The following is a 57,671-nucleotide window of genomic DNA, read 5'->3' on the forward strand; positions in this document are numbered from 1 at the left end:
GCGGGTGGGTCGCCGCCGTCCCGACCGAGCAGCGGATCCCCGAGCTGCGCTACGCCTGGGGCCGCTTCCTGTTCCTCTCGAAGGAGTACGCCGAGGCCCTGACCGAGCTCGACGGCATGGTCCCGGCGGACCTGCCTCTCGGGACATCCGCGCCCGCCTGGCGCAGCCTGCTGCGCGCCGTGTACGTCGCCGGCGCCGCCGCGGCCGCGCTCGGCCGCCTCGACGACGCGATCGTGCGCTTCGACCGGATCGTCGCCACGCGCACCCTGCCCGGCCCGGCGGAGCAGGAGATCCGCGAGCTGGCGTGGATGGCCCGCGCGCGCGTCTTCCACGACCGCGGCGACTACGACGGCGCCCTGCTGTCGTACCGCTCGATCGGCCGCGCCTCGCCGCTGTACGCCTCGGCGCTCTACGAGATCGCGTGGACCCTGCTCCGCGCCGACCGCCACGAGGCCGCCCTCGCCGCGCTCGATCAGCTGCTGCGCGAGACCCCGCACAGCCCGGCCGCCGCCGAGGCCAAGTCGCTGCGCGGCAAGCTGCAGATCCGCCGCCGCAACTGGAAGGCCGCCGAGGACGAGTTCGCGGCCCTGCGCCGCCACTTCGACGACCAGTACAAGGCCGTCGCCCCGGCCCTCGCGGTCGGCAGCGACGCGCTCGACTACGTCGCCGCCGTCATCCGCTCCGACCCGCGCCACTTCGCCCTCGACACCCTCGTCCCGCGCGCCGCCATCCCGCTGGCGCGCAACCTGCCGCGCGCGGTGCAGGCCGAGCGCCTGGCCCGAGAGACAGGTGAGACCGAGCACCTGCTGCGCGAGACCCTGGCCCTGCTCGAGCGCATGGAGATCGCCGCGGCCTCGCCCGAGCGCGCGCTGCTGTTTACCGACCTCGGCGCCCACTGGCAGGCCCTCGACCGCGCCGGCCGCGACCTCGGCGAGGCCGGCGAGGCGCTGCTGCTCGCCGTCGGCCGCAGCCCGACCCGCGCCCTCACCGACATGCGCAGCGCCGTCGACGCTCTGTTCGAGCGGCCGTCCAAGCAGCTGCGCCGCGTCAGCGAAATGGGCGAACCGCTGGCCGACGCCCGCGCCGAGACCACCGCCGTGCGCGCGCGCCTCCACGGCCTCGAGTACATGCACCGCGAGTCGTCGCGCCGCGGCTCGCCCGACCCGTTCTTCCAGGAGGCCGCGGCCCTGCGCAGCGAGCTCGGCGCGCTCGAGGACAGCCTCGCCGACGCTCACCGCGGCCTGCAGACCGCCCGCGCCACCCTGCGCTTCACCGACCCGCTGCCCGGCACCCGCCGCGACGCCATCGCCGCCCACAACCTCGTCGTCGGCAACCTGTGGCCCGCCGGCGGCGGCGACGGCGTGCGCGAGCCGTGGCAACGTCGCCAGCGCCTCCTCATCCGCCTCGACGCCGCCCGCAAGCGCCTCGCCGCCGCCGCCCAGGCCCGCCTCGCCCGCGCCGTCGTCGTCCTGAAGGAAGAGCGCGACAACCTCGCCCGCTACCGCGACGAGCTCGAGGCCCTGCGCCCGCGCGCCGAGGTCACCGCCGCCGAGGCCGTGCACGCCGGCGTCCGCGACGTCGCCGCCGACCTCCGCTACTGGACGATCCGCGCCGACGTCGGCCTGCTCGACGTCGCCTGGGCCACCAAGGAAGCCGAGCTCGAGCAGGCCCGCGACCTCGAGCGCACCCGCGACCGCAGCCTCAAGAACATCGACCGCGCCGTCAACGAGGCGCTGGAGGACAGCGAGTGAAGCGCCTGTCCTTTCGGCCATGGCTGTTCGGACCTGCTCTTTGGGCCCTGTCCCTTGCGACAGCATCGCCCGCCGCCGCCCTGCCGCGCAGCGAGCTGCCGCCGCCGTCGGGCTGGCAGGGCATCCTCGGCGAGCCGGGCTCGGGCAGCGCGCGTGAGCCGACCGGCGCGGTCGACCGGCGCGCGCTGTCGGTCCCGCCGGCGCGCCTGCCGAAGACCGCCGAGGACGACAAGGCCCTCTCCGACCTCGAGGCGATCTTCGCCCGCTACCGCCGCGCCGCCGCCGTCGCCGCCGACACCCTGGCCGTCGTCACCGTGGTCGAGGCCGAGCGCGGCCGCGGCAAGCTGCAGAAGCAGCTCGACGGCCAGATCGCCGCCCACAAGGCCAAGGCCCTGCAGCTGCGCGAGGCCGCGATCGCCCGCTACGACGGCTTCCTCAAGCAGAACCCGTCCGACCCGAGCTGGACCCCCGAGATCCTGTTCCGCCTGGCCGAGCTCCACTTCGAGTCCGACAACGAGCGATACGCACGCGCCGAGTCCGACTACGAAAAGGCGCTGCTCGCCTTCGAGGACCGCAAAGACAAGAAGCCACCTCCACGGCCCTCCGGGCCTGGTGCCGACGTCCCGCCCGACCCGCCGAAGGTCGACTACGCCAGGAGCGTCGCCCTGCTGCACGACCTCAACGCCCGCTTCCCGTCCTACGTCCACGCCGACGCCGCCCTGTACTTGATGGCCGTCCTGCGCTTCGAAGAGGAGCGGTTCGACGAGAGCCGGCAGACCATGCTCGCGCTGGTGTGCGCCGACCGCTACGCCGTGCCCGGCCCCGACGGCAGCGGCGTCGTCCCGGCCAAGAACTTCCGCGCCGGCGACTACAACGGCTGCAACCCGCGCAAGCCGGGCAGCAAGTACATCGCCGAGACCTGGCTGCGGATCGGCGAGCTCCACTACGACCTCGACGAGATGCGGCCCGCGCTCGAGGCTTACACCGAGGCCGCGCGCGACACCGGCGGCCCTTACTTCGACGAGGCGACCATCCGGATCGCCTGGACCCTCTATCTTCAGCGCGATTTCCCCGGCGCCGCCGCCCGCCTCGACGAGTACGTGCGCCTGGCCGAGAGCATGAAGGCCGCCGGCGACGACTCGGCGATGGCCCTGCGCGACGACGCCATCCGCTACATCGCCAAGTGTTACATCGAGGACGACTGGGACCTCGACGGCAACCCCGACCCCGCGATCGGCTTCGCCCGCCTCGAGCGCGACTACAAGGCCCGCGGCGGCGAGAAGCACGTCGCCGAGATCTACGCCGCGCTCGGCGACCTCTACGCCTTCCAGACCGACTTCAAGCTCGCCATCAAGATCTGGGACGCCGCCCTCGCCCGCTGGCCGACCGCCGCCGCCGCCCCGCTGCTGCAGAAGAAGATCCTCGACGCCCAGGTCGCGCTCGGCGACAAGAACGGGGCTCGCAACGCCCGCGACGCCCTCGCCAACAACTTCTTGCGCGGCACCCCGTGGTTCTACGCCAACGAGGCCGACACCGAGGCGATCGACGCGGCGATGAAGCTCGTCGAGGAGGCGCTGGTCGCCAGCGCCGTCGAGCGCCACGCCTACGCCCAGAGCTTGCGGGCCGCCGGCGACCCGCGGGCCGAGGAGGAGTACAAGAAGGCCGCGGCCGCCTACGCCGCCTACCTCCTGCGCTACCCCGACACCCCGTCCTCGTACCAATACCGCTACGACTACGCCGAGAGCCTCTATTACTCCGGCCAGTTCCTCGAGGCCGCGCGCGAGTACATCATCGTGCGCGACAGCAACACCGCCGCCAGCCGCCAGATCGACGCCGCCGAGGGCGTGGTGTTCTCGCTCGAGGACTTCGTCGACGCCGAGCAGAAGGCCGGCAAGCTGACCCTGCCGGACCTGCCGAAGCAGGACGTCGCCAAGCCGCCCTTCGACCCCAAGCCGATCCCCGAGGCCCTGGTCGCGCTGCAGGCCGCCTACGACAAGCTGGTCGCCATCAAGCCCGACGCCAAGGCCGCCGGCAGCCTGGCCTTCAAGTCAGGCGCGATCAGCCAGCGCTACATGCACTGGGACGAGGCCGAGACCCGCTTCACCCGCGTCATCGACGACTACTGCGGCGAGAACGTCGCCATCAACGCCGGCTTCTCGATCATCGACGGCAAGGTCATCCGCGGCGACCTCAAGGCCGCGCAGGAGTGGACCGAGAAGCTGCTGCAGAAGGGCTGCGGCGACGCCGAGCAGAGCGAGAAGTTCGCCGGCGACCTCAAGACCCTCGGCAACGCGGTCCGCTTCAAGGAGGCCAACCAGCTGTTCGAGGCCGGCGAGTTCGAGGCCGCCGCCGACCGCTACACCGCGCTCGTCGACCAGGCCCCGAAGGACCCCAACGCCGACCGCGCGCTCAACAACGCCGCCGTCGCCTACGAGAAGATCGGCCGCTTCGGCAGCGCCTCCAAGACCTACGAGCGCATCTACAAGCAGTACCCGGACAGCGAGTTCGCCGACGACGCCCTGCTGCGCTCGGGCCTCAACCACGTCCGCTTCTTCGAGTTCGACGACGCCGTCGCCAGCTACCTCGTGCTGGCCCAGGACGAGCGCTACAAGGACTCCGAGCACCGCCTGCTCGCGCTCAAGAACGCCGCCGACCTGCTCGACAACCTCCAGCAGTACAAGAAATCGTCGGACCTGTTCGTCCGCTACGCCGCCAAGACCACCGACCCCAAGGAGGCCGCGGACGCCAGCTTCCGCGCCGCCTCGGTGCTCGGCAAGACCGACGACCACAAGGCCGCCGAGACCGCCTTCGCCGCCTTCCTCGCCAAGTTCGGCGCCGACCCGACGCAGGCCGCCAAGTCGGTCGAGGCCCACCTGCGGATCGGCGAGGCCCGCTCCGCTCGCGGCGACCGCAAGGGCGCCGAGACGGCCTACCGCGAGTGCGTCGCGCTCTACACCGCCCGCGGCCTGCAGGCCGCCAGCGACGCCGCCGACTTCCCGTCCGAGGCCCAGTTCCTGCTCTCCGAGTTCAGCCTGTCCGACCTGCTCGATTTTAAGCTGACCGGCACCGGCAAGAAGTTCGCAGACAGCGCCAAGGTCCTGTTCGACAAGGTCGTCGCGGCCAGCAAGTCCTACGACTCCGTGTTCCCCTACCGCCGGATCGAGTGGGTGCTGGCGGCGATGTTCCGCCGCGGCTACGCCTTCGAGGTGACCGCGATCAAGATCCGCGAGGCCCCGGTCCCGCGCGAGCTCAAGGAGTACAGCGAGCCCTGGTTCGCCTACAAGGACATCGTCGAGACCGAGGCGGGCAAGTTCGAGGCCAAGGCGATCCAGCTGTACGAGGAGACGATCAAGCGCGGCAAGGAGTACGGCGTCGCCAGCGAGTGGACCAAAAAGGCCCTCGAGCGCATGAACATCTACAAGCCCGACCAGTACCCGCTGCTGCACGACGCCGCCGTCGACCTGCAGGTGGAGGACCGGCGCCGATGACTGTGCTTCGGGACATGTCCGTTCGCACCTGTCTCTTGGGACTTTTGCTCGTCCTCGCGTGCGACAAGCCGGCCGGCGAGTCGACCCCGCCGGGCAAGACCGCCGCCGCCGAGCCCGACGCCAATTGGAAGCCCGAGGCCGTCGAAAAGCCCGCCGAGCCCGCCGCGAGCGACAAGCCCGCGGCCAAGAAGAACCGCGACCGCGACCCCGAGGAGGAGCGGCGCAAGCTGGCGGCCTCGCACCAGCAGAGCCAGCAGGCCGGCCAGTCGCTGCGCCAGGGCGACCTCTCCCGCGCGCTCGACCTCTCGCGCGAGGCCCTGCGGATCCACGAGCAGAACGTCGACGCCATGCTCGTCATGGCCGAGGCCTTCCTCAAGCAGGGCAAGCACGAGCTGACCCAGACCGTCACCAGCTCGGCGCTCGCCGTCGACGCCAAGGTCATCACCCCCGAGGAGACCTCGCGCGCCTACAACCTCAAGGGCTTCGCCTACCTCGCCGCCGACAAGCCGACGCTCGCCACCCAGTCGTTCCGCAAGGCCGCCGAGACCGACGCCGGCAACGCCACCGCGTGGAACAACCTCGGCGCGCAGTACCTCCGCACCGGCAACTTCAAGACCGCCAGCGAGTGCTTCATCTACGCGCTGAAGCTCGACCCCAACTTCTTCAAGGCCCACCTCAACCACGGCAGCGCGCTGCGGGCTCTGGGTGACGTCGTCGGCGCCGAGAAGGCCTACCAGGCCGCGCTGCGCCTGCGCGCCGACTACCCTGACGCCCACTTCGACCTCGGCGTGCTCTACCTCGACGCACCCGAGTTCCCCGGCCTCGACATCACGACCCGCCTGCAGCGCGCGCTGATCCACTTCGGCAAGTACCGCGACCTCGCCCTCGCCAGCGGCGGCGGCGCGGCCAAGGGAGATCGCTTCACCGATCTCAAACGCGACACCGGCGCCAACAAACCCCGCACGGCCCCGGGCAAGGAGTCGGTCAGCGTCGCCCAGGCCGACCTCTACATCGACCTTGCCAAGAAAGGCCTCGAGCGCGAAAAGCGGCGCCTGGAGCGCGAGGGCAAGTCGCCACCTGTCTCGAAGGACAGCCCGGCCGCCCCCGGCACCGCGACCTCACCTGGCCCCAAGGACAGCCTGCCGGCCGCGGCCACGCCCGCCGCAGCCTCGACTGCACCTGGCCCCAAGGACAGCTCGCCGACGAAGCCCGGCGAGCCCCCGGCCGCGACCAATCCGACTCCGGGCAGCCCGGCCGGCTCGCCCAAGCCAGGCGCCTCCACCCCCGCCGCCAGCCCGCCGACCGCCGGCTCGCCCACGGCCGCCAAGCCCGGTGCCTCGGCCCCGCCGACGGCCACGACCCCGCCGCCCGCCGGCCCCGGCAGCTCCGGACCCGCCGCCACCCCTCCGGCCGCCAGTTCGCCCGCCACCACCCCGCCGGCCACCGCCAAGCCCGGCGCCCCGCCGCCGGCCACCGCCAAGCCCGGCACGCCGCCGCCGGCCACCGCCAAGCCTGGCACGCCGCCGCCCGGCAATGCGCCCCCGGCCACCCCGCCGGCCGCCAGCGCGCCCTCGGCCACCCCGCCACCGACCGCCAAGCCGGGCGGGACCGCTCCCCCGCCGACCGCGACCGCCAAGCCTGGCGAAGCCCCTCCCACGGCGAAGCCCGGGGCTCCGCCGCCGTCGGCCCAGAAGCCCGGAAGTGCGGCGTCGCCCACCCAGAAGCCGGGCGGCAATGGGGGCGCGAGCGCCCCATGAGAAAATCGGCCGGAGTGATCTCCGCCATCCGGAAAAAATTCGCGAACCGGTGTCGCCGATCGAGACCGCCGCTCCACCCCGCCCGTTTGGCCTCCACCGTGGCGACGGAACTCCGCAGCGAGACGATGGCTGGCGAATCGGGGCGCCCTGCGCGATCGGTCGCCGCTTCGTCGGTCCGCCGCGGCCCCGTCCTTCATCCCCGCAGCGGTCGACCGACCGGGGGCTCGCCACCAACTCGTTGGTGGAATTCTCCGCGGCGTTCACTGTATAACGCGGTCGTGCTCCGCTCACACCGTTCTGTCGCCGTCCGCCCGCTCCCGGGCCTGGGCCGCGCGCGGATGTGGCAGCTGCTCGTGTTCCTGATCGTGCTCGCGCCCGTCACGGCCCCGGCCCTGGCGCTCGCAGCCCCGCCGCCGGCGCCCGCATCAGGGTCGGGCACCAAGGCGGCCAAGACCTCGACCCGGGCTCCCGAGCCCACCCCCGGCGGCAAGAAGGTGATCTCGCTCGACGACGAGTTCCTCGTCGAGGGCCAGTTGGAGAAGCCGAGTGCGTTCTACGTGCTGCGGCGCTCGTCCACGGATTACGACTGGGCGCGTCTCGACGCGACCATGACTCCGCTGGTGCTTGAAAGTGTCTGGGATCCTTTGTTCTAATGGACCCTGAAAAAGCTTCAGGTGCCTGAAGGCCTGAGAAGACAACGCGGGTCGGGCGCTCTCCGCGCGCGAAAGCTCCCGCACCCGAGTCCGAACCCACAACAACCACCACAGCCGGGACGAACCCGGTCCACGAGCGACACATCGGGATCACACCCCGGTCTCTGAGGAGGATAAGCGGCCATGGATTTTGCGCAGTTTTACCAGGAAGGCGGCGTCTGGATGCACCCGATCGCCGTGTGCGCCGTGCTCGGTGCCGGCGTCATGATCGAGCGCTTCATTTTCTTGTTCTTCCGCTTCAACATCAACGGCGCTCAGTTCTTCAACCAGATCCAGAAGCTGGTGATGGCGAACAACATCGACCGCGCCATCAAGCTGTGCAACGCCGCTGACAAGGCTGCGCTCGCCCGCGTGATGAAGGCCGGTCTGACCCGCGCCAACAAGAGCGAGGCGGACATCGCCGCGGCGATCGAGGAGGCGATGCTCGAGGTTTCGCCGGCGATCACCAAGCGCATCTCGATGATCGCGGCCGTCGCGAACATCGCCACGCTGCTCGGTCTGCTCGGGACGATCTTCGGCATGATCGACGCCTTCACTGCGGTGGCCGTGGCGGCCGCCGACCAGCGGTCGCAGGCGCTCGCGAAGGGCATCTCGATCGCCATCAACACCACGGGCTTCGGCCTCATGGTGGCGATCCCGCTGCTCTCGGCGCAGGTCTTCATCCAGGGCCTGGCCAAGAAGATCGCCGACGAGGTCGACCTCTACGCGGTCAAGCTCGAGAACCTCCTCGCCGCGCGGGTGCGTCAGGGGTAAGGCGGTCCGGCTCGAAGCCTGTTCACGAGGACATGTCCTTCAAGACAGACCCAGGGCCGACCGCAGACCAACTCTCCACCCGAGCGAAAGAAAGGAGGTGAACGATGCCCCGTAAGAAGATGGAGGAAGAGGAGATTGAGGCGAACCTCTTGCCGGTCATGAACGTGATGTTCTTGATGATCCCGGCGCTGCTGATGGCGATGGAATTCGCCCAGATGGCCTCGATCAACGTCTCGCCGCCGAAGTTCGCGGCTGCTGCTCAGCAGAAGGACGAGGAGCAGAAGAAGGACGAGAAGCCGCTCAACCTCAAGGTCTTCGTCATGGAGGACGGCTTCCGCGTCAGCGCGGATGGTCAGCAGGAGGGCGCCGAGGCCGGCAAGTCGCAAGACTCCAAGGCCCCGACGATCGGCCTCGCCAAGCAGGGCGCGCCGCTCAACGACTACGAGCGTTACGACTACGCCCAGCTCGAGGCCAAGGCCAAGGGCTACAAGCAGCTGTTCCCGAACGAGGCGGTGGTCACGGTGAGCGCCGAGGCCAACATCCCGATGCAGTCCATCATCATGACGATGGACGCCCTGGCGGGCACCAAGTGCAAGCTCGCCAAGGCCCTCAAGGGCGGCGAGAAGATCCCCGACGATTGCTACTTCTGGCAGCCGATCGTGGAAGGGGGTGCGAGCTGATGACCCCCGAACAAGAGGCGTTCATCGCCAGGAAGAAGGAGAAGGCCGCAGCTCGCCGGGCCAAGCCGGAAGAGAAGGCCAACCTCGGCATCACCTCGCTGATGGACATCGTGTCCATCCTCGTGGTGTACCTGCTGAAGAGCTACGCGTCCGACCCGGTCGTCATCAACCCGACCGCGGGCCAGAAGATCCCGATGTCCTATGCCGACGCGCCGATCCAGGACGGCATCCCGGTCTTCGTCACCACCCGCGGCATCACGTTCGACAGCAAGAAGATCGTGACGATGACGCCCGACGGCGACATCGACCCGTCCCAGGTGCAGAACCACCTGATCGGGCCGCTGTACGACCAGCTCGCCGAAGAGGTCGACAAGGCCAAGCAGCTGGCCGAGCGCCAGGGCAAGCCGTGGAACTCGCGGATCATCCTGGTCGGAGACTCGGATCTCAAGTTCAGCGTCCTCGTCGATGTCATGTACACGACGGGTCGCGCCGAGTTCGCCGAGTACTCGTTCTGCGTGATCAAGAAGAGCGGCTGAGCGCAGGAACACACGACGAGGGTCGGCAGCTCTTCGGAGCCGCCGGCCCTTCGTTTTTTGCTCGCGGAGCGCCCCGCGTAGCCGTTTGGCCGCCGCCCCTGAAATCCGTCAGCGCCGCGCAGCGAACTCCCGGCGACCTCGCTCGCATGGTGTTCCGAGCTGTCTTGTCCCCAGGTCCGATCGCGCAGGGACCCGGGAAAATTGGCGCGTGCACCACAAATCAACTACATCCGCTAAACTTCCTTCGCGTGGTAGCCCGGTCCAAGGTCCTGCGGATCGCCTCGATCATCGACGGCTTGGTCTGCGACGAGCTGCATCAGAGCGCAGCCGAGGCGGTGACCGCCGGCACCGACGTCGACAATCAGCTGCTGTGCTTCGGCCCCGCGGTGCCGAAGAGCCACGTCCTCTTCGTCGTGCAAGAGGGCCGCTACGTGCTCGACCTGCCGCCGCGCGTCGGCGGCCAGCTCGTCACGCGTGGGCGCTCGGTCAACCTGAATCAGCTGTGGCGCAAGCAGCTGCAGTCCGACCCGCAGGCTCGCAGCCTGCGGGTGACGCTCGACCCGAGCACGCGCGGCAAGCTCGACGTCGGCGAGACCACCCTGCTGTTTCAGTTCGCGGCGCCGGTCCCGGTCCCGCCCAAGCCGCCGTTCCCGGCCGAGTTCAAGGCGCGTCCGTCCAACATGTGGACGCGCTCCGACCTGACGACGCTGACGGTCGCGTTCTTGATGTTCGGGCCTTACTTCATCTGGGCCTCGAACAAGCACATCGACTACACCATCGAGCCCGAGATCGACGAGCGCTTCTTGCGGGTGATGCAGCTCGACAAGCCCAAGAAGAAGGAGCCCGAGGAAGAGAAGCTGAACGACGACGAGGAGGTGCTCGCCAAGGAGGACGAGAAGCTGACGCCGAAGCCGGACAAGGTGATCGACAAGCCCGTGCTGACGCAGAAGACCTACTCCAAGGAGTCGATGGACAAGGCGCGCGGCGTCGGCATCGCCCGCGTGCTCGGCACCTACGGCGGCGACGGACCCGGCACCGTGTTCGACGTCATCCAGGGCACCGAGAACAACCTCGGCGAGCTGTTCGCCGCCGGCATGACGGCCACCGTCCTGCCTGACGGCACCGTCGTCAGCCCCTACGTCCCCGGCGGTGAGGGCATCAGCGCGCAGGGGGCGATCGTCGGCACCAAGGGCTTCGAGGCCCAGGGCCCGGAGCTCGCCGAGCTCGAAAAGAAGGAGCGGAAGATCAACTCCTCCGTGAAGAGCTCCGGCGCCGATGTCTACGGCGACGCCGACAAGAAGGCCGTGCAAGCCACGATCCGCCAGCGCACCGGCGCGCTTCAGGCTTGTTATAACAAGGCGTTGCAGACCAACCCTGGCCTGGCTGGCAAGATCTCCTACACGATCACCATCAGCGTCATGGGCACCGTCACCGACGTCCGCATCAATGACGACACCCTCCAGGACGGTGGTGTACAGACGTGCACTGTCGCCAAGCTCAAGGGGTGGCGGTTCCCCACCACGCCAGGGGCCGAGCAGGCTTCGGACGTGACCTTCTCCGTGGTATTTTCTGGAGGGTCATGAGCACGTTTTCCAAGCGCGTCGTCCTTGCCTGGGGGTCCGCCACGCTGCTCGCGGCCAGCCCCGTCGGAGCAGCTCCTTCGACCAGCCCGGCACCTGCGCCCGCGTCGCCCGACGCGGGCGTCGCTGCATCTGGGCCTGCCGCCGACGCCGCCGCTCCCGACGCTGCCGCCGCCGCCCCGGCGCCGCTCGCCGCCGCCGCAGTCGGCAGCTCTCGCGGCAGCATCGAGCGCGGCATGACCGAACTCGGCACGCTCCTCACCCGCGCCCGGCAAAGCGGCGACATGGGTCGGACTGCGTGCGTCCAGGACAAGCACGACCGCGCCGAGATCGTGCTCGAGGTTGCGACCGGCGAGCTCTTGGTCTTGCAAGATTCGTCGGCCGATGGGCAGAGCCGCGCCTTTGCCGGCGAGAAATTGGGCGAGGCCGCCGAGCGAATCTCCGGCCTCGTCGGCCAGGCCAGGGCGTGTCAGGGCGATCAGGAGCAGAAGCGCAGCGACGCCCAGAACACCGCCAATCAGCCGAAGACGGTCATCCCCACCGACCCCACGTCGACCAGCGCCGGTGTCCAGCGATTGCCGCCGCGCATCGACCCGCGCCCGCCCGTCGCCAGCCCCGTGATTTGACCTCGCTGCGTCGGACCTCGCCGTCGGTTTTTGGCCGGGCGGACTGGCCACACGCGCGTCGGTCTGTCTCGTCGGGCGCTCCCCCGCAGCGGACAAGCCACACGGCGCTCGCGGTTCGGACTTGGCGCTCACAATTCTCGCCTCCGGGCTGAGATTCGCTAGGCTGTAGCCTCTCGCCTTCCCTTGCGCCGACTTAACCAGCCAGCCCCCCGGTGGGCTCTCCGCGGCCTCGTCGTCGCGGCGACGATCTGCATGGCCCTCTCGATCCGTCCCGCGCGCGCGGCCGGGGGGAACGCCACTGGCAGCCTGATCGGCAGCGTGCCGCGGACCGAGGACGGCGCGGGCATCAAGCTCGGCCCGCGATCGACGTTCCACCCCGGCTTCGCGCTGATGGTCGGCGGCGACAGCAACGTGTTCTGGAACCGCCGCGGCGACCACGGCGGCATTCGGCCTGCCGCCCTCGTCATGCCGGTCGCATGGCTCGGCATCGGCAACCGCGAGGTCCGCGACGGCGTGCTGCAGAGCGAGGTCGAGGCGCAGCAAGATCGCAAGATCGACTACAACATCCGCGTCACCGCCGGCTACCGCGCCTTCATGGCCCGCGCCGAGGAGATTCGTCGCCTCCCCCGCTTCAGCGTCGATCTCAACGCGCACCTCGTGATCGCCCCCGGGCGGCGCTTCAGCTTCAACATCACCGAGTTCTTCTCGCGCTTCGCCGACCCGCGCAACTACGACGCCGGCGTCGGCTACAACTACAACCGCATCGACCACCGGCTCTCGCTCGGCTTCATCTATCGCCCGGGCGGCGGCCGCTTCAGCATCGGCGCCAACTACCTCAACGAGGTGTTGTTCTTCGAGGCCCCCGACGTCTACAGCGGCGACCGCTACATCCACGGCGCCGCCGCCGAGGTCAAGTGGCGCATCGCCCCGCGCTCGGCGCTGCTCGTCAACTACTCGTTCGCCCACTCGTATTACTTCAGCTGCAACGCCAACACCGATCCCGACTGCAACGAGGACAACAACGCCCACCGCGTCTACCTCGGCTTTCGCGGCCAGATCGCCAGGCGCTGGACCCTCGACGCCATGGCCGGTTACGGCGCCGGCCTCTACTACGACGACGAGAACGGCCCCAACTTCCGCGGCTTCATCGGCGGCCTCCGGGCGGCCTACTACCCGACCCTGCGCACCCAGTTCTTCGCCCAGATCGATCGCCAGTTCAGCGACTCGCTGTTCGGCAACTACTTCCACGACATCGCCGGCCGGATCGGCGGCCAGCACACCTTCCGCTGGAAGATGTACGCCGAGCTGAACTTCTCCGTCGTCGGTCGTCGCTACGCCGGCCTGCCGATCCCCGGGCGAGAGACCCGCATCCAGTCGTACGAGAACGCCCCCGGGTTCGTCCGCTCCGACACCCTCTTCGCCATCGGCGCCAGGGTGGAGCAGCCCTTCGGCCGCCTGTTCGTCGTCGGCGTCCGCTACGACATGATCGTCGACCGCACCGACTTCATCGCCCACTACGCCGGCGGTTTGACCGACTTCGGCGGCTTCTCCAAGCATATTGCCATGGTCCTCGGCGCCGTGAGATTCTAGCGGCTGCGGCGTCTGCTCATGCCCGCACCTCCACGCAGCGGCCTCTCCTGGCTCGGCTCCGGCCTCGTTCTCTTGCTGTCCTTCGGGACAGCTTGTGATCGCCCGGTCCGCACCCATGCCCCGGTGATCGCCCCGAGCGCCGGCCTGCGCCCGGGCGACGAGCTCGACATCCGCGTGTTCGACGAGGACCGCTTCAACGGCACCTACGCGGTCGCCGAGGACGGCACGATCGATTTCCCGATGGTCGGCGGCGTCGCGGTCACCGGCCTCACCAAGGACGAGGTCGCCCGTCACATCGAGACCAAGCTCGCCGATGGTTACCTCAACCATCCGCACGTCGTGGTCCAGATCAAGGAGCGCGGCAACCGGGAGATCAGCATCCTCGGCCAGGTCAACGAGGCCGGCTCGCTCGGCTGGCGCGACGGCCTCACGCTCGTGCAGGCCGTCTCGCTGGCTGGCGGCCTGACCCCCTTCGCCGCCCCTGCGCGCGTCAAGCTGACCCGCCGCACCGGCCGCGGCGAAGAGACCGTGACCTTCGAGATCTCCCTCTCGGCGATCGTCGACGGCCGCGCCGAGGACCTGGTCTTACGGCCAGGTGACATCGTGTTCGTGCCTGAGACCCGGATGTAAGCGAGGCCCCGTGAACCCTGTGCGCACCGCCCGTGTCGAGCGAGCCACCCGCGAGACCCAGATCACCGTCGATCTGACCCTCCCGTGCGACGGGCCCGCGCACCACAACATCGACACCCCGGTGCCGTTCCTCTCGCACATGCTCGAGGCGCTCGCGCGTCACGGCGCGATGCAGCTCGAGGTCCTGGCCCGCGGCGACACCCACATCGACGACCACCACACCGTCGAGGACATCGGCCTCGTGCTCGGCAGCGCGTTCGACCGGGCTCTCGGCCCGCGGCTCGGCATCTTCCGCTACGGCCACTTCTCGCTGTGCATGGACGAGGTCCTGGTCGACGTCGCCCTCGACCTCGGCGGCCGCCCCTACCTCGTCTACGACCTGCCGGGCGTGGCCGGCAAGCGCGTCGGCAGCTTCGACTGCGACCTCGTGCGCGAGTTCTTCCAGGCCTTCGCCGTCCAGGCGCGAATGAACCTGCATGTCCATCAGCGCGAAGGTGGCAACGCCCACCACCTCGTCGAGGCCAGCTTCAAGGGCCTCGCCCGCGCGCTGCGTCAGGCCTGCGCCCCCGATCCATACGTCGGCGTGCCCTCGACCAAGGGCACGCTCGGCTGACGCAGCTGCCACTCGCTCGGCGGGCGCGCGCTCACCCGGTCGCGTCCTCGCAACCATCGCCGCGGCGCGGATGACCCGCGGCCGCAGCACGCCCCGTTAATTCTTGCTCATCTGCGTCTTCTTGCTGCGGGCCTCGCCCTTCTTCTCGAACCCTGCCGCCAGGCAATCGCCGGGTGAGCCCGCCTTGGCGCAGGCGTCGGTCAGCGCCGCCTTGCAGGCCTCTTCGCTGCTGACCGCGGAGGACGCCTCGCCGTCGACCATCGGCGCGATCGCCACCAGCGTCAGCGTCGTCGAGTGGGCCGTCGGACCGCCGCCGCTGGCCGACATCGACGACTTCGTCATCGACCACTTCGACTCGTCGCGGCAGGAAGGGCGCTCGGCCTCCGGCAGCTTGGCGCACACGTCCGTCCACGCCGCCTCGTCGGCCTTGGCCGGGTCCTCGCCGTTGCCCTTGCCCGAGAACTCGCTGGCCTTGTTCGCCACCTGAATGCTGCAGCGGTACTCCGTCTTCGGGCCCTGCGGCTGGCTCGGCGCCGGCTCGCTGCCGCTGCCGCCGCCGCAGGCCGCGAGGCAGGCCGCCAGCCCCAGCACGGGCGCCATCGGGGTGCTCTTGCGCTCTTCTCGCATGCTGCGCCCATAGCACATCTGCGCGCGAGCCCGCCGCGATTCCTGCTATTTTCCGCCCCGTCATGTCCGACGCACCCAAGCGCCCGAGCACTCCCGACCCGCGCGCAGCCCTCGAACAACGCGAGCGGCTCGCCGACAGCTACGCCGGTCCGAACCTCGTGGCCGGCGGCGAAAAGGACCTCGCGGTGGCCGAGAAGGGCGCCGCCACGGCCGTCGAGCGCTTGCACAAGAGCGGCCGTCAGACCGCCCACGAGCGCATCGAGCTGCTCCTCGACCCCGGCAGCTTCGTCGAGCTCGACCGCTTCGTCACCCACCAGTGCCCCGACTTCGACATGCCGGGCAAGAAGGTCTACGGCGACGGCGTCGTCACCGGCCACGGCACCGTCGAGGGCCGCCCGGTGTTCGTGTTCGCCCAGCAGGCACCTGTCTTTGGGGGCAGCCTCGGCTGGGCCCACGCCATGAAGATCTGCAAGGTCATGGACATGGCCACCACCGTCGGCGCGCCGGTCATCGGCCTCAACGACAGCGGCGGCGCGCGGATCCAGGAGGGCGTCGCCTCGCTGGCCGGCTACGCCGAGATCTTCAAGCGCAACGTGCTCGCGTCGGGCGTGGTCCCGCAGCTGTCGCTCATCCTCGGCCCGTGCGCCGGCGGGGCCGTGTACTCGCCCGCGCTCACCGACCTCGTCCTCATGGTCGAGGAGAGCTCGTACATGTTCATCACCGGGCCCGACGTCATCAAGACCGTCACCCACGAAGAGGTCACCAAGGAGGCGCTCGGCGGCGCCGCCACGCACAACGAGAAGAGCGGCGTGGCCCACTTCGCCTGCCCGAGCGAGGCCGCCGCCGCCGCGATGACGCGCGAGCTGCTCGGCTACCTGCCCTCCAACAACATGGAGGACCCGCCGCACCGCCCGACCACCGACGACCCGGCCCGCGCCACCCCCGAGCTGGCCGACTTCGTCCCCGTCGACGCCTCGCGCCCCTACGACATCCGCACCATCATCCGCGCCGTCGCCGACGACGGCGCCTTCCTCGAGGTGCAGGAGCACTTCGCCCGCAACATGGTGATCGGCTTCTGCCGCATCGACGGCCGCAGCGTCGGCGTCGTCGCCAACCAGCCGCTCGTGCTCGCCGGCTGCCTCGACATCAACGCGTCGATCAAGGCGGCCCGGTTCGTCCGCATGTGCGACGCCTTCAACATCCCGCTGTGGACCCTCGTCGACGTCCCAGGCTTCCTGCCCGGCACCGACCAGGAGTTCGGCGGCATCATCCGCCACGGCGCCAAGCTGCTCTACGCGTTCGTCGAGGCGACCGTCCCCAAGGTCACCCTCGTCACCCGCAAGGCCTACGGCGGCGCCTACGACGTCATGGCGAGCAAGCACATCCGCGCCGACGTGAACCTCGCCTACCCGACCGCCGAGATCGCCGTCATGGGCGCCGAGGGGGCCGTCAACATCATCTACCGCCGCGACCTCGTCGAGGCCAAGAACCCCGCGGCCCAGCGCACCGAGCTGCTGAACAACTACCGCGACCTGTTCGCCAACCCGTACAAGGCCGCCGAGCTCGGCTTCATCGACCAGGTGATCCTGCCCGAGGACACCCGCCGCCACGTCTCCCGCGCCTTCGCCCTGCTGAAGAACAAGCGCCAGGAGAACCCGCGCCGCAAGCACGGCAACATCCCGCTGTGAATCGCACCGCCTGTCCCCAGGGACAGGCTCACCGCGAGCACCGTGCCCGCGCAACTCGGGGCGGGCTCGCCCGCGCGAACGACGAGCGCATCGTGCGTCGCGGCCTCCGAGCGAGCCGCCTCGGCCCGCGTGGCCATCGAGCGCATCCTGATCGCCCCGCATCGCGCAAGGCGCTCGCCTCGGCCCACGCAGACGCCGATCGCGTCGCTGCCCGTGACCCGCGAGCGCATCACGCGACCGCGCCACGCGCGTCGGCAGGGGATCGTCCTGCGCGCGCTCGCCCGACCCTCCATAGCGACTCGCCGAGCAGCACCCGCGCCAAGGCTCGCGCCCCCGCGAGCGAGCGAGCGCGCCAATCGTGCCCACGAGGCCGCCCCGGGCCAAGCGCCGCTCGCGTCCACGGCCACCTGCCCGGGCCTGAACCCGCGTCGCCGCAAAATGTGTCAAGCTCTCCGCATGTCCCCGCCCCGCGCCGTCCTCGCCCTCGCGCTCGTCAGCGCGTGCGCACAGGCCGGCCCGAGCTCGCGGACCCTGCACTACATCGACAAGACCCTCGTCACCAGCGCCCCGGTCGACCACCGCGCCTACGGGGCGTACATGCAGGCCCGGATCGCCCTCGCCGCCGAGCCGCCCGACCTGGCCCGCGCGCTGCAGCAGATCGACCTCGCGCTCCGCTACGACCGCGACGACCCGCACCTCTGGACGACGCGCGGGGAGATCGAGCTCCGCCTCGGCGACGTCGAAGCCGCCCGCCGCAGCAGCGCCCGCGCCCTCGCGTACGGCCCCAAGTATCCGCCCGCGCTCCAGCTCGCCGCCGATCTCCAGCTCCCCGGCGGCCGCCAGGTCGCCGAAGCCCGCCGCTAGTCTTCTTCCCCGTTCTTAAAAGGAAGAGACATGTCCTCTGCGACATGCTTCCGAGGACATGCTCATCGGGACATGTCCTCGTGAGCATGTCCTGATCGCGCCCCGACGAAGATCCCCGCCGCCAGCAGATCCTCCACCACCTCGTCCGCGCCCCACGGCTCCGGCGCGCCGGCCAGCGCCGCCTCGATCGCCGCCAGCTCCTCGTCGATCGGCGTCGCCCGGCAGGCGTCGAGCTCGCCGTCTCGCCACACCACCGTCGCCGTCTCGCCGCGCACAGGCTCGGCCGCCCACGCCTCCTCGCCGAGCCAAGCCGCCACGTCCCACGACCCGCGCAGCACCACCACCGACCTCGCCGCTCGCAGCGGCCCCTCCGCGCTGTCGCGCGGGTCATCCGGCCCGCTCTCGGCCCGCCACGTCGCCCACTCGAGCGCCGCCAGCTCCCCGAGCCACGCTGGCGACCCCGCCTGCCGGGCCACGAACTCGCCGAACCCCGCGGCGTTCTCGTTGAGCTCGAAGCTCTGCGCCGGCCGCTCGTGGAAATAAGCCTCGACCCACGCCGCCCACCGCGCCTCGCCCACGCGCACCATCACGGCCTCCCGCGTGCCCGCGTGGATGACGTCGATCGCGTCGCGCCGCAGCTTGCGGCACATCTCCGCGTACACCTGCAGCCCCTCGGCTGCCCCCTCGATCGCCAGCGACTTCGCCACCGTCGCCGCGTCCGCCGTCCCCTCGATCAGCGGCTGCAGCGTCGAGAACAAGCCCGCCAGCCGCATCACAGCCCCTCCAGCGCCAGCGCCGACTCGCGGCGGGCCCGCGCCACCTCGGCCAGCAGCACCTCGACCGGCGGAAGATCGGTCTCCCACTCGACGATCGTCGGGATCGCCCGCCCCGCCTTGCGGATCGTCCAGCGATACAGCGACCACACCGCCTCCGGCACCGGCCCCGTGTGATCGTCGATCAGCAGCGACCCGCGCGGCCGATGCCCCGCCACGTGGATCTCCCGCACCCGCGCCAGCGGCAGCGCGTCCACATAGGCCTCCGGCGCCAGCCCGTGGTTGTGCGCATTGACGAGGACATTGCCGATGTCGAGCAGCAGCCCGCAGTCGGCCTCCTCGATCACCGTTCGCACGAACACCGGCTCCGCCAGCGCGTCGTCGGGCAGGCGCGCGTACGTGGCCACGTTCTCGAGCACCAGCTCTCGGCCGAGCCGCGCCTGTACCGCCTGCACCCGCCCCACCACGTGCGCCGCCGCCTCCTCGCTGTGCGGCAACGGCAGGAGCGCGTGCGTGTAGCCGCCGCCGATCCGCCCGAAGCACAGGTGGTCGCTCCACCACTCGAGACCCAGCCCCGCGACCGCGCGGAGGAGCTCGTCGTCGAGCGGTTCGGGCCCGCCGACCGACAGCGAGATGCTGTGACCGACAGCGGGCCAGCGCTCGCGACACGCGTCGAAGATCCGCCGCCGCCGCCCGCCGAAGCGGGCCCAGTTCTCCGGCATCACCTCGATGAAGTCGAGCGCCGGCTCGGCGGCCAGCAGCGCCTCTGCATATTCGTGCAGCAGCAACACCCCGACCCCGCCGTCCGCGATCGTCCCTTTCATCGCAGTCTCACCAATGCCCATACCGCGAGCCGAGCCCGCGACAGCCAACAATCCGGGGTGGGTTCAATCGGCCCTCCTCGCCCGCAGCGAGCCGCCCAGGCGCGAGGAGGGCCCGTATTTCCCCGGCGCGCCGATGCGGCCCGCCGGGCGCGAACCGGCGCGGCGCTAGCCCTTGCAGCTGCCCGCGCGCACGTTCGTCTTGACCTTCACCCCACCCTTGACACCCTTTTTCTTCTGCATTCAAAAGCCTCCTGTAAAAGCCATTTTTAAAGCTAGCCGAGCCCCTCCGCACCGTCAAGGCGCGCCGGCGCACGATTCACGGCCGCATCCGCGCCGCGGCTGGTATCGTCATAGTCGATGCCCGCCTTCGTCGTCTCGCTGCGCGAGCCCAATTACGGCAGCCCCGTCGCCGCCGAAGTCGTCGGCGACGTCGCTGTGGTCGCCGTCGCCAGCGCATGGGGAGCGTGGACCGGACTCGAGGCCGAGCAGCCCGCCGTCCTCGGCGCCCAGACCTCGCTCGCCGCCGACGCGCGCGCCGGCGCGACCGACTGGCGAGCCGCGCTGGTGCGAGCATTCGCTGGCGCCTCCGCGCACATCAGCCGCCTGCCCCCGCCCGAAGACCCCGAGTGGGCCCCGCTCACCTCGCTGACCTGCGCCGTCGTCACGCCCGCGCAGATCTTCGTCGGCTGGCTCGGCGGCGTCACGGCCTGCGTGCTCGACGATCGTCGCCTCGCCCGCGAGTCAGAGCCGCACACGCTCATCCGCCAGCTGCTCGCCGAGGGCCACAAGACCGCGGCGCTGGGCGGCATGGCCCTCAGCCTCGGCCACATCATCGTCCGCAGCGTCGGCCCCGCGGGCCACCCCGCCCCCGCGCCCGAGCTCGTCGAGTGGCCGCCGCTGCAGCCCGGTCAACGCCTGCTGTTGACCCCGCGGGCCACCGTCGCCGCGCTGCGCGGCAGCTTGCCGCTCGCGCAACTCGGCGGCGATCCATGGCTGCACGCCGCCGTCTCGACGTGCGACGAGATCGGCCACCGGATCGGCGCCCTCGTCGAACCATGAATCCATGCGTCCCATCGGTCTCCAAGGACATGTCTCGAGAGACACATCAATCGCTCACGCGTGAGCCCGACCGTAAACTCTGTCTCCAAGGACATGTCCCGAGAGACAATCTTAAAAAAAGGACTCATTCACCGGTCGCTTCGAGCAGCAGCTCGCGCAGCATCGTCCGGTGGCAGCGATCCGCGTCGAAGCACGCGCTCGAGCACAGCAGCGTGATCGTCTCGCCCGCGGCCACCCGCTCCGCCAGCGCCAGCACCTGCGCGTGCGCCGGCTCGTGCCGCATCTCGCTGCGGTAGCGCCGGCGGAACATGCGATCGCTGATGGGAGCCTGCTGCTTGCCATGGAACGCCGCCAGCAGCTCCGGGCTCGGGCTCACCTCCTTGATCCACTCGTCCCACGTCTCGTCCTCGTGCCGGACCCCGCGCGGTCGGTAGCGGCACACCAGGATCCGCGTGCCCTCGCCCCGGTGCGCGCGATCGTTCCACCGCCGTGTGTGGATCTCCCCGGCCCTGCCCCGCATGTCGAGCGCCGCCGTCATCGCTTCACCATGGCACGCCGGCGCTCAGGCGCCGATCAAAACCACCTCGCTTGCGGCTCGCCCCTCCGCTTGTCACCCTCTCCTGGCTCATGCGGTCGACCTCGCTCGCGCTGCTCGCCCTCGTCCTCGCCGCCCCCCGGCTCGCCCACGCGGCAGCGCGCTGCGAGCTGACGGGCTCGCCCGCGCTCCTCGGACGGATCGTCGGCGACGATCGCCTCGCCGGCGCGCTCGACGTCCGCCGCGGCGCCGCGATCGAGGTCCACCTGGTCGCGCCCGGCCGCCTCGACGGCAAGCCCGTCCTGTTCGCCGACACCGGCGCCGCCCGTCACGTCTCGTGGTCCGGGTCCGGCTGTCCCAAAGCGCAGGTCCGATGGCGCCGCGTCGAGCCGCGCATGCAGCACATCACCACCCCCGCGCCCAACGCCGCGATCGCCATCTACGCCAACGCCGTGGTGTTCGGGCCCACCCACGGCACCTGGCTCGGCCACGACCACCTCGAGTACTTCGAGACCGCGCAGCCGGCCGGCGACGACCTGTGGACCTTCACCGTCCGCGACGCCCGGCCCAGCGAGCCCGCCCTCGCCGACGCCCGCCTGCCCGAGTACCGCGACCTCGGCACCATGCGCCTCGCCGCCACGATCACCGGCCCCGACGCTCGCGCCCGCGCCACCCCTGACGCCGATGATGCTCCGCGCGGGCAGATCGGCGACGACGTGTTCCGCTACAGCGTGCGCAGCGGCGACGGCCTGTTCGGCTGGCTCACCTCCTACTTCAACGTCCCCTACGTGTTCGGCAGCGCCGGCGTCGGCGCGCGCAGCCAGGCCGAGCGCCGCGTCGGCGTCGACTGTGCCGATCTCATCGTCGCCGGCCTGCGCCGCGCCGGCCGCCCCGACCTCGCCTACTCGAGCGTCGGCGGCCTCGTCCGTTCGCTCGAGCGCGTCACCGAACCACTCGAGGTCCACGCCCGCGGCGACGCCCTCGACCCCGCCATCTACGCCCCGCGCCCCGGCGACATCCTCGCCCTCGACTATGTGAACAGCGCCGCGCTCCCGCGCCCGTGGGACCACATCGTCGTGCTCGCCGTCGACCGGGGCCCCGGCGGCGGTCCGGCTGACGGCCGCCTCGGCCCCGACGACCTCGTCGCCGACATCGGCGACGCCCAGGGCCTCAAGTTCGCCCCGCTCGGCGACCAGGGCGACGTCCGCGTCCTCGTCCTGCGCGCCCGCGGCGTCGAAGGCTGACGCCACGACCGAGTCGAGGCTCTCTTCACCCATGTCCCAAAGAACATGTCCTCCGGAAAATGCCCTTCAAGACATGTCTTGAAGAACATTCCCCGAAGGACATCCCGAGATCCTCACACAGGGTCGCTCGCCAGCGTCACCCCGAGCGCCGAGCCCAGCGCCAGCAGTTGCCGCGGCGACGCGCAGCCCAGGTGCTCCGGCGACAGCTTCCCTGCTCGCCGGCGCAGCAGCCACGACCCGGCCGGGTGGGCGGCAGCCGCCCTTCCGAACTCCTCCCCGGCCGTCTCGGCGATCCGTGCCACCTCCGCGTCGAGCCGCTCGCGCAATTGCGGCAGCGCCCCGCGCAGCGTCGTCAGCCAATGCTGCACCTGGTCGAGCACCGCCCCGTCGAGCTCCGGATCGCGGAGCGAGCGGACCTTCTTCTCGATCTGCTCGAACGTCATCGTCTGCCACGGCAGCGTGCGCAGCACCGGCGCTTGCCACTCGCCGCGCACCCGCGCCCAGTGATCGGCGCGCGCCGGCACCGACACTAGTTTAAACTGCGGCAGCAAGAGCCCCGTCAGCCGCATCCCGTGGCACACCCCGGTGTCGATGCCGAAGATCCGGTCGCGCAGCACCAGCGGCTCCGGTCCGACCACCGCGTGCCCGAACACCACCGGCTTGTCGTCGTCATAAAACTCGTACCAGGGCCGCTCGCCGAAGCGCTCACGCAGCCGCGCCTCGCCCGACGTCGTGCCCGCGCGCACGTCCTCCGGCACCTCGTCGAGCGGCACCCCGGGGAACAGCCCCCAGTGGACCACCCGCACGTCGTCGCGCTCCCAGTGGTACGGCAGCGTCGCCATCCAGCCGACGTGGTCCGCGTAATCGGCCCCGAGCTGCAGCTTCGCCACCTGCTGCGAATACGAAAGCACCCCGCGGATGTGCTTGCGCTCGTGGTTGCCGCACAGCGCCAGCGAGTGCGGCCGGCTGCGAAACAGCTCGACCACCGAGCTCGGGTCGGGCCCGCGGTCGACCAGGTCGCCGACGCTGACCACCAGGTCGTCGTCGCCGATCGCCGCCACGTCGAGGAGGTCGAGCAATTCGGCGTAACAGCCGTGAATGTCGCCGATGATGAGCGTGGACTGCATGACACCTTCTCCTTCGGCGCGCGCCGATGCGCTCGACGCCGCCCGCGCGCCGCGGATCTCCGCGCGCGCCAGATCGCACCAACTGCGCGGCGAACCCCGTCGCCGCGTCGCGTCCGGGTATAAAGGGCACCCCGTGGCCGCGCGAGGACAAAATTCCGGACAACCCACGTGGGCCGTCTATCTCGACGGTCTGGTCGAGGAGCACGGCTCGCTCGCCGCCGTCGCCGAGCGCATGGCCGCGCTCCACGGCTGGCGCGAGGACGTCGAGAGCATCACCCGCGCCCTCCGTCGCCTGCGCCTGCGCGGCAGCCTGCCCGGCGGCAAGTGGGGCGACCGGCTGCTGCGCACCTTCGGTCTGCCGGCCAGCGTCGACGCCCGCCTGCGCTTCATGGGCAGCTATCACTCGCGCTTCGTCGACCTGCCCGTGTCGCTGTGCACCGACCTCGTGCAGCTGTGGGACCGCCCGCCCACCAGCGAGAGCCGCGGCGGACGCCTGTGGCTCTCGCTCGCGCGCGCCACTCTGGCCCTGCGCGCCCGCCATCCCGACGAGGCCGCCACCCACCTCGCCACCGCCAAACCTCTCGCCACCGACGACCCCGCGGCGCAGATCGAGCTGGCCCTCTCCGAATCACTGCTCGACAGCCGCGCGCGCCCGACCTCCGCCTCGGCCGCGCTGGCCCACGTACCCGAGCTCTTGCGATCGCTGACCGGGCCTGACGCCGACTGCCTGCGCGCCCGCTACGTCGGTCAGGTCAGCCACGCGCTCAATCACGCTGGCGACATCGACGGCGCCGAGGCCCTGCATTTCGCCCTGCCCGACGCCGCCACCACCCACCCCTTCGCCCGCAGCCGCCGCGCCAACGGCCTCGCCTACGCCCGCTTTCGCCACGGCGACCTCGCGGCCGCCCGCGAGCACGCCCGCCTCGCCGCCCGTCACGCCGGCGACGCCGGCCACGTCCGCCTGCGCGCCATGGCCCTCCTCATGGTCGTGCGCGTCACCCACGGCACCCCCGAGGCCGCCGAGTCCCTCGCCCGCGCCCGCGCGATCGCCCACGCCCTCGAGGACGCGACCTTGCTGTCCCGCTGCGACGCCGCCGAGCGCGGCCGCCTGCCCTGATCGCCGCATTCCCTGCGACTGCCACCATTCCACCGACCTCTTGCTTATTTTCTCCCCAAGCTCGCCTGCAAACGCGGCATCCTCCCGATCATGACCACCCCGCGAACGCTCCTCCTCGCCCTCGCCGGCCTCCTCGGCGCCTGCGCCGGCAAGTCGAACCCTCCGCCCGCCGACAACCCCGGCGGGGTGGCCTGCACCATGGAAGCCAAGGTCTGCCCGGACGGCAGCGCCGTCGGCCGCACCGGCCCGAACTGCGAGTTCGCCCCCTGCCCCGGCCCCGCCGGCGAATCGCCCGAGAGCGAGACCCCGCCGCCCGCCGAGCCGCCGAACCCGCCGCCGTCGCCCTGACCGGGTAGCGCCCGAACGCATGGACATGTCCCAAAGAACATGCTCCATGCGACATGAGACACAACTGTAGCGATGGCTCGCCAGGACATGTCCAACAGGACATGTCCAACAGGACACGGGTCGAGCAAGCAATCCCGCTCACCTGTCCCTCCGAGCAGGTCCTCGAGGCCATGCAAACGAACTCGCGCGCCAACACCCTCGTCGCCCACCGGCCTCGACCGTGCCGCGCTCCGCTGAAAATGCCTACCCAACGGCCGGCGGACGGGGCATCGTCACCGCGGTCATGAACACCACGCGCACGCTCCTCTTCATCGTCGCCGGCCTCGTCGGCGCCTGCAAGTCGGACAAGCCCCCCGCCGAAGATCCCGGCGCCCCCAAGGCCTGCACCAAGGAGGCCAAGGTCTGCCCCGACGGCAGCACCGTCGGCCGCACCGGCCCCGATTGTGAATTCGCCGCGTGCCCCGAGGGCAGCGAGACCCCCGAGACGCCCGAAGAGCCGCCCACGCCCTGAGCCCCTCTAATCCGGTGCGCGCGGGCGGGCGACCCAACTGCTCGCGTCCTCGGTGCACACGCGACGAGCCCGCAGCGCCCGCCGCCCGCTTCACGCATAGTGGCGGCCCCCGCGGCCGGCTGCGCGCTCGCAGCCGCCGCCGCTCGCCGGCCCACCGCTCCCCGCTCTCACGCCACCGCGGCCCGCCCGGCCCCCGATCGGCCCACACCGTGCCGACCGAGGTTGTCCCGTGAAGCCGACCCTGCCTCTCTCCTGCGCCCTCACGGCGCTCCTGGCCGCCGCGCCCGCCCTCGCCTATTTCGTCTGCCCGGACGAGCGCGCCTCCCCGCCCGAGACCGAGCCCGCCTCGTTCGGCGTCACCAATCACAGCCCCGCCGACGTCTACCTCTTCTGGCTCGACGCTGACGGCCAGCGCCAGTTCCAGGCCACCATCTACGCGGGCGGCTATCACCTGCAGCAGACCTGGTTCGGCCACGTGTGGGTCGCCACCACCGTCTACGAGGATTGCCTCGCCACCTTCGTCGGCGAGCTCGACCACGTCGACTACGACGTCTGGTGATTCCGCCGCCGAGTCATCACCTGTCTCTCCGGACATGGGATCAACGCCGAGCCCGCCACGCATTCTCCGCCGTCGCGCCCCTGCTCCGTCGCTCGCGCGAAATCAAGCCCGCCCCGGCGCCCCCCGCGAGCGGGCCCGCCCCCGCGCGCTACGCTGCCACGCACCGCCATGCGCGACCCACTCGTCGAGCTCACCGAGCGCGGCCTCTACTGCCGCGCGGGCGACTTCTACATCGACCCCTGGCAGCCGGTCGACCGCGCCGTCGTCACCCACGCCCACAGCGACCACGCCATCGGCGAATGTGCGCACTACCTCACCGCGGCGCCCGGCCGTGACCTCCTTGCCATGCGCGTCGGCGACGGCGCCGCCATCCAGCCGCTCGCTTACGGCGAAGCGATCGTCCACCACGGCGTCGGCGTCTCGCTGCACCCGGCCGGTCACATCCTCGGCTCGGCCCAGGTCCGGCTCGAGCACCACGGCGAGGTGTGGGTCGTGTCCGGCGATTACAAGCTGAGCCCCGACCCCACCTGCGCCGCCTTCGAGGCGGTGCGCTGCCACTGCTTCATCAGCGAATCGACCTTCGGCCTGCCGATCTTCCGCTGGGCCCCGCCGGCCGCCACCATGCACGACGTCGCCGCCTGGTGGCGCGCCAATCAACAGAGCGGCCGCACCTCGCTGCTGCTGTGTTACGCGCTCGGCAAGGCCCAGCGCCTGCTCGCCGGCCTCGACCCCGAGATCGGCCCGATCTACGTGCACGGCGCCGTCGAGCGCTGCAACGCCGTCTATCGGGCCGGCGGCGTGCGCCTGCCCGCGGCCCCGCCGGTGCTCGAGGCGGCCCGCAGCGCCGAGTTCGAGCGCGCCCTGATCCTCGCCCCACCTTCCGCCCAGGGCACCCCGTGGACCCGCCGGTTCAAGCGTCCGGTCCGCGGTTTCGCCTCCGGCTGGATGCAGATCCGTGGCACCCGTCGGCGCAAGGTGGTCGACCGCGGCTTCGTCCTGTCCGACCACGCCGACTGGCCCGAGCTGCTGGCCGCGATCGCCGGCACCGGGGCCGAGCGCGTGCTGGTCACCCACGGCTACGCCCAGGCGCTGGCCCGCCACCTTTGCGAGCGCGGCCTCGACGCCCAGCCGCTCGCCACCCGCTTCGTCGGCGAAGCCGGCGGCGAGGAGGTTTTGCCCGCACCCGAGCCCACGGACGCGAGCGACCCCCCGGAGGATGAGCCCGCGGAGGATGAACTTTCGGACATGTCCGAACCACCAGCCTCCGAGGAGACCGCACCATGACCTCCGCGCCTCATCATCCTGTCCTCGGAGACATGCTCGAAGCGACATATCATCATTGTCCCGAGCGCCATTTTAATAATGACCCTCTCCGGGGCTCCGCGTCATGAGATCGTTCGCCGCGCTCTACGCCGCCCTCGACGAGACCACCCGCACCAGCGAGAAGGTCGCGGCGATGCGCGCCTACCTGGCCGCCGCGCCGCCCGAGGACGCCGCCTGGGCCGTCTATTTCCTGATCGGTCGCAAGCCGCGGCAGGCCGTCGGCGCCCGCAAGCTGCGGACGTGGGTCAGCGAGGCCGCCGGCGTGTCCGAGTGGCTGTTCGAGGAGTGTCACGAGGCCGTCGGTGACATCGCCGAGACCGCCGCCCTGCTGCTCCCTCCGCCCTCGCGCACCACCGAGCAGCCGCTGCACCGGTGGGTCCACGATCGCCTGCTCCCGCTCGCCGGCAAGGACGAGGCCGCCCAGCGGGCCGACCTGCGGGCCGCCTGGGACGAGCTCGACCGCAACGAGCGGCTCGTCTTCCACAAGCTGATCACCGGGGCCTTCCGCGTCGGCGTGTCGCAGCGGCTCGTCATCGCCGCCCTCGCCGAGCTCGGCGAGCTCGCCCCGGCCACCGTCGCCCACCGGCTCATGGGCGACTGGCAGCCCTCCGCCGCCCAGTTCCGCGGCCTCGTCGCCGCCGAGTCCGACCAGCCGAGCGCCTCGCGGCCCTACCCGTTCCTGCTCGCGCACGCGCTCGAGGGCGAGCCCGCCGAGCTCGGCCCGCGCGACGCCTGGCAGGCCGAGTGGAAATACGACGGCATCCGGGCCCAGGTCGTCCGCCGCGGCGGCCAGCTGTTCGTGTGGTCGCGCGGCGAGGAGCTGATCGGCGAGCGCTTCCCCGAGCTCGCCGCCGCCGCCGGTCGCCTGGCCGAAGGGACAGTTTTGGACGGCGAGCTCTTGCCGTGGAAGGACGGCGAGCTCCTGCCGTTCGCCGAGCTGCAGCGGCGGATCGGCCGCAAGAACCTGTCGCGCACGATCCTCGCCGAGGTCCCCGTCACCTTCCTCGCCTTTGACGCGCTCGAGGCCGGCGGTCGCGACCTGCGCGAGCGCCCGCTCGCCGAGCGCCGCCCGATCCTCGAGCAATTGCTGGCCCCGCTCGCCGGCGAGGTCCTGCGCGTGTCGCCGGTCGTCACCGCCGCCACCTGGCAGGAGCTCGCCGCCCTGCGCCAGGACAGCCGCGCCCGCGGCGTCGAGGGCCTGATGCTCAAGCGCCGGGCCGCGCCCTACGGCGTCGGCCGCGTGCGCGGCGACTGGTGGAAATGGAAGCTCGACCCGCTCGTCGTCGACGCCGTGCTGGTCTACGCCCAGTCGGGCTCCGGCCGCCGCGCCAGCCTGTTCACCGACTACACCTTCGCCGTGTGGCAGGACGGCGCCCTGGTCCCGTTCTGCAAGGCCTACTCCGGCCTCACCGACGCCGAGCTGACCGAAGTCGACCGCTTCGTCCGCGCCCACACGCTCGAGCGCTTCGGCCCGGTCCGCAGCGTCACCCCCGAGCTGGTGTTCGAGATCGGCTTCGAGGGCATCGCCCGCTCGCGCCGCCACAAGTCCGGCGTCGCCGTCCGCTTCCCGCGGATCCTCCGCTGGCGCCGCGACAAGCAGCCCGTCGACGCCGACCACATCGACGCCCTCGAGGCCCTGCTCGGCGCCTGATCCGCCGGTCTCGAATCACAAGAGTGCGTCCAATTGACGCATCCATATGTCGCCGCGGATAGGGTCGTGAAGATCCGGAATGATCTATCCGCTGCGGAAACCGGATTCCGTCACCGGCATTCTGTCATGATGGACAGAAGGCCGCCCAAACCCGCGCCTTCGCCCGATTCACCGCGATCTGGCGCCCCACCGTGCGGCGCTCTGCACATTCCCTGATTGCGGTCCGCGCGGACCCATGCGACGAAGCCCCCCCGCGCTCCGTCGAATGGCGTGAGCCGGACTTTTCCGTCAGGAGACATACGAACATGAAGCCCGGAATCCTCTCGATCCTCTGCCTCGTGAGCGCCGGCCTCGCGTGCAAGCCCGCGATCCCCGCCGAGCCCCCGCCCGAGCCCGCCACCGTCGCCGAGGACGAGCCCGCGCCCGCGCCGACCGCCGTCGTCGACCCCTCGGACGTGCACATCGAGGGCGACCACCTCGTCATCGACCGTCACATCAACTTCGCGTTCGACAAGAGCGAGATCCTCGCCGACTCCTTCGATTTGCTCGACCACGTCGCGCAGCTGCTGAAGAACCACCCGGAGATCGCCAAGCTCCACATCATCGGCCACACCGACAGCGCCGGCGGCGCCGACCACAATCAAAAGCTCTCCGACGCGCGCGCCAAGGCCGTCCTGGAGGCCCTGCGCAGCCGCGGCGCGACCCAGACGATGGACGCCGTCGGCAAGGGCGAATCGCAGCACCTGTGCAGCGAGGACACCGAGGATTGCCATCAAAAGAACCGCCGCGTCGAGTTCTTGATCGAGGCCGGCTGAGCGCGCCCGGTTAATCGAGCGCGTCCTCGGCGACCTCGTCGAGCCAGTCGACCACCGCGCGGATCTTCGGCACCTCGGCCAGCGCCTCCGGCACCACGCGCCACAGCGCGCGCTCCATCGGCGGCGCGTCGCGGTCGAGGCGGACCAGCTCCGGGTGACTCTCGGCCGCGGCCATTGTCATCACCCCGAGCCCGACCCCCGCGCGCACCAGCGCGTACGAGGTCGGCACGCTGCCGGTCGCCGCCGCCACCCGCCCGTGCGGCACCAGGGCCCGCATCCATCGCATCTCCGCCAGCCGGCTGTCGGGCGGCCCGAGGATCACCAGCTCGGCCTCGGCCGCCGGCGGCAGCGGGTCGAGCCCGTGGCGCTCGACGTAGCTGCGCAGCCCGTACAGCCCGAGCGACACCTGGGCCAGCCGCCGCACCCGCACCCCCGCCTCGGTCGGCCGCACCACCCGCACCGCGACGTCGGCCTGCCCCGCCGCCAGGTCGAGCACCTGCTCGGTGCAGCGCAGGTCGAGCACCAGCTCCGGGTGCCGCTCGCGCAGCAGCGGCAGCTTCGGCGCCAAAAACGACGAGGCGATGTAGTCGAGCGTCGTCAGCCGCACCGTGCCGACGGCCCGCTCGGACGCGGCCTCGAGGTCGCGGGCGAGCTCGCGCACCTCGGTGGCCATGCGCCCGGCCGCGTCGACGACCCGCCGCCCCGCCTCGGTCAGCCGCCAGCCCTCGGCGTCGCGCACGAACAGGGCGGCCCCGACAGCGGCCTCGAGCGCGGAGATCCGGCGACTGATGGTCGTGGGATCGAGCCTCAGCGCCCGCCCGGCCTCGCCGAGCGAGACGTGCCGCGCGAGCGCGAGGGCGATCCGGAGGTCGCGCCAGTCGAGGAGGTGCTGCATGGATGCAGTTCGGGACTGCATGATACTGCGTTGGCGCAGCCGCCGGTAGCCCGTACGGTTCACGGGCCTCGGAGGTCCCCATGCCGTCGGAAGACATCACCCTCAAAGCGCTCGACGGGCGCCCGCTCGCCGCCACCCTCCACGCCCCGCGCGAGGCCCCGCAGGCGGTTTTGGTCGTGCTCGGCGCCCTCGGCGTCCCGCGCCGCTACTACGCCGCCCTGGCCGCCTGGCTGGCCGAGCGCGAGGTCGCGGTCCTGACCCTCGACTACCGCGGCGTCGGCGGCTCGCGCTCGGTCCCGCTGCGCCAGGACCCGGCGGTGCTGCTCGACTGGGCCCGCCTCGACGCCGCCGCCGCGATCGACCTCGCGCGCGAGCGCTTCCCCGGGCTGCCGGTCTGGGGCCTCGGCCACAGCTTCGGCGGCCAGGCGTTCGGCCTCACGGCCCGCGCGCTCGACCTGGCCGGCATCTTCGTGGTCGCCGCCGGCTCGGGCGACATGTCGCTGTATCCGAGCGGCCAGCGCCAGAGCTTCAAGGTCCGCCTCGGCCTCGCCACCAACGTCATCGCCGCCCTGTTCGGCTACGTGCCCGGCCGCCTCGGCCTCGGCGAGGACCTGCCCGCCGGCGTCGTCCGCCAGTGGGCCCGCTGGTGCGAAACCCCCGATTACGCCCGCGGCGCCCTCGGCACCGAGTCGACCTTCTATCACCGCATCGCCGCGCCGATGTGGTTCTACGAATTCACCGACGACAGCTACGCCCCCGCCCGCGCCGCCGCGGCCCTGCGTGGCTGGTACAGCCGCGCGGACTCCCACCATCGCGCGATCTCCCCCGCCGACCTCGGCCTGCGCCGCGTCGGCCACTTCGGCCCGTTCCGCCCCGGCCCGCCCGAGCGCCTGTGGGACGAATGGCTCGGCGTGATCACCGGCGAGGCCCGCCCGGTGCTGTCGACCGACGATTACAAGGACTCCGCGGCAGCCCGCGCGACCCCGAACGCGTGATCGCCAGCGGTCCCTCGGGACATGTCCGTTCGCGCATGTCCTGAAGACCCTCGAGAGACGGACCGCCACCGCATCGATCCGCCTCGGGACATGTCCGTTCGCGCATGTCCTGAAGACCCTCGAGAGACGGACCGCCGCGTCGTTTCACATGTCCCGAAGGACATCGACTTCGCCGCCGATCTCCGCGTGACCCGGCCGCTTTCCTCGCGCACCGCGATCACGACATGTCCTTCGAGACATCCCGCTGCCGCCCGTCGCCGCGCGTGAGCCGGTGCGGGGCCGCGGGGCCGCGGCCCGCCCTGGCCCGTCCAGCCGCGAATCAGGCCCCTGCGGCCCGCCCATGCGGACGCCCGCGCCCTCGCGGCCGCCTCGCAACTCGACTACGATGGCCGGGCGATGGACACCCACCGCTTGCGCAACCTGACCTTCCTGATGTCGCTCGGCGGCCTCTCGGCCGCGTGCTTCAGCGACAACGGCCCGCACGAGGGCGCCAGCGGGCCGGGTGACACCACCGGCGGCACCACCAGCGACCCCGGCACCACCGGCGACCCCGGCACCACCGGCGACCCCGACACCACCACCACGACCTCCGGCGCCGACGAGACCACCGGCACCACCGCGCCCGCGACCGCCACCACCGGGCCCGACACCACCACCGACGCCGCCACCACCGACCTCGAGACCACCTCGACCACGGATCCCGGGCCCGACACCGTCGTGTGCATGCAATACGTCGCCACGTACATCGGCTGCTACCCGCGGCTGGTCCAGTACCTCGACGCGATGGTCACGGACTGCGAGATGGTCATCACCCAGGGCCACGAGATCGACGGCCCCATGTGCAGCGACACGTACGCGGAGCTCTACGCCTGCCTGGGGGCGCTCGACTGCCAGCAGCTCGCGTTCGAGTTCGAACACTCGTTCCACTGCGCGATCCAGCGCGAGCTGATCGACCAGTTCTGCCCGGAGACCGGCAAGGACTTCTGAGGCGCCACCCATGCTGTTCGTCTCCGGCACCAAGCGCAGCGGCACCTCGATGTGGATGCAGGTCCTGCGGGCCGCCGGCTTCCCGGTGCTCGGCGAGGCCTTTCCGCGCGGCTTCACCGAGGCGCTCCACCAGGCCAACCCGGCCGGCTTCTTCGAGTCGATCCTCCGCCACGGGGTCTACTTCCGCACCAACCCCCACCCGGTCACCGGCGAGTACTTCCTGCCCGAGCAGGTCGAGGGCTACGTCGTCAAGGTGTTCGTGCCCGGCGTCATCCGCAGCGAGCGCGCCTACATCAGCCATCTCGTCGCCAACGTCCGCGAGTGGCGCGAGTACGAGGCCTCGGTCCTGCGCCTCTACCAGCTCGAGCGCGACGGCATGGCCGCGGCCGGCCAACCTGTCCCCGAGGACAGCGTCTACTTCCCGCCGGCCTACGAGTGGTGGATGGAGAACTTCGCCCTGGTCCGCGACATCAGCCTGCGCCGCTACCCGGCCCGCCTGATGACCTACGACCAGGTCCTCGACGACCCGGTCGGCACCCTCACCGGCGTGCTCGCCTGGCTCGGCCGCGGCGACCTGGCCGCGGCCCTGCCGACCATCCAGCCGGCCTATCGCACCCAGACCCGCCCGAGCTCCGACAGCGTCCCGCCCGCGCTGGCCCGCGTGTTCGACGACCTCTACGCCGGCGTCGCCGCCCAAAAACCATTCCCCGAGTCGCTGCTGCGCGACCTCAACGCGACCAACCGCGCGCTGCTGCCCGAGCTGACGGAGATCCAGCACCGCGTAGCCGTGGCCCAGTCGCGCTCGCCAAAAGGCCCGGCGCCGACCCGCCCCGCCGGCCTGCCCGACCTCGATTGATACATGGCCGATCCGACATGTCCATTTCGACATGTCGTCTTGACCATGCCCTTGAGGACATGTCCGTTCCGCCACCTCGGCGACGCCCTCCGCCCGCGCGCCGGTGATGCTCGCCTTCGCGCATGTCTGCGCGCGGTCGAGGCCGGTTGCGGCCGCGCGCGACGGCGGTCAAGCTCGGTCCACCCTCGATGTCCGCGCTGAAGCTCGCCACCTACAACATCAACGGCATCCGCTCGCGCCTGCCGATCTTGCTGCAATGGCTGGCCAAAGAGCAGCCGGACATCGTGTGCCTGCAGGAGCTCAAGGCGGTCGACGCCGACTTCCCGGTCGCCGAGCTGCGCAAGGCCGGCTACGGCGCCCTGTGGCACGGCCAGCGCTCGTGGAACGGCGTGGCGATCCTGGCGCGCGACGGCATGCCGCTCGAGAGCCGCCGCGGCCTGCCCGGCGACCCCGACGACACCCAGAGCCGCTACCTCGAGGCCGCCGTGCACGGCGTGCTCGTCGGCTGCCTCTACCTGCCCAACGGCAACCCGCAGCCGGGCCCCAAGTTCGACTACAAGCTGGCCTGGTTCGACCGCCTGATCGCCCACGCCGCCACCCTCTGCAACGCCGGCATCCCCGCCGTGCTCGCCGGGGACTTCAACGTCGTGCCGACCGACGCCGACATCTACAACCCCAAGTCGTGGCGCAAGGACGCCCTGCTGCAGCCCGAGAGCCGGGCCCGCTACGACCGCCTGCTGGCGCAGGGCTGGCTCGACAGCCTGCGCCACCTCCACCCCGACCAGCCGATGTACACGTTCTGGGACTACTTCCGCCAGCACTGGCAGCGCGACGCCGGCCTCCGCATCGACCACCTGCTCCTCAACGCCGAGCTCGCCCCGCGCCTCCAGACCGCCGGCGTCGACCGCTGGGTCCGCGACCTCGAGAGCACCAGCGACCACGCGCCGACGTGGATCACCTTCACCGGCTACGCGGTGCCCGCCGACGACGACTGAGCGGCCGCCCGCGAGGCGCTCCGCCACGTCCGTCAGCGACGCGCGCGCTCCGGCGCGGAGCGGCTTCACGTGTACGAGAGAACATGTCGTATTCGACATGACCTCAGGGACATGTCCTCATGGCCATATCCCTGAAGTCACCCGCCGGATTCGCCGCCGCGGCCGGCGGCGCCCGCGTCACCTCAGGGGACCACAGGAGGAGGCGGGGGGTTCGACGGGGGCGGCTGCGCCGCGTCGCTCCGGGCGATGTTGGCGATCCAGCCCTGGGCCGTGCGGATATAGACGACGCGCTGCTCGCAGCCCGAAACGCCGACCTGGGTGGCCCAATCATCGAAGAACATGCCGTTGCCGCCGACGGCGAGGACGGTGAGCGCGAGCTTCTCGGCGGGGCAGTTGAGGTCGAAGCTGGCTCGCTGGGCGATGGCTTGCCGGTCCTGTAACCACGGGTCAGGGTTGAGGGTAAAGCCGTCGACAGCCATGGTCGGGTCGGGGCTGTGGCGACAACCACCGAGGAGGGCGAGCGCCAGCGGGACGAAAAGGAGCGGACGAGGTAGGTGCATCATTGTCTCCGAGAGCAGCGGTCTGACGAGAAGGGACACCCGCGGACGTTCACGGCCGCGAAGGCCGACCCCGAAGATGTCCGATGAGGCAGCTTGGATTCTGGCACCCGGCCTCGCTCGCCGACCCTGCGCAAGGAATGATGAAGCTCACGCGTCGCGCGGCTGGGAGCCGAAATCGGATGCTGTGAAAGACATGTCTTGGCGGGTAGGAGGCGCTCGCCGGGACAACGAGCGCCGAGGGACACCGACGACCCAACCCCGCGGCAGCCGCGTCAGCCGGGCGCGTGCACCAGCGGCGAGTCGTGGATGATTCGCGCCAGCACCTCGGGGTCGACCGGCTTGATCAGGTGCATGTCGAAGCCCGCCCTCTCGACCTTCCTCTTGTCCGACTCGAGCCCGTGACCGGTCATGGCGATGATGAGGGCACCCGCGGTCGTCGAGGCGCCGCGCAGGATCCGACACACCTCGTAGCCGTCCATCGCGCCCGACAAGCTGAGGTCGCACAGGACTACGTCGGGAGGATCTGCGAGCGCCGCCTCCACGCCCGCTGCGCCCGAGCAGGCGACCGCCGCCACGTGGCCCCACATGTCGAGCAACATGCTGAGGCTCTGCGCGGCGTCCTCGTTGTCCTCGATCACCAGCACGCGCCGCCGGCCGTCGGGGTTGTCCGCCGGCGCCGGCGAGCCCGCGTCCTGCCCCTGAGGGGCCGACGCCGCGAGGGGCAGGCGGATCGCGACCTCCGTCCCACGCCCCGGGCCGCCGCTCGTGGCCGTGACCTCGCCGCCGTGCAGCTCGACCAGCGCCTTGACCAGCGAGAGGCCGAGGCCGAGGCCGCCGTGTCCGCGCGCGAGGTGGATATCGGACTGCGCGAACGGCTCGAAGGCGCGGGCCAGGGTCTCGGGGTCCATGCCGATGCCGGTGTCGCTCACCCGCACGAGCGCCGCGTCGCCCCGCCGTTCGACGACGACGGAGATCCGGCCGCCCGGGTCGGTGAACTTGAAGGCGTTGCCGAGGATGTTGCTGATGCACTGCGACAGCCGCACCGCGTCGCCGTCGACCGGGATCGCCTCGCGGGCGGTGAACTCGACGGTGACGTCGGCGCGGGCCGCCTCGCCGCGCAGGTCCTCGACCACCGTGTGGGCCACGGCGGCCAGGTCCTCGCGCCGCTTCTTGAGCAGGATCTTGCCGCTCGAGATGCGCGAGATGTCGAGCAAATCGTCGATCAGCCGGGCCATGTGCGCGGCCTGTCGCTCGATCATCCCCACCGCCCGCTGCATCTCGGGGGTGGCGGGCACCGTACGCTGCAGGTAATGCGTCGCGTTGCGGATCGGCGCCAGCGGGTTTCGCAGCTCGTGGCCCAGCAGCGCCAGGAACTCGGTCTTCCTCCGATTGGCCGCGTCGACCTCATGGAAGCGCTCCTGGCTCTCGCGGAGGGCCTGCCGGGTGCGCTCGTGCTCGGTGATGTCGCGGGCGATCCACGAGACCGCCGCCCGGCTGCCTTGCGTGTCGCGGATGGGCGAGAGGCTCGCCAGCACCCGCAGCGACGTCCCGTCTCTGCGCTGCAACATCGCCTCGACCGGCTGACTGCCTTCCCCGCGCAGGGCCGCCGCGAAGGCCGAGGCGAACGGCGACTCGCCGGAGGTGGCCAGGAAATCGATCCCCCGCCCCACCGCCTCGCGCGGGCCGTGACCGAACATCAGCTCGGCGCCGTGGTTCCAGGTCACGATCCCCGCGCGCTCGTCGAGCGCGACGATGGCGTCGTGGGACGACTCCACGATCGCCGCCAGCCGCCGCGCCGAGTCCCTGGCGGACTTCAGATCGGTGATGTCGACGAACGTGATCACCACGCCGACGGCCGCGCCGTCGACCGTGCGGTAGGGCTGGATCTGCTGCAGGTACCAGACATCCGCGTCCAGCCGGTGGACCTCGCGCTGCGACGGCGTCCGGGTCCGCAGCACCTGGTCGGCGTCGGCGACCAGATCGCCGCCGGTGAACCGCGGGACGATGTCGGTGATGTCGCGCCCGACGTCGCTGTCGATCAGCCGGAACAGCTGGCTGGCCTCGGGCGAGAAGCGCTTGATCGTGAGGTCGCTGGCCAGGAACACGGTGGCGATCCGGCTGCTGGCGAACAGGTTTTGCAGGTCGCCGTTGGCCTTGTCGAGCTCGTGGAGCTTGCGGCTCAGCTCGGCGTTGACGGTGTGGAGCTCCTCGTTGATCGATTGCAGCTCCTCCTTCGACGTCTGCAGCTCTTCGTTGGCCGACTGCAGCTCCTCGTTGGACGATTGCAGCTCCTCGTTGGTCGACTTGAGCTCCTCGTTGGCGACCTCGAGCTCCTCGACCGCCGTCTGCAGGCTCTCCCGGGTGCTGCGCAGCTCGCTCTCGAGCGCCACCGCGTGCGCGTCGCCGACGTCGGGGGCGCGGCCCTCGGCCTCGGCCTGCTCCGGGCTCAGGGAGGGGCCGGCCTCGTAGAAGAGCACCGCGTACAGATCGTTGTCCGCGCCGAGCTCGACCAGCGGGCGGACCACGATGTCGACCGGCAGGACGTGGCCGTCGACGGCGAGCGAGACGCCGCGCTGGACCCGCTCCTGGCGCCTGCTGGTGGCCTCGCGCAGCAGCACGTGCAAGTGGGGCCGGAGCGACTTGCCGGCCATCTCGAGCACGTTGATCCCGGCCGCCCCGGGCGCGAGCTCGAGGTACTTCCGCGTCTGCCCCGAGACGAACACGATCGCCCCGTCGCCGCGGACGATCACCGCCGGCGGCGCATACACGGCCAGGATGAGCCGCTCGAGCGTCCGCGTGAGGCTCTGATCTTGGCCCGCCGGCTCGCGGTTCTGCGGCCCCAAAGTGAGCCGGCGGCTGGAAGTCGTCGGCCTCTCGAGCGGGAACCGGACCGCGACCTTCGCCTCCCGGCGTTGAAAGATCCGCTGCTTCGAATCGATGGGGGTGAACAGCTCCGGGCAAGCCGTGACGTTCTCCGACGGACCGAGCAGCAGGAACCCGCGCGGGCGCAGGCCGTAGTGGAACAGCGGGAACACGGTCCGCTGGAGGTCGCTGTCGAGGTAGATCAGCACGTTCCGGCACGAGATCAGGTCGAGCCGCGAGAACGGCGGATCGCTGATGATGCTGTGCGTCGAGAACACGCACATGTCCCGGATCTCCTTGCGGATCTGCCAGCCCCCGTTCGCGCGGGGGACGAAGAAGCGCTCCAGCCGCTCCGAGGTGACGCGATCTGCGATCGTCTCCGGGTAGCGTCCGGCCCGCGCGGTCTCCAGGCCCTCGTCGTCGATGTCGGTGGCGAAGATCTTGGCGCCGCGGGCCTCCGTCGGCGACGCCTCCATCAGGAGCATGGCGATCGAGTAGGCCTCTTCACCGGTGGCGCAGCCGGGGACCCACACCCGCACGGGGTCGTCGGGCGCCCGGTCCGCGAGGATCTGCGGCAGGACCTCGCGGGCCAGCGCCTCGAACAGCTCGGGATCGCGGAAGAATTGGGTCACGCTGATCAGCAGATCCTGGAACAGCCGATCGACCTCCGCGGGCGTGTTCGCCACCAGCTCGACGTAATCCTCCAGCGAGCGCTGCTGCAGTACGTGCATTCGCCGGAGCACCCGCCGCTCCACCGTCGAGCGCTTGTAGCGGCTGAAGTCCCGCCCGGTCCTGCGGTGGATGAGCCCGCACAGCCGATTCATCAGCGGACCGTTCGCGCGCGCCCCGTTGGGGTCGGACGGGTCCGCGGCCGGACGGTCGCCGGTGCTGCGGATGTGCCCCGCGTACTCCAACATTTTGGCCGGCATCGCCTGGGCCGGCAGGACCCAATCGACCTGGCCCGCGTCGATCGCCGAGCGCGGCATCGTGTTGTACTTCGCCGACGCCAGCTCCTGCGCCATCGCCACCCCGCCGTGCTCCCGGATGGCCTTGAGGCCGAGGCTGCCGTCGTTGCCGGTCCCCGAGAGGACGACGCCGATCGCGTACTCCCCCCTCGCCTCCGCCAGCGAGCGGAAGAACGTGTCGATCAGGTTGGTGCGTTCGTCTCGCGCCTCGACCCGGAGAGCGCCGTCCACGAGGGTGAGGCTCCCGTTCGGCGGGATGACGTACACGTGGTTCGGCTCGACCCGCGCGCCGTCCTCGGCCGTGGTCACCGGCAGCTCCGTCCGCTTGGCGAGCAGCTCGGGCATGAGGCTCGGCAAGTGCGGGGCCAGGTGCGAGATGACGACGAAGGCCAGGCCCGGCGCGGGCGGCACGTGGTCGAAGAACTGCTCCAGCGCCTCGAGTCCGCCGGCGGAGGCGCCGATTCCGACCACGATGAGGGGAGCCGGACGTTCTTCTGAATCACCTGGGCCACTCGAATTCGGCATATACATTCTTCTCGAGTGGGCTCGCCGTGTGCGCGGCAGGTGAACCCGTCCCCTTAGCACGCAGGGCTCACCTGGCGCAATCGAGGGACCCGCCCACGATCGAGAGTAGCCCGAGGAACAGCGTCCTTCACCTCGGCGGACCGCCCGCGCGCAAAGTCAGCGGTAGGTCCTCGGAGCGCACCCTCCGGGCCGCCATCAACCCGGGTCGACCGTATCGCGCCGCGCATCGCCGCTGCTCCTCAGGCCGCTCGGTTCACCCAGCGGAGGCGGCCGCTCGCCCGGGCCTCAATCCCGCCGTCGCAGCCGCCGGTACAGCGTCGAAGCGCTGATCCCGAGCTCGGCCGCCGCGCGCTGCTGATGCCCCCCGTGGCGCCCCAGCGCCGCCGCGATCGCCGAGCGCTCGAGCTGCTGCAGCGAGCCTGCGCGCGCCGCCTGCGGACCCTCGATGTCGTCGGGCAGGTCGGCCGCCGCCACCTCCGGCCCCTCCGCCAGCGCCGCCGCCCGCTCCATCGCGTTCTCCAGCTCGCGCACGTTGCCCGGCCACGCGTGGTGCAGCAGGCGCTCCGCCGCGTCTGTCCCGAGAGACATGTGATTTCGCCCCGCCCGCGCGCACGCGGCCGCCAGCAGCGCGCGCGCCAGCGGCAGGATGTCCTCGCGCCGGTCGGCCAGCGCCGGCAGCCGCAGCTCGACCACCCGCAGGCGATAATAGAGGTCGCGGCGGAAGCTGCCGTCTTCCACCGCGGCCGCCAGGTCGCGATGGGTCGCCGCGACCACCCGCGCGTGGATCGGTCGCGTTTGGTTCTCGCCGACCCGCCGCAGCTCCCGCTGCTGCAGCGCGCGCAGCAGCTTGACCTGCATGGCAGGCGGCATCTCGCCGACCTCGTCGAGGAACAGCGTGCCGCGGCCCGCCGCCTCGAGCAGGCCCACGCGGTCGCGCGACGCCCCGGTGAACGCCCCGCGCGCGTGCCCGAACAGCTCGCTCTCCAGCAGCGGCTCGGGGATCGCCCCGCAATGCAGCGCCAAAAACGGCCCCGCCGCGCGGCTCGAGCCGGCGTGGATGAAGCGCGCCAGCCGGTCCTTGCCCGTGCCGCTGGCCCCGAGCAGCAGCACGTTGCTGTCGACCGCCGCCACCCGCCGCGCCAGCTCGAGCACCCGCCGCATCGCCGGGCTGCGCGTGTCCCATGCGTCCACCGGCGCGCTCGCGACTGCCATCTCCGCGACCCCCGGTCGCGCGATGAAGCGACACGCCCCGTCGCCGCGGCCGACGCAGCGGTCCTCGCTCACCACGATCTCGCGCTGCTCCACGCAGCTCAAATATCCGCTGGCGAACCCCGCCAGCGTCCAGCACACCGGCTCCTCCGCCTGTCCGCAGTGCAGCAGGTGCTGCTCGGCCTCGTACGAGTCCGCGACCGTCGCCCCCTCCGGCGTCATCGGGCTCGCGCCCGGCGACAGCCGCAGCATCCCTTGCAAGATGCCCAGACGTCCGCCCGCGTCGCGGATCGCGTGCGCGCTGTCCCACTCGAAGCGCCCGCGCATCGCCTCCGCCGCGCGTCGCCCCTGCACCTGCCCGAAGCGCGTCAGCACCTCGCGCGCCCCCGCCAGCCCGAGCGACCCGAGCAGCTCGCGGCGCAGCGAGCCCAGGGCCACCGCGTCGACGATGACCGCGCGGTGCCCCGCGAACTGCAGCGCCCCGACCTCCGCGTCGGCGGTCAGGAGCCCTTCGATGTCGAGATCTTCGGCGCGCATGGTCCGGTCATTGTGACCGAACGCGAGCGGTCAAACCGACCGAAGTCCTGCGCGCCCCCCGGGCAAGTCGTTGAAATCAGTGCCGGCACGCGACCTGCGAAGGGGCGGCGCATGCGAACCAGCATCGACATCCTCGCCCCCGAATTCCGCGCCGACCCCTACCCCCATTACGCCGTCTTGCGACGCGACGCCCCCGTGTGCCTGGCCGAGCCTGCTGGCGTGTGGCTCGTCAGTCGGCACGACGAGGTCATGACCGTGCTCCGCGACCCCGCGCGGTTCTCCTCGCAGGGCTTTCGCGCCGTGTGGGAGCCGCCGTGGCTCGACTACAACCCGCTCGCGCGCTCGATCCTGGCGATGGACGCCCCGGGCCACACCCGCCTGCGCGCGCTCGCCAGCCGCTCGCTCGGCCCGCGCGCCGTCGCCCACCTGGGGCCCGCCATCCACGCTCGCGCCGACCAACTGCTCGCCGGGCTCGCAGGTGAAGTCGACCTCGTCAGCGCCTACGCCGCCCCGCTGCCGGCCTTCGTCATCGCCACCCTGCTCGGCCTCGACGAGGCCCTCGGCGACCGTTTCAAGCGCTGGGCCGACGACTTTTTATCCGTCACCCCCGAGCCCCTCGACGCCGCCCACGCCGCCCGGGTGCGGGCCACCATCGCCGAGAGCTCCGCCTACCTCACCGCCGTGATCGCCGATCGCCGACGCGCCCCGATCGACGACACCGTCAGCGAATTGGTGAGCGCCGAGCTCGACGGCCAGCGCCTCGGCGACGCCGAGATCCTCGAATTCATGATCGCCATCCTGCTCGGCGGCCTCGAGACCACCACCCACCTGATCGCCACCTCGGCCCTGTTCCTCGCCGCTCGCCCCGACCTGTGGTCGCGCCTGCGGGGCGAGCCCGCGCTGGTCCCCGCGTTCGTCGAGGAGATGCTGCGCTTCGACGGCCCCAGCCAATCGCTGCCCCGCTTCACCACCTGCGACCTCACCCTCGCCGGTGTCGACATTCCCGCTCGCTCGCTGGTGCTCGCATTGGTCGGCGCTGCCGGCCGCGACGAGCGGCGCTTCGCCGACCCCGACCGCTTCGACCTCGACCGCCGCAGCGCCGGCGCCCTGAACTTCGGCCACGGCGTTCACTTCTGCCTCGGCGCCGCCCTCGCCCGCATGGAGGCCCAGATCGCCGTCTCCGCCCTCCTCCAGCGCTTCGCCCGGATCGATCGGCTGCCCGGCCCGATCGCCTGCAACCGCACCATGACCGTGCGCGGCCCCGTCTCCGCCCCCCTGCGCCTCCACCCCGCCTGATCGCCCGGGACGCGAATGCTCCGTGTCGCCGACCCTTCGCTCCGCTCTCTCACCACGGCAGCCCGGTCAGCTCGCCGTCGCGGCCGATCACCCGGTACGTCGTCGCCGCGGCCGCCGTCATCACCACCGCGTTGCCTGACAGCAACAACACATCGTGAAGGCGTTCGCCGCCCTCGGGCGCCCCGAGCGTCATCGTCAGCCCCAGCCACGCGATCAGGCGCACGAACGGGTACGCCATCGCCAGCCCGAGCAGCTGGCGACGGCCGACCTCGTCCGAATCGGCCAGCGCCGCCATGACCCCGATCAGCGCCGACGCCACGAAGTTGCGGGTCGGCCCGCCGAAATCCACGTCGATCATCGGCCCGCCGACCAGCGCCCCCGTCAGCGCCGCCGACAGCAGCGTCAGCACCAGCGCGAGCGCCAGCACCCGCAGCGCCTGCAGCATCAGCGCGCGCCGCCGCGCCGCCACCCCCAGCGCCGCGCTCAGCACCAGCGGCGAAAACGGCGTGAAGATCAGCGCCCCCACGGCCAGCAGCGTATCCGCCTTGAGCATCGCGTAGGCCAACAGCGCCGCCGACACGCACGTGCGCGCCACCAGGCTGGCCGTCACGTGGCAATGGCGCCACAGATCGTGATGCACGTCGGTGAGCGGCACCCCCGCGGGCACCGTCACGCGCTGCGCCGACTCCTCGTCGACCAGCGCCAGCACCTCGTGGGCCGAGAACCGAACCGTGCGACGGTCGAACAGCGGCGAGCACAGCAGGGCGCGCAGGAACTCGCGGATCTTCGGCGTCGACGACTTCACCGTCATCTCCTCCGCCGGCTCCTCGCGGCCCAGAACCCGCACCTCGTGCACGCTCGCCTCGGCGATCCCCGCCGCGCGTGCCAGCGTGAACACGGCCTCCGCAGCGCCGGGCGGCAGGGTCAGACGGATCTCCCGCATCCCGGGCCAGGATGGCGCAGCCGCTCCGGACCGCCAGCCCGCCCGCCCAGCGCCCCCGCGGCCGCGCCTCGCCGCGACCGCCGTCAAACGGCGCAGGCCTCGCCACCCCGACCACATGTCCCAGAGGACATCTCACGGCCGCCGCCCCCGCCGCCCCGTCATATGTCCAGAAGGACATCTCACGCCCGCCGCCCGCGTCGCACTAAACATGTCCAAAAGGACATATCTCGACTCGCCACCCCGCGCCGCCCCTGAACATGTCCAAAAGGAAATCGCAGCTCGCCGCCCATGAACATGTCCCAAAGGACATGCAACGACTCGCCGCCCCGCATCGCGCTAAACATGTCTAGAAAGGACATATCACGGCTCGCCGCCCCGCGTCACCCCTAAACATGTCCAAAAGGACATATCATGGCTCACCGCCCGCGCCGTGCACCGGCCTCCCTCGCGCCTCGCCCATCCACATGTCTCGCTAGACATCCCATCGCTCACGAACGAAATCGCCGACCCCGCGGCTCGCTCGTCCGCCCGCCATCCCCGCACGAATGCGAAGAGTCCGCCGCGCCGATTCGGCGCGTTATTGCCCGAGCGCAGCATGCGCAGCTTGGACCCACGAATCAACCTCGTTACCCTGCCCCTCGCGCGACCTCTCGCATGACCGAGCCTCGCCCCCACCTCGTCGGCGCGCGCGTCCTCGTCCGCGGCGAGCGATGGCTCGTGCGCGCCGTCCGGGTCACCGCGGCCGGCGGCGCCGAGCTCCACGTCACCGGCCTCTCCTCGCTCGTGCAGGGCCGCGACGCCGTCTTCCTCGACGACCTCGACGACCTCGAGCTCCTTCACTCCGGGTCCACCGACCTCGTCTCCCCTCATTCTGCCCCCGACCCCCAGCAACTCGGCCCCTGCGACCCCGAAGTCCTGCTCGATCAGCTCGCCCTCGACCAGCCGCGACCGCGGATTCGCGGCGCTCGCGACATCATCGAGCGGCTCGCCGACGAATGCATCCACTGGCACCGCTGCGCCGATCCGTCCGTCATCGACGCCCCGCACCTCGCCGACCGCCTCGCCCGCGAATGCGTCGTCTACCTCTACCGCCTGCTGTTCCTGTTCTACGTCGAGGCTCGCGGCCCCAGGCTGCAGGCCGAGCCCTGGTTCACCGATGCCTATCGCCGCGCTTATTCGCTCGAGGCCCTGCGTGACCTCGAGCTCGTACCCCTCGACGCCCCCGAGGCTTGCGACGGCCACTACCTCGACGCCTCGCTGAAGCTCCTGTTTCGCCTGGCCCAGCGCGGCTACCCCGGCTTCGCCCTCGCTGGCCTTCACGGCCAGCTGTTCGACGATACGCGCATTCCCTTGCTCACCGCCGCCCGGCTGCGGAATCACGTCCTCCAGGACGTCCTGCGGCGATTGTCCTTATCGCGTCCGCTCGGCAAGCGCCCGCCTGCGCGGATCTCCTACGCCCACCTCGGCATCCACCAGCTCGGCGCCGTCTACGAGGGCTTGCTCAGCTACACCGGCTTCCTCGCCCGCGAGGACGTGCACGAGGTCCGCGCCGCTGCCGACCTCGCTGACGACGACGCCCGCACCTGGTTCGTCGCTCCCGCCCAGCTCACCGACGACCCCGGGCACGCGCTCGTGCGCGACGCAGCCGGCCTCCCCCTCCTCCACCCGCGCGGCAAATTCCTCTACCGCCTCGCCGGCCGCGAGCGTGAGAAGAGCGCCTCCTATTACACCCCCGAGCTGCTCACTCGCTGCCTCACCCGCCACACCCTCGCCGAGCGGCTCCCCGGGGCCCGCGCCGACGACATCCTGCAATGGACAATCTGCGAGCCCGCCATGGGCTCCGGCGCCTTCCTCCACGAGGCCGTCGAACAGCTCGCCGACGCCTACCTCGCGCGCAAACAGGCCGAGCTCGGGCGCACGATCGCCGCTGACCGGTACGCCCACGAGCGACAGCGCGTCAAACATCACCTCGTCGCTCGCAACTGCTACGGCGTCGACCTCGACCCGCTCGCCGCCGAGCTCGGCCGCGTCTCGCTGTGGCTGAGCGTCCGCCACGAAGGCGCCGCCCCGCCGAACCTGTCCTTGCGGACAGCCGTCGGAAACAGCCTGATCGGCGCCCGCCGGGCCGTCCTTCGCGCCGACGACCTCGCCCGCGGCCTCCGCTGTGAACCGGCCGCCGTGCCCCTCCACGAACCGCGGCCCGCTGGCGCCGTCTATCACTTCCTCCTCGCCGACCCCGGCATGGCCGGCTTCGACGACGACCGCGCCCTCAAGTCGCTCGCGCCCGCGGCCGTCGCCCGCATCAAGTCCTGGCGCCGGCAGCAGCTCGCCGCCGACACCGCGCGCGAGCTGCCGCGGCTGGCGGCGATCTGCGCCGGCATCGACCTCTTGTGGCGCGCCCACCTCGACGAGCGCCGCGCCGCCCTCGCCGCCGTCCGCCAGCCGCTCGCGCTGTGGGGTCAAACCGACGAACCTTCGCCCCCGCTCGATCCCGTCGCCGCCTGCGAAGCCCTCGCCCGCCCCGACGCCCCCGGCCGCAAGCTCGCCGCGATCCTCGATTACTGGTGCGCCCTGTGGTTCTGGCCCATCGACCAGGTCGAAGCATTGCCCGACCGCGGGCAATGGCTCGCCGACGTCGAGCACCTCCTCGCCACCGACGACCTCGATCGCCCGGGCGATCGCCCCGCCCTCGCCGTCACCCGCCGCGTCGCCGGCGAGCAGCGCTTCTTTCACTGGGAGGTCACCTTCCCCGAGGTGTTCGCCGCCGGCGGCATGGACATCATCCTCGGCAACCCGCCGTGGACCAAGGTCGTGTGGGAGGAGACCGGCGTGCTCGCCGACCTGCACCCACGCCTCGGCCAGGGCCGCGCCGCCGCGACCCTCTCGCAGGCCGAGCGCCAGCGCCTGCTCGCCGACCCACGCTCGCGCGGCCGCTACGAGCGCGAGCTGACCACCAGCCTCGGCACCCGCAATTTCCTGAGCAGCCGGCTCTACCCGCTGCTCGGCGGCACCGCCACCAACCTCTACAAGGCCTTCCTCGTGCGCGCCTGGTCGCTCGCCGGCCCGCGCGCCGTCGTCGGCCTGTTCCATCAGACAGGCGTGTTCGACGACCCCGCCGGCGGCCCGCTGCGCGCCGAGCTGCACCACCGCCTGCGCCTCGCCGCCCGCTTCCAGAACAAGCTCATGCTGTTCCCGGAGGTCCTTCACACGCGCCCCTACGCCTTCACGATCTGCGGCGACCGCCGCGACGTCCCGCGATTCCGCTACGTCGCCAACCTGCTGCACCCGCGCACGCTCGACGACAGCCTCGCCCACGACGGCAGCGGCGACGTGCCCGGCCTCAAGGGCGACGACGGCGCCTGGGACCTCCGCGGCCATCGCGACCGCGTCGTCGACGTCGACGCGGCCGCTCTGGCCCTGTTCCGCGCCGTGTTCGACGCACCCGACACGCCCCTCGCCGAGGCTCGCCTGCCGATCGTGCACGCCGGCGCGCTGCTGCCGATCCTCCTCAAGTTCGCCGCCGGCCCGCGGCGCATGCTCGACCTCGCCGACGCCTATACCACCAGCGAACATTTCCACGAGACCTATCAGCAGCAGGACGGCACCATCCGCCGCGTCACCTGCCGGCCCGAGCGCCTCGCCCAATGGATCGTGTCCGGCCCGCACTACTACGTGGCCACCCCGTTCGCGCGCGACCCCAACGCGGCCTGTCGCAGCCCCATGGACTACACCACGATCGACCTCGCCGCGATCGCCCCCGACTATCTCCCGCGCACCAACTATCTGCCCGCCTGCGATCCCGCCACCTACGCGGCCCGCAGCCCGCGCTGGCACGAGACGCCCCTCGCCGCGCGTGCGCGCTGGATCGCCCGCAAGATGCTGTCGCCCTCCGGCGAGCGGACCTTGATCGGCGCCCTGCTCCCGCCCGGGCCGGCGCACATCGGCGCCAGCGTCAGCCTGGCCTGCCGCGACGACGCCACCACCGTGCATTTCGCCGGCCTGGCCGCCTCGCTGCCCTACGATTTCTGGCTCAAGATCACCGGCAAGTCGAACCTCAGCAACGACGTGGTCAAGTTCCTGCCGCTGCCCACGGCCTGGCGCTCCGAGATCGTCCTGCGCGCCTTATTGCTCAACTGCCTCACCGAGCCTTACGCGCCGCTGTGGCGTGACGCCTTCGTCGAAGCCTTTCGCGCCGACGGCTTCGCCAGCGCCGATCCACGATTGCCGTCCTTCGCCGCCCTCGGCCCGCGCTGGACCCCGGGCACCCCCCTGCGCACCCCGTTCGCGCGTCGGCAGGCGCTGGTCGAGCTCGACGCCCTCGCCGCCCTGGCCCTCGGGCTCACGCTGCCCGAGCTGCTGGCGATCTACCGCCTGCAATTCGCGGTGCTGCAGCAGAACGAGCGCGGCACCTGGTACGACCGGCGCGGCAAGGTCGTGTTCTCCGACAACGTGCTGCTCGCGGGGCTCGGCCTCGATCGCCGCCGGTGGCTGGCGATCGCCGACGCCGGCGCCGGCGAAGTCCTGCCTGTGTGGGCCCACGACGTTCAGGGCCCGTACCTCCCGCCGTTCGACCGCTGCGACCGCGAGGCCGACCTGCGCCGCGCCTACGCGCATTTCTCGGCGCGCCGCAGACCTGTCCCAGCGGACCTATGATCATACTCGGCACGCGTCCGCCTCAGCGCGGAGCCAGCGGGTGGATCTGCCCGCGGATGTCACCGAAGTAGCTCTGCCCCGTGGTGTGCAGATTAAAATAAAGCTCGCCGTCGCGGGCCAGTTGGGCCATCCCCGCGACCGTCGACACCTTGACCGGCGCGACGCTACCGAGCGACGGGCTCGGGATCACGCAGCCGGTGGTGAACGCCCCGACCAGCCCGTGCGCGTGCTCGACCGTCTGGACCAGGTGCTCGTTGCGGATCTCGACCGAGAACATCCCGTCGGCCAGGTTGCCCTGCAGATCGGTGGCGTGGGCGAAATCGACGAGGATCGGCCCGAGGATGCCCGGCTTGCCGCAATGGATGTGGAACATGTTGATAGACTTCAGATCGATCCCCTCGATCTTGACGTCGACGAACGCCCGGCTGAAGTCGTTGGTGAAGCGGACCTGCCCGTGCGCGCGGTGCCCCGCGGCCTCGCGCGCGGCCCGGTTCTGCGACGGCGTGGTCGAGCGGAATTGCTTGGGCGTGGTCGCGGGCGTGTTCTCCTCCTCGTCGCCCTCCTGGTGCGGGCTCAAGTAGGCTTCAAAAATCGCGCCGATCTGGGTCCCGCGGCCCGGATCGAGCTCACCCGCGGCCACCGCCGGCGCCGCGACCGTCGGCGCCGGAGCCGGGGCCACCGGCGCCGGGTCCGGCGCGGCCGTGGTCCGGCCCTCGGCCCGCGTGTCACAACCGCCCAAGAGGAGCACACCCACAACAACGACGCGTCGTCCGTCCATGGTCCGCCACGCTAGCGGACTCGGCCGCGCCGTGATGGCGACACGTGGACACCCGGTGGTCCGAATTTGGACTCGAGCCCGGCGTGACCCCCGGTCAACCGATGGCGCCACGCGACCTGCGACCTGCCCTCTCCGAGATCGCCGTTTATCCCGCCCTCATGCTGCCTCGCAGAACCCCACTTCCATCTCCAGCGAGGCGAACGTCCCCGCCAGGTACGTCGCGCAGGCCGCCCCGCACAGCTCGACGATGCGCTCGCCGTCCGCGTGGAATTGCACCCACAGCGCATTCGGATCGCTGCAATCGGCCACGCCCTGCGGCAGCGACACGTCGTCGAGCCGCACGGACTCGACCGGCCAGGGGCAGAATGCGCCGACGATCCCGGTCGGAATGGCACAAGTCGCGCGGCCGGACGGCAACGGCAGGGGCCCGCCGCACTTGCAGCAATCGGTGAGCGGCTCGCACGCGGCAGAGCACAGGTCTTGCGAAGGCACGACCACGCACGCGTCCTCCGCGGTCGTGTCCGTGGTCGCAGAGGAGGTGACCTCCCCCGCCCCGCTCGTCGGCGCCATCGAAGTCGCCGCTCCCGTGGCCTCGGCGCTCGCTCCCGACGACGCTTCGCCGGCGCTCGCTCCCGACGACGCTTCGCCGGAGCTCGCTCCCGACGTCGCTCCCGTCGCCTCGGAGCTCGCCCCCGACGTCGCTCCCGTTGCCTCGGAGATCGACGTCGACTCGCTCCCCGTCGTCGCGCCCGGCGACGACGGCCCGCACGCCAGCGCCACCATCGTCCAGCACCACCCCCGCATCCGACCCGGTGCTCTCATCGTCACGCCTCCGGCGACCGAGCATGGCCTCGACCCGCGTGACGACGCCGCTCAGCGGCCGGCCCGGCTCACAGGAACGTCGCCATGTAGACCACCAGGCAGTACCACGGCGTCCCGGCGAGGACGATCGCCCGCCGCCCGCGACCGAGGTCGCGCCGTGAGCCGCCCGCGATCATCAGCCCCAGCGCCAGGCACCAGACCACCGCCGCGATCGCCACCGCCAGGGCGAACGCCTTGAGGATGAACGGCGCCACCCCGGGGACGAACAGCCCGGCGGCGGCCACGACCGTCAGGAGCACGGGCACGTACGCCAGTGCGAGGACCGCGCGCGACAGCCACGGCCGCGAGTGGTCGCTCGCGCGGCGGGCGTGGGACAGCGCCCACGAGGCGATGAACACCAGGCTGGCGAGCAGCGCCAGGGCCACCCCGCCGAGCACCAGCAGCTCCTGGGCGCGGCGGAAGATCTCCCGCAGCCGGTCGAGGCCGCCGAAGGCCCGGTCGAGGCCCTCCAGGAGGGTGGAGCCGAACACGGCGAGCGGGAGGAGCAGCGCGAAGAGAGAGCGCATCGAAGTCCAGTGTACCACCCCGAAGCCAGGGCCCAAGGCCGCGGCCACGGGCGCGGGCGGCGTGGACCCGGCGCCCGCGCACCCCGGCGGGGGCTTGCAAGCCGGAACCTCCTGGGGTAGAGATCCCGTCCCCAAACTGCGTGTGTAGCTCAGTTGGATAGAGCGTTGGCCTCCGAAGCCAAAGGTCGCAGGTTCGACTCCTGCCACGCGCGCCAGCCCGAGCGCCGCCCGGATCCCGGGCGGCGCTCGTCGCTTTCGGGCCGCGCCGGGGCCGCCGCAGCGCATGTCCCTTGCGACATGTCCTCGGGCGCAGACCACGGCTTCGCCCCTGTCTCTCAGGACATGTCCTGGGGGCGCCTTACGTCAACCGGCTCGCGGCCACAGCCTCGGCGCGCCGGATCATATGACCTTTCGGACATGCCCATTCGCGCATGACTGAAAGGCCAGCTTCGAGGCGCGCGCTCGGGCGCCCCGGCGCGGCCCGGCGCGCACCTGTCTGAAGAGCCAGCTCTCCGAACAGCCGGCGGTCAGCGTCAGCGCCAGCGCCTCGACCTCCGGCGCGTCGGTCGGGTCGGGTGAACGGGTCGCGGCCGCGAGGGCCCGCGCCAGGGCGGAGATCCGCGGCCGCGGAGCCAGCGCCGGGGTTGCGAACAGCCGCCCCGGCGCCGCCGACTTCGACGCCACCGCCGCCAGCAGCGACGCCGACAGCCCGGGGCTCGGGCACACGTCGCCGACCCCGTGCTCGTGCGAACCCTCGAACCCCTCCTCACCCTCGCCGAGCAGCACCGACCCGGCCACCAGCGCGAGCGTGCGGTCGCGGCAGCGGTCACAAAAACTGCCGACCAGCACGAAGTACAGCATACCTGGCGGTGCTGCTCCGGGACCGGCCGGTCGCGGGGCCCCGCGTGACACACGTGGCGCCTCACCGTGATGTCGGGTCAGGCCGCCAGCACCTCGACGCGCGGGCGCGCGGGGTCGGCGCGAGACGCCGTGGGGCCTTCCGCCACCTCACCGGGTGTACCGACACCGCCTGCGCGGGTCAACCGCGCTCTTGGCTGGCCCGTGCCAGTTGCGATACGGTCGGATGGCCAGGACGGCCATGGAAATCGCAGCGAGCGTCACCCTCGGACTCTTGTTCCTGATCTCGGGCTTCGCGTCAGTGTTCCTGATGTTCAAGCTGTGGGGCTGGCCCGACGGACATCAACCGGGCATGGGCCAGGCGCCGCGGCACCTCGTGCGCCTCCACGACATCTTCAAGGTCATCTTCACCGCGCTCTACGTGGTGATGATGGCCGTGATGGTCCCGCGGCTGTGGAACTACCAGGTCGAGCTGCCGCCGCGCTCGGCCGTGCACGTCAGCCTCGGCTTCTTGCTGGGCGTGTTGCTGCTGGTCGAGCTCGCGTTCTACAAGCTGTTCCGCCACCTGCAGTCCTGGGTCCCGGCGCTGGCCACCGCGACGCTCGGCTGCTCCGTGCTGCTGCTCGGCCTGTCGGTCCCGAGCGCCCTGCGCGAGTACGGCCTGGCGCGCGGCCAGGTCGGCGGCGGCGTCTACAGCGTCGAGAACCGGGCCCGCGTCGCCCGCCTGCTGCCGCAGGCCGAGATGCCCGCCGACGCCCCGCTGGCCGACCTCACCACCGTCGACGCCCTGCGCCACGGCCGGGAGATCCTCGCCACCAAGTGCGTCGTCTGTCACGACCTCAAGACCGTCCTCGTCCAGCCGCGCTCGCCCGCCGGCTGGTGGCGCACCGTCGAGCGCATGGCCGACAAGCCGATGTTCGAGGACCCGATGACCGAGCGCGAGCTCTACGACGTCACCGCCTACCTGGTCGCCATCACCGGCGACCTGCAGAAATCGGCCCGCCAGCAGCGCGAGCAGAAGCTCAAGCAGCAGCAGGCGATCGCCCCCGTCGACCCGGCCGCCCCGGCGCCGACCTACGACGCCTCCGCCGCGCAAAAAGCGTTCGAGACCCGCTGCGCCGAGTGCCACGACCTCGCCGAGGTCGACAAGAAGCCGCCCACCTCCGCCCGCGAGGTCAAGGAGGTCATCGAGCGCATGGTCGCCGACAACGGCATGACCGCCCCCGCGGCCGAGCTCGACCTCTGCTACGCCTTCATGATCCGCAAGTACGCGCCGAACGAGGTCGCCACCGCGCCCGCGACTCTCGGCGCGGCCGTCGGCGCCGACGTCGCGGCCGCCGTGGCCGTGGCCAGCGCCCCGCCTGTCCCCGCGGACAGCAAGCCTGTCCCCGCGGACAGCAAGCCTGTCCCCGCGGACAGCCCGCCGCCCGCCGCCGATCCGGACGTCATCGTCGACGACGACACCCCGCCGGCCAAGGCCCCGACGCCCGCGCCCGCCGCCCCCGCCAAGCCCAAGCCGGCCCCCAAGGCGATCGACGCCCGCGGCCTCTACGTCAAGCACTGCGCCGCCTGCCACGACGTCAGCGGCAAGGGCAAGCCGGGCCTCAAGAGCAAGGGCATCCCGGACATGACCGACAAGAACTGGCAGAAGAAGAACGGCAAGGGCGCGGTCGCCAAGGCGATCAAGGTCGGCATCCCCGGCACGATGATGAAAGCCTTCGCCGCCAAGCTGAAGCCCGAAGAGGTCGACGCCGTCGCCGCCTTCGTCAAGAAGATGCGCTGAACCGGCGAATGCACCGACCCCGATGAGCCCCCGGCAGCCGCGACCTCGCGGCTGCCCGCGCGACCCTGGCGAATGTACCGACCGCGATGATTACCCGGCAGCCGCGACCTCGGTTGCCCGGGCGACCTCGGCGAATGCACCGACCACGGAATCACTGCGACTACGTACCCAGTGGGCCGGCCGCTCACAGTACGGTGATTCCGGCTCCTATCAATACCCGAGCCGCTCGAGCACCTTCTCCGTCACCTTTGGGATCCCCCCGCGCGGTCGCTCGCCCGGCGCGATCCACATGCGCCCCGGGCCGTCCTCATAGCCGGCCCGGAACGGCACGTCGACGACCGCCGCCTCGCCGCGGCACGGCCACAGCATCCACACCCGGTGCGTGAACACGTGCTTGACCGGCTCCACCAGCGCCTCGACCGACTTGACCTTCACTCCCGTCACCTCCGCGATCACCCGCGGCGGCGCCCCGGCGCGGTCCGTGCTCTTGCGCTCGATCAGCGGCAGGCACCACATTCCGCCCAGCAGCCCCTCGTTCGCGCGCTGCTCGAGCAGCACCCGGCCGTTGCGGCGCACCGCCACTGCCCATAGATCTTCGCGGGGCGACGGCGCTCGCTGCTTCGGCGTCGGGATCGTCGATTGCAGCCCCTTCGCCAGCGCCTGGCACTCGCTGCGCACCGGGCAGCCCTCGCAGCGCGGCCCCATCGGCGTGCACACCGTCGCCCCCAACTCCATCAGTGCCTGCGCCAGCACCCGCGGCTGGCCCGCCTGCACGATCTTCTGCGCCATGATCCAGTGCCCGGCCGCGCTCGCGTCCTGCTGCTTCGGGTTCTCGAGCGCCTGCAGCCGCGAAAGCACGCGCGCCACATTGCCGTCGACCAGCGCGGTCGGCCGGTCGAACGCGATCGACGCGATCGCCCCGGCCGTGTACCGGCCCACCCCGGGAATCTTGCGCAACAATTCAGGATCGTCGGGCACGGTCCCGCCGTGGCTGGTCGCCACGTGTCGGGCCCCCGCGTGAAGCAGGCGCGCCCGGCGGTAGTACCCGAGCCCGCTCCACGCCGCGAGCACCTCCGATTCGTCGGCCGCCGCCAGCGTGCCGACATCCGGGAAGCGCTCCAAAAACCGCCCGTAATACGCCTCCACGGTGTCCACGCGCGTCTGCTGCAGCATGATCTCGCTGACCCAGATCGCGTACGGGTCCCGCGTGCGCCGCCACGCCAGGTCGCGCTGGTGCTGGTGGAACCAGGGTTCGAGGAGGTTGGCGAGGCGATGCGCGAGATCGAGCACACACTTCGTATAGCATGTCCAGCGCGAAAGTGAACCCCGGATCCGTCCACACCCCGGACCCCGGCGCCCGCTCCGCAGGCCCCCCGGACGGCCTCGCCGGGCCGAACGCCGACGGGTCTGCTCATGCAGCTCGGCCCAATCGCATCACCATCGATCGCTTGTCGCGCTCGGATGTCTGATCATTCAAGCACAGTCTTGGCATTCATCTCCTGCGAATCAATGCCCAGAGCTCCGGCGAACACGCCATGCTCGCATCATGCGAGCTGCCCGCCCCACACAGCGACGAGGTCGCATCACCCCCGGCGAGGCACGCACGGCCGCCCCGCTCTCGGCGTCGCCTCGACATGGCGAGCGCCGATCGAGCGCCGATCGAGCGCCCCAAGCCCCCTGCAGAGATTCCCGCCCGCGCCCGACCTGCGTCCGCGCATCGGGCGCGCGCCCCGCTCTGCTCGCCCCAAACCCGCCTCCCGCCGCTTCTGCCGCGGGAAATAACCCACCTGCCTCGACACGTTGAAGCCTCTGCCGCCCCGCGCGCCTCCCGCCACAGCCGGGGCTTTTTGTGTCCTTTTACCGGCGAACCAGTACACTCGCCGGCCAGCGTTTCCCCGCATGTTCCGCAAGAGCGACACACACATCCACTTCGTCGGCATCGGCGGGATCGGGATGAGCGGGATCGCCGAGATCCTGCTGGACCTCGGTTACCGCGTCACCGGCACCGACCTGGCCGAGAGCGAGACCACGCGCAGGCTCAGCGAGCGCGGCGCCGTGGTCCACCGCGGGCACGACGAGGCCCACCTCGGGGACGCCGACGTCGTCGTCATCTCCTCCGCCGTGCGGGCCGACAACCCCGAGGTCGTCGCTGCGCGCGCGCGCAACATCCCCGTCATCCCGCGGGCCGAGATGCTCGCCGAGCTCATGCGGCTCAAGCAGGGCGTCGTCATCGCCGGCTCGCACGGCAAGACCACCACCACCAGCCTCGTCGCCACCGCCCTTCACGCCGCCGGCCTCGACCCGACCGTCGTCATCGGCGGCAAGCTCAACGCGCTCGGCAGCAACGCCAAGAACGGGCGCGGCAACCTGCTGGTCGCCGAGGCCGACGAGAGCGACGGCAGCTTCCTCATGCTCACGCCCACGGTCGCCGTCGTCACCAACATCGACGACGAGCACATGGACCACTACGGCAGCATGACGCGGCTGCAGGACGCCTTCGTCGGGTTCGCCAACCGGGTCCCGTTCTACGGCCTGTGCGTCGTCTGCGTCGACGACCCCAACGCCGCCGCCATCCTGCCGCGCGTGCACAAGCGCTTCGTCACCTACGGCTTCTCGCAGGAGGCCGACTACCGCGCCGTCGACGTCGTGCACGACGGCCCCGTCACCCACTTCCGCGTCGTCGGTCAGGGCCGCGACCTCGGGCCGTTCACGCTGCACATGCCCGGCGTGCACAACGTCCTCAACGCGCTCGCCACCATCGCCGTGTGCGAGTTCCACGAGCTGCAGATGGCCGCCGTCGCCAACGCCCTGTCCGGCTTCGGCGGCGTCCAGCGCCGCTTCACCGTGCGCGGCACCGCCGGCGACGTCATGGTCGTCGACGACTACGGCCACCACCCGACCGAGGTCCGGGCCACCCTCGCCGGCGCGCGCACCAGCTACCCCGAGCGGCGGCTCGTCGCCGTGTTCCAGGCCCACCGCTACACCCGCGTGCGCGCCCACCTCGACGGCTTCGCCGCCAGCCTCGACGCCGCCGACCTCGTCGTGCTCACCGACATCTACCCCGCCGGCGAATCACCCCTGCCCGGCGCCACCGTCGAGGCGCTCGAGGCTGCCATGCTCGCCCGCCGGCCCGACCGCCCGGTCGTCATCCACAAGCCGGTCGCCGGCCTCTCCGAGTACCTGGCCCGAGAGTCATGTCCCGGAGACCTCATCATCACCCTCGGCGCCGGCAGCGTCACCCACGTCAGCCGCGAGCTGGCCGCGCACCTGGACGGCCTGCGCGAGCCCGCCGCCCGCGCGTGACCGCCATGACCGACTCCCGCGGGCAGCGGCTCCTCGCCGAGCTCGGTGACCTCGACCTCCCGCCCGGCGCGCTCGAGCTGCGGCCCGATGAGTCGATGGCCCGGCACACCACCCTGCGGCTCGGCGGCCCGGCGGACCTGTGGGCCAGGCCGGCCGACGCCCGCGCCCTGCAGATGCTCCTGACCGCCTGCCACGCGCGGGCGATCGGCGTCAGCTTCGTCGGCGGCGGCTCCAACCTGCTCGTGCGCGACGCCGGCATCCGCGGCGTCGTCGTCAACCTCGCACGCATGAACCGGGTCGAGCGGCCCGACCCCGCCGACCCCGCGCGCGTCGAGGTCGAGGCCGGCGCCACCACCGGTCGCCTGCTGCAGCACGTCACCACCTGGGAGCTCGGCGGCCTCGAGTTCCTCGGCGGCGTCCCGGGCAGCGTCGGCGGCGGCCTCGTCATGAACGCCGGCACCTACCTCGGCGAGTTCACCAGGGTCGTCGTGCGCGTGCACAGCCTCCACCGCGACGGCCGCGCGCGCACCCGCGAGCACGCCGAGTGCGGCTTTCGCTACCGCGGCAGCGACCTCCCGCCCGACGAGCTCGTCGTCGGCGCCGAGCTGCGCTGCTGGCCGCGCCCGCGCCCCGAGATCGAGGCCGACGTCGCCGGCCTGCGCGAGCGCCGGCGCCAGCGCGAGCCGACCGGCGTCGCCAACAACGGCAGCACCTTCAAGAACCCGCCCGGCGAGTTCGCCGGCCGCCTCATCGAGTCGGTCGGCCTCAAGGGCACCCGCGTCGGCGCCGCGATCGTCAGCCCCGTGCACGCCAACTGGCTGGTCGTCGAGCGCCCCGGCCCCGGCGTGCCCGAAGCGCGCGCCGCCGACCTCCTCGCCCTCATCGACCTCGTGCGCGAGCGCGTGCGCGAAGCGACCGGCGTCGCCCTCGAGCTCGAGGTCAAGATCGCCGGCGAGGCGGTATAACTCCGGCCATGAGTCACCACCCGACCAACTTCCAGGGCTCCGTCGTCGACGCCATCCGCGAGGCCATCCTCGCCAAGATGCCCGCAGACGACGTCCAGGTCTCGGGCGGCGGCGGCCACTACGCCATCGTCGTCGTCTCCTCCGAGTTCGCCGGCAAGACCATGGTCGCCCAGCAGCGCCTCGTCTACGGCGCCATCGCCCACCTCATGGCCGGCGACATGGCCCCGGTCCACGCCGTCGACAGCCTGCGCACCATCGTCCCCTGAGCGCCGCACCGCGACCTGTCCTCAAGGACAGGCCGCCTCGAAGCGCGAGCGCGCCAGGCCGCACCGCCCGGCTCTACCACGCGACGATGGGCGCGACGGAGCCCTGCGCGCTCAACCGAGCCGCGCGAGCAGGCCGTCATACACGTCCGTGAGCGCCAGGCGGCACGGCGGCGCCGCCAGCTCGACCACCGCCTCGGCCCCGGCCTCGCGCCGGTAGTGCCAGCCGTGCGCCGCGCGGACGAAGACCTCGACCGACAGCGCCTCCTGGCT

48 protein-coding genes, 1 tRNA gene and 1 pseudogene (2 of these 50 only partly in view) are annotated in these 57,671 nt (G+C 71.5%); 34 read left to right on the plus strand and 16 right to left on the minus strand.

The features are described from left to right. From POL25_RS30965 to hisB, 12 genes are all read left to right on the plus strand, one after another. A protein-coding gene (locus POL25_RS30965; RefSeq protein WP_272089872.1) for a tetratricopeptide repeat protein crosses the window boundary here: on the plus strand, window positions 1–1,751 show its 3' portion. The gene continues 700 nt to the left of window position 1, outside the view; 1,751 of the gene's 2,451 nt are visible here — the last part of the coding sequence; its start codon lies off the left edge, out of view; the stop codon is at window positions 1,749–1,751. Continuing rightward, window positions 1,748–5,239: a tetratricopeptide repeat protein gene (locus POL25_RS30970; RefSeq protein ID WP_272089873.1), complete on the plus strand. Its 3,492-nt coding sequence runs from the start codon at window positions 1,748–1,750 to the stop codon at window positions 5,237–5,239. Before POL25_RS30965 ends, POL25_RS30970 begins: the two co-directional genes overlap by 4 nt. A 14-nt stretch (window positions 5,240–5,253) precedes the next feature. Beyond that, a complete protein-coding gene (locus tag POL25_RS30975; protein WP_272089874.1) occupies window positions 5,254–6,996 on the plus strand; it encodes a tetratricopeptide repeat protein in 1,743 nt (580 codons plus the stop codon). A gap of 278 nt (window positions 6,997–7,274) precedes the next feature. After that, on the plus strand, window positions 7,275–7,649 hold the full coding sequence (locus POL25_RS30980) for a hypothetical protein (protein ID WP_272089875.1): 375 nt from the start codon (window positions 7,275–7,277) through the stop codon (window positions 7,647–7,649). A 183-nt stretch (window positions 7,650–7,832) separates the two neighbouring features. Beyond that, entirely contained in the window at window positions 7,833–8,462 is a 630-nt protein-coding gene (locus POL25_RS30985) for a MotA/TolQ/ExbB proton channel family protein (protein WP_267710833.1), read from the plus strand. 104 nt (window positions 8,463–8,566) lie between these two features. Beyond that, window positions 8,567–9,142 carry an ExbD/TolR family protein gene (locus tag POL25_RS30990; protein ID WP_272089876.1) on the plus strand — a complete coding sequence of 192 codons (576 nt, stop codon included), beginning with the start codon at window positions 8,567–8,569 and terminating at the stop codon, window positions 9,140–9,142. Further along, window positions 9,142–9,678, plus strand: a complete 537-nt coding sequence (locus tag POL25_RS30995) for a biopolymer transporter ExbD (protein WP_272089877.1) — start codon at window positions 9,142–9,144, stop codon at window positions 9,676–9,678. Before POL25_RS30990 ends, POL25_RS30995 begins: the two co-directional genes overlap by 1 nt. A 248-nt stretch (window positions 9,679–9,926) precedes the next feature. Continuing rightward, on the plus strand, window positions 9,927–11,261 hold the full coding sequence (locus POL25_RS44610; RefSeq protein ID WP_272089878.1) for an AgmX/PglI C-terminal domain-containing protein: 1,335 nt from the start codon (window positions 9,927–9,929) through the stop codon (window positions 11,259–11,261). After that, entirely contained in the window at window positions 11,258–11,884 is a 627-nt protein-coding gene (locus POL25_RS31005; protein WP_272089879.1) for a hypothetical protein, read from the plus strand. Before POL25_RS44610 ends, POL25_RS31005 begins: the two co-directional genes overlap by 4 nt. A gap of 252 nt (window positions 11,885–12,136) precedes the next feature. After that, a complete protein-coding gene (locus POL25_RS31010) occupies window positions 12,137–13,474 on the plus strand; it encodes a TonB-dependent receptor (protein WP_272089880.1) in 1,338 nt (445 codons plus the stop codon). 18 nt (window positions 13,475–13,492) lie between these two features. Continuing rightward, window positions 13,493–14,104, plus strand: coding sequence for a polysaccharide biosynthesis/export family protein (locus tag POL25_RS31015; protein WP_272089881.1), 612 nt, complete (start codon window positions 13,493–13,495; stop codon window positions 14,102–14,104). A gap of 19 nt (window positions 14,105–14,123) precedes the next feature. Next, window positions 14,124–14,717 (plus strand): imidazoleglycerol-phosphate dehydratase HisB, encoded by a 594-nt coding sequence (hisB, locus tag POL25_RS31020; RefSeq protein WP_272089882.1) that lies wholly within the window; start codon window positions 14,124–14,126, stop codon window positions 14,715–14,717. 96 nt (window positions 14,718–14,813) lie between these two features. Here hisB and POL25_RS31025 read toward each other — a convergent pair whose 3' ends face one another. Further along, window positions 14,814–15,344, minus strand: coding sequence for a hypothetical protein (locus POL25_RS31025; protein WP_272089883.1), 531 nt, complete (start codon window positions 15,342–15,344; stop codon window positions 14,814–14,816). 62 nt (window positions 15,345–15,406) lie between these two features. Here POL25_RS31025 and POL25_RS31030 point away from each other — a divergent pair, with 62 nt between their 5' ends. Together POL25_RS31030 and POL25_RS31035 are read left to right on the plus strand one after the other, a co-directional pair. Beyond that, window positions 15,407–17,032, plus strand: coding sequence for an acyl-CoA carboxylase subunit beta (locus POL25_RS31030; RefSeq protein ID WP_272089884.1), 1,626 nt, complete (start codon window positions 15,407–15,409; stop codon window positions 17,030–17,032). A gap of 456 nt (window positions 17,033–17,488) precedes the next feature. Beyond that, window positions 17,489–17,896 carry a tetratricopeptide repeat protein gene (locus POL25_RS31035; protein WP_272089885.1) on the plus strand — a complete coding sequence of 136 codons (408 nt, stop codon included), beginning with the start codon at window positions 17,489–17,491 and terminating at the stop codon, window positions 17,894–17,896. Between the two features lie 62 nt (window positions 17,897–17,958). On the opposite strand, the gene POL25_RS31040 is transcribed toward POL25_RS31035, so the two are convergent. Further along, window positions 17,959–18,669, minus strand: a complete 711-nt coding sequence (locus POL25_RS31040) for an HvfC/BufC family peptide modification chaperone (RefSeq protein ID WP_272089886.1) — start codon at window positions 18,667–18,669, stop codon at window positions 17,959–17,961. After that, complete coding sequence (locus POL25_RS31045; protein ID WP_272089887.1) at window positions 18,669–19,493, minus strand: MbnB/TglH/ChrH family RiPP precursor modification enzyme; 825 nt, start codon at window positions 19,491–19,493, stop codon at window positions 18,669–18,671. The genes POL25_RS31040 and POL25_RS31045 overlap by 1 nt, the downstream gene beginning before the upstream one ends. A 357-nt stretch (window positions 19,494–19,850) precedes the next feature. Here POL25_RS31045 and POL25_RS31050 point away from each other — a divergent pair, with 357 nt between their 5' ends. Continuing rightward, window positions 19,851–20,552, plus strand: coding sequence for a hypothetical protein (locus POL25_RS31050; protein WP_272089888.1), 702 nt, complete (start codon window positions 19,851–19,853; stop codon window positions 20,550–20,552). A 124-nt stretch (window positions 20,553–20,676) separates the two neighbouring features. On the opposite strand, the gene POL25_RS31055 is transcribed toward POL25_RS31050, so the two are convergent. Further along, window positions 20,677–21,090, minus strand: coding sequence for a DUF488 domain-containing protein (locus tag POL25_RS31055; protein WP_272089889.1), 414 nt, complete (start codon window positions 21,088–21,090; stop codon window positions 20,677–20,679). A gap of 89 nt (window positions 21,091–21,179) precedes the next feature. On the opposite strand from POL25_RS31055, the gene POL25_RS31060 reads away from it, so the two are divergent. Continuing rightward, a complete protein-coding gene (locus POL25_RS31060; protein WP_272089890.1) occupies window positions 21,180–22,331 on the plus strand; it encodes a hypothetical protein in 1,152 nt (383 codons plus the stop codon). 113 nt (window positions 22,332–22,444) lie between these two features. Here POL25_RS31060 and POL25_RS31065 read toward each other — a convergent pair whose 3' ends face one another. Continuing rightward, a complete protein-coding gene (locus POL25_RS31065; RefSeq protein ID WP_272089891.1) occupies window positions 22,445–23,458 on the minus strand; it encodes a metallophosphoesterase in 1,014 nt (337 codons plus the stop codon). A 133-nt stretch (window positions 23,459–23,591) separates the two neighbouring features. Between POL25_RS31065 and POL25_RS31070 the strand changes: the two genes are divergently transcribed. The 7 genes from POL25_RS31070 to POL25_RS31100 all read left to right on the plus strand — a co-directional run bounded on the left by POL25_RS31070 (window position 23,592) and on the right by POL25_RS31100 (window position 29,782). Then, window positions 23,592–24,575, plus strand: coding sequence for a hypothetical protein (locus POL25_RS31070; protein ID WP_272089892.1), 984 nt, complete (start codon window positions 23,592–23,594; stop codon window positions 24,573–24,575). 90 nt (window positions 24,576–24,665) lie between these two features. Further along, window positions 24,666–24,923, plus strand: a complete 258-nt coding sequence (locus tag POL25_RS31075; protein WP_272089893.1) for a hypothetical protein — start codon at window positions 24,666–24,668, stop codon at window positions 24,921–24,923. Between the two features lie 283 nt (window positions 24,924–25,206). Beyond that, window positions 25,207–25,434, plus strand: coding sequence for a hypothetical protein (locus POL25_RS31080; RefSeq protein WP_272089894.1), 228 nt, complete (start codon window positions 25,207–25,209; stop codon window positions 25,432–25,434). Window positions 25,435–25,663: 229 nt separating this feature from the next. Beyond that, the gene (locus tag POL25_RS31085) at window positions 25,664–25,993 is read left to right on the plus strand and encodes a hypothetical protein (protein ID WP_272089895.1); all 330 of its coding nucleotides are present in this window, start codon (window positions 25,664–25,666) and stop codon (window positions 25,991–25,993) included. A 168-nt stretch (window positions 25,994–26,161) separates the two neighbouring features. Then, complete coding sequence (locus POL25_RS31090; protein ID WP_272089896.1) at window positions 26,162–27,277, plus strand: ligase-associated DNA damage response exonuclease; 1,116 nt, start codon at window positions 26,162–26,164, stop codon at window positions 27,275–27,277. 103 nt (window positions 27,278–27,380) lie between these two features. After that, on the plus strand, window positions 27,381–28,967 hold the full coding sequence (locus POL25_RS31095; RefSeq protein WP_272089897.1) for an ATP-dependent DNA ligase: 1,587 nt from the start codon (window positions 27,381–27,383) through the stop codon (window positions 28,965–28,967). Window positions 28,968–29,272: 305 nt separating this feature from the next. After that, window positions 29,273–29,782, plus strand: a complete 510-nt coding sequence (locus tag POL25_RS31100) for an OmpA family protein (RefSeq protein ID WP_272089898.1) — start codon at window positions 29,273–29,275, stop codon at window positions 29,780–29,782. A 10-nt stretch (window positions 29,783–29,792) separates the two neighbouring features. Here POL25_RS31100 and POL25_RS31105 read toward each other — a convergent pair whose 3' ends face one another. Next, window positions 29,793–30,677 (minus strand): LysR family transcriptional regulator, encoded by an 885-nt coding sequence (locus tag POL25_RS31105; protein ID WP_272089899.1) that lies wholly within the window; start codon window positions 30,675–30,677, stop codon window positions 29,793–29,795. A 65-nt stretch (window positions 30,678–30,742) separates the two neighbouring features. On the opposite strand from POL25_RS31105, the pseudogene POL25_RS31110 reads away from it, so the two are divergent. From POL25_RS31110 to xth, 4 genes and pseudogenes are all read left to right on the plus strand, one after another. After that, window positions 30,743–31,672, plus strand: a pseudogene (locus POL25_RS31110) (alpha/beta hydrolase family protein); the annotation flags it as partial. A gap of 396 nt (window positions 31,673–32,068) precedes the next feature. Further along, window positions 32,069–32,659 carry a hypothetical protein gene (locus tag POL25_RS31115; protein ID WP_272089900.1) on the plus strand — a complete coding sequence of 197 codons (591 nt, stop codon included), beginning with the start codon at window positions 32,069–32,071 and terminating at the stop codon, window positions 32,657–32,659. A 10-nt stretch (window positions 32,660–32,669) separates the two neighbouring features. Beyond that, on the plus strand, window positions 32,670–33,515 hold the full coding sequence (locus POL25_RS31120) for a sulfotransferase family protein (protein ID WP_272089901.1): 846 nt from the start codon (window positions 32,670–32,672) through the stop codon (window positions 33,513–33,515). Between the two features lie 188 nt (window positions 33,516–33,703). Beyond that, window positions 33,704–34,510 carry an exodeoxyribonuclease III gene (gene xth / locus POL25_RS31125; protein ID WP_272089902.1) on the plus strand — a complete coding sequence of 269 codons (807 nt, stop codon included), beginning with the start codon at window positions 33,704–33,706 and terminating at the stop codon, window positions 34,508–34,510. A gap of 182 nt (window positions 34,511–34,692) precedes the next feature. Here the strand turns inward: xth and POL25_RS31130 are convergent, their stop codons facing one another. From POL25_RS31130 to POL25_RS31140, 3 genes are all read right to left on the minus strand, one after another. Then, entirely contained in the window at window positions 34,693–35,073 is a 381-nt protein-coding gene (locus tag POL25_RS31130; RefSeq protein WP_272089903.1) for a hypothetical protein, read from the minus strand. A 269-nt stretch (window positions 35,074–35,342) separates the two neighbouring features. Beyond that, window positions 35,343–39,368, minus strand: coding sequence for a chemotaxis protein CheB (locus POL25_RS31135; RefSeq protein WP_272089904.1), 4,026 nt, complete (start codon window positions 39,366–39,368; stop codon window positions 35,343–35,345). Window positions 39,369–39,707: 339 nt separating this feature from the next. Continuing rightward, window positions 39,708–41,168 carry a sigma 54-interacting transcriptional regulator gene (locus tag POL25_RS31140; protein WP_272089905.1) on the minus strand — a complete coding sequence of 487 codons (1,461 nt, stop codon included), beginning with the start codon at window positions 41,166–41,168 and terminating at the stop codon, window positions 39,708–39,710. A 111-nt stretch (window positions 41,169–41,279) separates the two neighbouring features. Between POL25_RS31140 and POL25_RS31145 the strand changes: the two genes are divergently transcribed. Next, complete coding sequence (locus POL25_RS31145; RefSeq protein ID WP_272089906.1) at window positions 41,280–42,464, plus strand: cytochrome P450; 1,185 nt, start codon at window positions 41,280–41,282, stop codon at window positions 42,462–42,464. Between the two features lie 49 nt (window positions 42,465–42,513). On the opposite strand, the gene POL25_RS31150 is transcribed toward POL25_RS31145, so the two are convergent. Then, window positions 42,514–43,407 carry a hypothetical protein gene (locus tag POL25_RS31150; protein ID WP_272089907.1) on the minus strand — a complete coding sequence of 298 codons (894 nt, stop codon included), beginning with the start codon at window positions 43,405–43,407 and terminating at the stop codon, window positions 42,514–42,516. A gap of 654 nt (window positions 43,408–44,061) precedes the next feature. Here POL25_RS31150 and POL25_RS31155 point away from each other — a divergent pair. Beyond that, complete coding sequence (locus POL25_RS31155; RefSeq protein ID WP_272089908.1) at window positions 44,062–48,060, plus strand: Eco57I restriction-modification methylase domain-containing protein; 3,999 nt, start codon at window positions 44,062–44,064, stop codon at window positions 48,058–48,060. Between the two features lie 22 nt (window positions 48,061–48,082). On the opposite strand, the gene POL25_RS31160 is transcribed toward POL25_RS31155, so the two are convergent. The 3 genes from POL25_RS31160 to POL25_RS31170 all read right to left on the minus strand — a co-directional run bounded on the left by POL25_RS31160 (window position 48,083) and on the right by POL25_RS31170 (window position 50,226). After that, window positions 48,083–48,838, minus strand: a complete 756-nt coding sequence (locus POL25_RS31160; protein ID WP_272089909.1) for a CHRD domain-containing protein — start codon at window positions 48,836–48,838, stop codon at window positions 48,083–48,085. A 156-nt stretch (window positions 48,839–48,994) separates the two neighbouring features. Beyond that, a complete protein-coding gene (locus POL25_RS31165; protein ID WP_272089910.1) occupies window positions 48,995–49,408 on the minus strand; it encodes a hypothetical protein in 414 nt (137 codons plus the stop codon). Window positions 49,409–49,728: 320 nt separating this feature from the next. Further along, entirely contained in the window at window positions 49,729–50,226 is a 498-nt protein-coding gene (locus tag POL25_RS31170) for a hypothetical protein (RefSeq protein ID WP_272089911.1), read from the minus strand. Window positions 50,227–50,364: 138 nt separating this feature from the next. On the opposite strand from POL25_RS31170, the gene POL25_RS31175 reads away from it, so the two are divergent. Further along, a tRNA-Arg gene (locus POL25_RS31175) sits at window positions 50,365–50,441 on the plus strand. Between the two features lie 184 nt (window positions 50,442–50,625). Here POL25_RS31175 and POL25_RS31180 read toward each other — a convergent pair. Continuing rightward, window positions 50,626–51,075 (minus strand): hypothetical protein, encoded by a 450-nt coding sequence (locus POL25_RS31180; protein ID WP_272089912.1) that lies wholly within the window; start codon window positions 51,073–51,075, stop codon window positions 50,626–50,628. 250 nt (window positions 51,076–51,325) lie between these two features. Here POL25_RS31180 and POL25_RS31185 point away from each other — a divergent pair, with 250 nt between their 5' ends. Then, complete coding sequence (locus tag POL25_RS31185; protein WP_272089913.1) at window positions 51,326–52,867, plus strand: c-type cytochrome; 1,542 nt, start codon at window positions 51,326–51,328, stop codon at window positions 52,865–52,867. Between the two features lie 210 nt (window positions 52,868–53,077). On the opposite strand, the gene mutY is transcribed toward POL25_RS31185, so the two are convergent. After that, window positions 53,078–54,157 carry an A/G-specific adenine glycosylase gene (mutY, locus tag POL25_RS31190; protein WP_272089914.1) on the minus strand — a complete coding sequence of 360 codons (1,080 nt, stop codon included), beginning with the start codon at window positions 54,155–54,157 and terminating at the stop codon, window positions 53,078–53,080. Between the two features lie 609 nt (window positions 54,158–54,766). Between mutY and murC the strand changes: the two genes are divergently transcribed. The 3 genes from murC to POL25_RS31205 are packed head-to-tail and all read left to right on the plus strand — an operon-like array spanning window position 54,767 to window position 57,401. Further along, window positions 54,767–56,170: a UDP-N-acetylmuramate--L-alanine ligase gene (gene murC, locus POL25_RS31195; RefSeq protein WP_272089915.1), complete on the plus strand. Its 1,404-nt coding sequence runs from the start codon at window positions 54,767–54,769 to the stop codon at window positions 56,168–56,170. 5 nt (window positions 56,171–56,175) lie between these two features. Beyond that, entirely contained in the window at window positions 56,176–57,135 is a 960-nt protein-coding gene (gene murB / locus POL25_RS31200; RefSeq protein WP_272089916.1) for a UDP-N-acetylmuramate dehydrogenase, read from the plus strand. 8 nt (window positions 57,136–57,143) lie between these two features. Beyond that, complete coding sequence (locus POL25_RS31205) at window positions 57,144–57,401, plus strand: BolA/IbaG family iron-sulfur metabolism protein (protein WP_272089917.1); 258 nt, start codon at window positions 57,144–57,146, stop codon at window positions 57,399–57,401. Between the two features lie 111 nt (window positions 57,402–57,512). On the opposite strand, the gene POL25_RS31210 is transcribed toward POL25_RS31205, so the two are convergent. Continuing rightward, on the minus strand, window positions 57,513–57,671 hold the 3' portion of the coding sequence (locus POL25_RS31210; RefSeq protein ID WP_272089918.1) for a Uma2 family endonuclease. It continues 402 nt past the right edge of the window; only the last 159 of its 561 coding nucleotides appear in the window; its start codon lies off the right edge, out of view; it ends in the stop codon at window positions 57,513–57,515.

It is taken from the genome of Nannocystis bainbridge, from assembly GCF_028368995.1.
Classification (GTDB): Bacteria; Myxococcota_A; Polyangia; order Nannocystales; family Nannocystaceae; genus Nannocystis; species Nannocystis bainbridge.

Bases quoted from the DNA above. Each gene is read 5' to 3' on its own strand.
- POL25_RS31010 (WP_272089880.1), top strand. From the start codon at position 12,137: ATGGCCCTCTCGATCCGTCCCGCGCGCGCGGCCGGGGGGAACGCCACT.
- POL25_RS31090 (WP_272089896.1), top strand. From the start codon at position 26,162: ATGCGCGACCCACTCGTCGAGCTCACCGAGCGCGGCCTCTACTGCCGC.
- POL25_RS31080 (WP_272089894.1), top strand. From the start codon at position 25,207: ATGAACACCACGCGCACGCTCCTCTTCATCGTCGCCGGCCTCGTCGGC.
- POL25_RS31095 (WP_272089897.1), top strand. From the start codon at position 27,381: ATGAGATCGTTCGCCGCGCTCTACGCCGCCCTCGACGAGACCACCCGC.
- murC (WP_272089915.1), top strand. From the start codon at position 54,767: ATGTTCCGCAAGAGCGACACACACATCCACTTCGTCGGCATCGGCGGG.
- POL25_RS31130 (WP_272089903.1), bottom strand. From the start codon at position 35,073: ATGATGCACCTACCTCGTCCGCTCCTTTTCGTCCCGCTGGCGCTCGCC.
- POL25_RS31075 (WP_272089893.1), top strand. From the start codon at position 24,666: ATGACCACCCCGCGAACGCTCCTCCTCGCCCTCGCCGGCCTCCTCGGC.
- POL25_RS31015 (WP_272089881.1), top strand. From the start codon at position 13,493: ATGCCCGCACCTCCACGCAGCGGCCTCTCCTGGCTCGGCTCCGGCCTC.
- POL25_RS31100 (WP_272089898.1), top strand. From the start codon at position 29,273: ATGAAGCCCGGAATCCTCTCGATCCTCTGCCTCGTGAGCGCCGGCCTC.
- POL25_RS31160 (WP_272089909.1), bottom strand. From the start codon at position 48,838: ATGGACGGACGACGCGTCGTTGTTGTGGGTGTGCTCCTCTTGGGCGGT.
- POL25_RS31155 (WP_272089908.1), top strand. From the start codon at position 44,062: ATGACCGAGCCTCGCCCCCACCTCGTCGGCGCGCGCGTCCTCGTCCGC.
- POL25_RS31040 (WP_272089886.1), bottom strand. From the start codon at position 18,669: ATGCGGCTGGCGGGCTTGTTCTCGACGCTGCAGCCGCTGATCGAGGGG.
- POL25_RS30975 (WP_272089874.1), top strand. From the start codon at position 5,254: ATGTCCGTTCGCACCTGTCTCTTGGGACTTTTGCTCGTCCTCGCGTGC.
- POL25_RS31165 (WP_272089910.1), bottom strand. From the start codon at position 49,408: ATGGCGCCGACGAGCGGGGCGGGGGAGGTCACCTCCTCTGCGACCACG.
- POL25_RS31035 (WP_272089885.1), top strand. From the start codon at position 17,489: ATGTCCCCGCCCCGCGCCGTCCTCGCCCTCGCGCTCGTCAGCGCGTGC.
- POL25_RS31145 (WP_272089906.1), top strand. From the start codon at position 41,280: ATGCGAACCAGCATCGACATCCTCGCCCCCGAATTCCGCGCCGACCCC.
- POL25_RS30985 (WP_267710833.1), top strand. From the start codon at position 7,833: ATGGATTTTGCGCAGTTTTACCAGGAAGGCGGCGTCTGGATGCACCCG.
- POL25_RS30995 (WP_272089877.1), top strand. From the start codon at position 9,142: ATGACCCCCGAACAAGAGGCGTTCATCGCCAGGAAGAAGGAGAAGGCC.
- POL25_RS31050 (WP_272089888.1), top strand. From the start codon at position 19,851: ATGCCCGCCTTCGTCGTCTCGCTGCGCGAGCCCAATTACGGCAGCCCC.
- POL25_RS31025 (WP_272089883.1), bottom strand. From the start codon at position 15,344: ATGCGAGAAGAGCGCAAGAGCACCCCGATGGCGCCCGTGCTGGGGCTG.
- POL25_RS31185 (WP_272089913.1), top strand. From the start codon at position 51,326: ATGGAAATCGCAGCGAGCGTCACCCTCGGACTCTTGTTCCTGATCTCG.
- POL25_RS31045 (WP_272089887.1), bottom strand. From the start codon at position 19,493: ATGAAAGGGACGATCGCGGACGGCGGGGTCGGGGTGTTGCTGCTGCAC.
- xth (WP_272089902.1), top strand. From the start codon at position 33,704: ATGTCCGCGCTGAAGCTCGCCACCTACAACATCAACGGCATCCGCTCG.
- POL25_RS31120 (WP_272089901.1), top strand. From the start codon at position 32,670: ATGCTGTTCGTCTCCGGCACCAAGCGCAGCGGCACCTCGATGTGGATG.
- POL25_RS31205 (WP_272089917.1), top strand. From the start codon at position 57,144: ATGAGTCACCACCCGACCAACTTCCAGGGCTCCGTCGTCGACGCCATC.
- POL25_RS31115 (WP_272089900.1), top strand. From the start codon at position 32,069: ATGGACACCCACCGCTTGCGCAACCTGACCTTCCTGATGTCGCTCGGC.
- POL25_RS31150 (WP_272089907.1), bottom strand. From the start codon at position 43,407: ATGCGGGAGATCCGTCTGACCCTGCCGCCCGGCGCTGCGGAGGCCGTG.
- POL25_RS31030 (WP_272089884.1), top strand. From the start codon at position 15,407: ATGTCCGACGCACCCAAGCGCCCGAGCACTCCCGACCCGCGCGCAGCC.
- POL25_RS31065 (WP_272089891.1), bottom strand. From the start codon at position 23,458: ATGCAGTCCACGCTCATCATCGGCGACATTCACGGCTGTTACGCCGAA.
- POL25_RS31005 (WP_272089879.1), top strand. From the start codon at position 11,258: ATGAGCACGTTTTCCAAGCGCGTCGTCCTTGCCTGGGGGTCCGCCACG.
- POL25_RS30990 (WP_272089876.1), top strand. From the start codon at position 8,567: ATGCCCCGTAAGAAGATGGAGGAAGAGGAGATTGAGGCGAACCTCTTG.
- murB (WP_272089916.1), top strand. From the start codon at position 56,176: ATGACCGACTCCCGCGGGCAGCGGCTCCTCGCCGAGCTCGGTGACCTC.
- POL25_RS31105 (WP_272089899.1), bottom strand. From the start codon at position 30,677: ATGCAGCACCTCCTCGACTGGCGCGACCTCCGGATCGCCCTCGCGCTC.
- POL25_RS31170 (WP_272089911.1), bottom strand. From the start codon at position 50,226: ATGCGCTCTCTCTTCGCGCTGCTCCTCCCGCTCGCCGTGTTCGGCTCC.
- POL25_RS31060 (WP_272089890.1), top strand. From the start codon at position 21,180: ATGCGGTCGACCTCGCTCGCGCTGCTCGCCCTCGTCCTCGCCGCCCCC.
- POL25_RS31055 (WP_272089889.1), bottom strand. From the start codon at position 21,090: ATGACGGCGGCGCTCGACATGCGGGGCAGGGCCGGGGAGATCCACACA.
- POL25_RS31140 (WP_272089905.1), bottom strand. From the start codon at position 41,168: ATGCGCGCCGAAGATCTCGACATCGAAGGGCTCCTGACCGCCGACGCG.